This is a genomic window from Salipiger sp. D13 (assembly GCF_003703915.1).
GTDB lineage: Bacteria > Pseudomonadota > Alphaproteobacteria > Rhodobacterales > Rhodobacteraceae > Salipiger > Salipiger profundus.
This window is the reverse complement of record NZ_ML112591.1, coordinates 446,957-500,927: the sequence shown is the minus strand read 5'-3', so window position 1 is coordinate 500,927 and position 53,971 is coordinate 446,957. Positions and strand designations below refer to the sequence as shown.

Annotated in this window: 55 protein-coding genes and 1 tRNA gene (1 of these 56 only partly in view); 35 read left to right on the top strand and 21 right to left on the bottom strand. The window is 67.6% G+C overall.

The features are described 5' to 3' along the window. Positions 1–193 precede the first annotated feature (193 nt). The 3 genes from htpX to D6860_RS06690 form a co-directional block, all read right to left on the bottom strand. Complete coding sequence (gene htpX, locus D6860_RS06700; RefSeq protein WP_017467041.1) at positions 194–1,144, bottom strand: zinc metalloprotease HtpX; 951 nt, start codon at positions 1,142–1,144, stop codon at positions 194–196. A 123-nt stretch (positions 1,145–1,267) separates the two neighbouring features. Beyond that, on the bottom strand, positions 1,268–3,424 hold the full coding sequence (locus D6860_RS06695; protein WP_017467040.1) for an ATP-binding protein: 2,157 nt from the start codon (positions 3,422–3,424) through the stop codon (positions 1,268–1,270). 549 nt (positions 3,425–3,973) lie between these two features. Next, a tRNA-Lys gene (locus D6860_RS06690) sits at positions 3,974–4,049 on the bottom strand. Positions 4,050–4,168: 119 nt separating this feature from the next. Between D6860_RS06690 and dapF the strand changes: the two genes are divergently transcribed. The 4 genes from dapF to D6860_RS06670 are packed head-to-tail and all read left to right on the top strand — an operon-like array spanning position 4,169 to position 7,620. Continuing rightward, complete coding sequence (dapF, locus tag D6860_RS06685) at positions 4,169–5,008, top strand: diaminopimelate epimerase (RefSeq protein ID WP_076622669.1); 840 nt, start codon at positions 4,169–4,171, stop codon at positions 5,006–5,008. Continuing rightward, a complete protein-coding gene (gene mtaB, locus D6860_RS06680; protein WP_076622668.1) occupies positions 5,005–6,258 on the top strand; it encodes a tRNA (N(6)-L-threonylcarbamoyladenosine(37)-C(2))-methylthiotransferase MtaB in 1,254 nt (417 codons plus the stop codon). The genes dapF and mtaB overlap by 4 nt, the downstream gene beginning before the upstream one ends. Positions 6,259–6,261: 3 nt before the next feature. Next, positions 6,262–6,885, top strand: coding sequence for an FMN-binding negative transcriptional regulator (locus tag D6860_RS06675; RefSeq protein WP_017468556.1), 624 nt, complete (start codon positions 6,262–6,264; stop codon positions 6,883–6,885). A 39-nt stretch (positions 6,886–6,924) separates the two neighbouring features. Further along, positions 6,925–7,620, top strand: coding sequence for a CDP-alcohol phosphatidyltransferase family protein (locus D6860_RS06670; protein WP_017468555.1), 696 nt, complete (start codon positions 6,925–6,927; stop codon positions 7,618–7,620). Positions 7,621–7,627: 7 nt separating this feature from the next. On the opposite strand, the gene D6860_RS06665 is transcribed toward D6860_RS06670, so the two are convergent. Both D6860_RS06665 and rimO read right to left on the bottom strand, forming a co-directional pair. After that, positions 7,628–8,209 carry a thymidine kinase gene (locus D6860_RS06665; protein WP_076622667.1) on the bottom strand — a complete coding sequence of 194 codons (582 nt, stop codon included), beginning with the start codon at positions 8,207–8,209 and terminating at the stop codon, positions 7,628–7,630. 373 nt (positions 8,210–8,582) lie between these two features. After that, entirely contained in the window at positions 8,583–9,965 is a 1,383-nt protein-coding gene (gene rimO / locus D6860_RS06660) for a 30S ribosomal protein S12 methylthiotransferase RimO (RefSeq protein ID WP_076622666.1), read from the bottom strand. Positions 9,966–10,129: 164 nt separating this feature from the next. Here rimO and D6860_RS06655 point away from each other — a divergent pair, with 164 nt between their 5' ends. The 3 genes from D6860_RS06655 to D6860_RS06645 all read left to right on the top strand — a co-directional run bounded on the left by D6860_RS06655 (position 10,130) and on the right by D6860_RS06645 (position 12,935). Beyond that, the gene (locus D6860_RS06655) at positions 10,130–10,840 is read left to right on the top strand and encodes a L,D-transpeptidase (protein WP_017468897.1); all 711 of its coding nucleotides are present in this window, start codon (positions 10,130–10,132) and stop codon (positions 10,838–10,840) included. A 103-nt stretch (positions 10,841–10,943) separates the two neighbouring features. Further along, positions 10,944–11,501, top strand: coding sequence for a L,D-transpeptidase (locus D6860_RS06650; protein ID WP_076622665.1), 558 nt, complete (start codon positions 10,944–10,946; stop codon positions 11,499–11,501). A gap of 309 nt (positions 11,502–11,810) precedes the next feature. Then, the gene (locus D6860_RS06645) at positions 11,811–12,935 is read left to right on the top strand and encodes an aromatic ring-hydroxylating oxygenase subunit alpha (RefSeq protein ID WP_076622664.1); all 1,125 of its coding nucleotides are present in this window, start codon (positions 11,811–11,813) and stop codon (positions 12,933–12,935) included. Between the two features lie 7 nt (positions 12,936–12,942). On the opposite strand, the gene D6860_RS06640 is transcribed toward D6860_RS06645, so the two are convergent. From D6860_RS06640 to D6860_RS06605, 8 genes are all read right to left on the bottom strand, one after another. Then, complete coding sequence (locus D6860_RS06640; RefSeq protein WP_076622663.1) at positions 12,943–13,644, bottom strand: glycosyltransferase family 2 protein; 702 nt, start codon at positions 13,642–13,644, stop codon at positions 12,943–12,945. After that, positions 13,641–14,213: a DedA family protein gene (locus tag D6860_RS06635; RefSeq protein WP_076622662.1), complete on the bottom strand. Its 573-nt coding sequence runs from the start codon at positions 14,211–14,213 to the stop codon at positions 13,641–13,643. The genes D6860_RS06640 and D6860_RS06635 overlap by 4 nt, the downstream gene beginning before the upstream one ends. Positions 14,214–14,216: 3 nt before the next feature. Further along, complete coding sequence (locus D6860_RS06630; RefSeq protein WP_017467902.1) at positions 14,217–15,344, bottom strand: ceramide glucosyltransferase; 1,128 nt, start codon at positions 15,342–15,344, stop codon at positions 14,217–14,219. Beyond that, a complete protein-coding gene (locus tag D6860_RS06625) occupies positions 15,341–16,171 on the bottom strand; it encodes a UDP-2,3-diacylglucosamine diphosphatase (RefSeq protein WP_076622661.1) in 831 nt (276 codons plus the stop codon). The genes D6860_RS06630 and D6860_RS06625 overlap by 4 nt, the downstream gene beginning before the upstream one ends. Before the next feature lie 156 nt (positions 16,172–16,327). Beyond that, the gene (modC, locus tag D6860_RS06620; protein ID WP_076622660.1) at positions 16,328–17,431 is read right to left on the bottom strand and encodes a molybdenum ABC transporter ATP-binding protein; all 1,104 of its coding nucleotides are present in this window, start codon (positions 17,429–17,431) and stop codon (positions 16,328–16,330) included. After that, the gene (gene modB, locus D6860_RS06615) at positions 17,428–18,120 is read right to left on the bottom strand and encodes a molybdate ABC transporter permease subunit (protein ID WP_017468790.1); all 693 of its coding nucleotides are present in this window, start codon (positions 18,118–18,120) and stop codon (positions 17,428–17,430) included. Before modB ends, modC begins: the two co-directional genes overlap by 4 nt. Positions 18,121–18,129: 9 nt before the next feature. Next, positions 18,130–18,903, bottom strand: a complete 774-nt coding sequence (gene modA / locus D6860_RS06610; protein ID WP_076622659.1) for a molybdate ABC transporter substrate-binding protein — start codon at positions 18,901–18,903, stop codon at positions 18,130–18,132. Between the two features lie 64 nt (positions 18,904–18,967). Next, a complete protein-coding gene (locus tag D6860_RS06605) occupies positions 18,968–19,348 on the bottom strand; it encodes a winged helix-turn-helix domain-containing protein (RefSeq protein WP_076622658.1) in 381 nt (126 codons plus the stop codon). Between the two features lie 73 nt (positions 19,349–19,421). Here D6860_RS06605 and D6860_RS06600 point away from each other — a divergent pair, with 73 nt between their 5' ends. After that, positions 19,422–20,054 carry a CDP-alcohol phosphatidyltransferase family protein gene (locus D6860_RS06600; RefSeq protein ID WP_076622657.1) on the top strand — a complete coding sequence of 211 codons (633 nt, stop codon included), beginning with the start codon at positions 19,422–19,424 and terminating at the stop codon, positions 20,052–20,054. Positions 20,055–20,139: 85 nt separating this feature from the next. After that, a complete protein-coding gene (locus D6860_RS06595) occupies positions 20,140–20,343 on the top strand; it encodes a YgaP family membrane protein (protein WP_076622656.1) in 204 nt (67 codons plus the stop codon). Positions 20,344–20,448: 105 nt separating this feature from the next. Here the strand turns inward: D6860_RS06595 and D6860_RS06590 are convergent, their stop codons facing one another. Together D6860_RS06590 and ettA are read right to left on the bottom strand one after the other, a co-directional pair. Next, a complete protein-coding gene (locus D6860_RS06590; RefSeq protein ID WP_076622655.1) occupies positions 20,449–20,655 on the bottom strand; it encodes a cold-shock protein in 207 nt (68 codons plus the stop codon). A gap of 420 nt (positions 20,656–21,075) precedes the next feature. Continuing rightward, entirely contained in the window at positions 21,076–22,731 is a 1,656-nt protein-coding gene (gene ettA, locus D6860_RS06585) for an energy-dependent translational throttle protein EttA (protein WP_076622654.1), read from the bottom strand. A 159-nt stretch (positions 22,732–22,890) separates the two neighbouring features. Between ettA and D6860_RS06580 the strand changes: the two genes are divergently transcribed. Both D6860_RS06580 and dacB read left to right on the top strand, forming a co-directional pair. After that, the gene (locus D6860_RS06580; protein WP_076622653.1) at positions 22,891–23,505 is read left to right on the top strand and encodes a nicotinate-nucleotide adenylyltransferase; all 615 of its coding nucleotides are present in this window, start codon (positions 22,891–22,893) and stop codon (positions 23,503–23,505) included. 58 nt (positions 23,506–23,563) lie between these two features. After that, positions 23,564–25,063, top strand: coding sequence for a D-alanyl-D-alanine carboxypeptidase/D-alanyl-D-alanine endopeptidase (gene dacB / locus D6860_RS06575; RefSeq protein ID WP_076622652.1), 1,500 nt, complete (start codon positions 23,564–23,566; stop codon positions 25,061–25,063). Positions 25,064–25,087: 24 nt separating this feature from the next. Here the strand turns inward: dacB and D6860_RS06570 are convergent, their stop codons facing one another. Then, positions 25,088–25,513, bottom strand: a complete 426-nt coding sequence (locus D6860_RS06570) for a tellurite resistance TerB family protein (protein ID WP_083697752.1) — start codon at positions 25,511–25,513, stop codon at positions 25,088–25,090. Positions 25,514–25,646: 133 nt separating this feature from the next. Between D6860_RS06570 and D6860_RS06565 the strand changes: the two genes are divergently transcribed. After that, positions 25,647–27,227 carry a lysine--tRNA ligase gene (locus tag D6860_RS06565; protein ID WP_017467089.1) on the top strand — a complete coding sequence of 527 codons (1,581 nt, stop codon included), beginning with the start codon at positions 25,647–25,649 and terminating at the stop codon, positions 27,225–27,227. Between the two features lie 57 nt (positions 27,228–27,284). Beyond that, positions 27,285–27,689, top strand: coding sequence for a DUF4864 domain-containing protein (locus D6860_RS06560; protein WP_076622650.1), 405 nt, complete (start codon positions 27,285–27,287; stop codon positions 27,687–27,689). 2 nt (positions 27,690–27,691) lie between these two features. Here D6860_RS06560 and D6860_RS06555 read toward each other — a convergent pair whose 3' ends face one another. After that, complete coding sequence (locus D6860_RS06555) at positions 27,692–28,570, bottom strand: CHAD domain-containing protein (protein WP_017467091.1); 879 nt, start codon at positions 28,568–28,570, stop codon at positions 27,692–27,694. A 154-nt stretch (positions 28,571–28,724) separates the two neighbouring features. Here D6860_RS06555 and D6860_RS06550 point away from each other — a divergent pair, with 154 nt between their 5' ends. Then, the gene (locus tag D6860_RS06550; protein ID WP_076622649.1) at positions 28,725–31,013 is read left to right on the top strand and encodes a glycosyl hydrolase family 28-related protein; all 2,289 of its coding nucleotides are present in this window, start codon (positions 28,725–28,727) and stop codon (positions 31,011–31,013) included. A 59-nt stretch (positions 31,014–31,072) separates the two neighbouring features. Here the strand turns inward: D6860_RS06550 and D6860_RS06545 are convergent, their stop codons facing one another. Beyond that, complete coding sequence (locus D6860_RS06545; RefSeq protein WP_076622648.1) at positions 31,073–31,555, bottom strand: HugZ family pyridoxamine 5'-phosphate oxidase; 483 nt, start codon at positions 31,553–31,555, stop codon at positions 31,073–31,075. Between the two features lie 39 nt (positions 31,556–31,594). Further along, positions 31,595–32,266, bottom strand: a complete 672-nt coding sequence (locus D6860_RS06540) for a hypothetical protein (protein ID WP_076622647.1) — start codon at positions 32,264–32,266, stop codon at positions 31,595–31,597. Between the two features lie 135 nt (positions 32,267–32,401). On the opposite strand from D6860_RS06540, the gene parA reads away from it, so the two are divergent. Further along, entirely contained in the window at positions 32,402–33,043 is a 642-nt protein-coding gene (parA, locus tag D6860_RS06535; RefSeq protein WP_076622646.1) for a ParA family partition ATPase, read from the top strand. Positions 33,044–33,084: 41 nt separating this feature from the next. Beyond that, on the top strand, positions 33,085–33,927 hold the full coding sequence (locus D6860_RS06530) for a DUF6206 family protein (protein WP_076622645.1): 843 nt from the start codon (positions 33,085–33,087) through the stop codon (positions 33,925–33,927). An 85-nt stretch (positions 33,928–34,012) separates the two neighbouring features. Here D6860_RS06530 and D6860_RS06525 read toward each other — a convergent pair whose 3' ends face one another. Continuing rightward, positions 34,013–34,351 carry a hypothetical protein gene (locus tag D6860_RS06525; RefSeq protein ID WP_017468470.1) on the bottom strand — a complete coding sequence of 113 codons (339 nt, stop codon included), beginning with the start codon at positions 34,349–34,351 and terminating at the stop codon, positions 34,013–34,015. A gap of 2 nt (positions 34,352–34,353) precedes the next feature. Further along, positions 34,354–35,007 carry a fructose-6-phosphate aldolase gene (gene fsa, locus D6860_RS06520; RefSeq protein ID WP_017468469.1) on the bottom strand — a complete coding sequence of 218 codons (654 nt, stop codon included), beginning with the start codon at positions 35,005–35,007 and terminating at the stop codon, positions 34,354–34,356. A gap of 105 nt (positions 35,008–35,112) precedes the next feature. Between fsa and D6860_RS06515 the strand changes: the two genes are divergently transcribed. The 19 genes from D6860_RS06515 to D6860_RS06430 form a co-directional block, all read left to right on the top strand. Further along, positions 35,113–37,302 (top strand): primosomal protein N', encoded by a 2,190-nt coding sequence (locus D6860_RS06515; RefSeq protein ID WP_076622644.1) that lies wholly within the window; start codon positions 35,113–35,115, stop codon positions 37,300–37,302. A gap of 176 nt (positions 37,303–37,478) precedes the next feature. Continuing rightward, positions 37,479–38,276, top strand: a complete 798-nt coding sequence (locus D6860_RS06510) for a S49 family peptidase (protein ID WP_076622643.1) — start codon at positions 37,479–37,481, stop codon at positions 38,274–38,276. Position 38,277: 1 nt separating this feature from the next. After that, entirely contained in the window at positions 38,278–38,448 is a 171-nt protein-coding gene (locus tag D6860_RS25195) for a hypothetical protein (RefSeq protein WP_017469771.1), read from the top strand. A gap of 2 nt (positions 38,449–38,450) precedes the next feature. Beyond that, positions 38,451–39,404 carry a calcium/sodium antiporter gene (locus tag D6860_RS06505; protein ID WP_076622642.1) on the top strand — a complete coding sequence of 318 codons (954 nt, stop codon included), beginning with the start codon at positions 38,451–38,453 and terminating at the stop codon, positions 39,402–39,404. Positions 39,405–39,417: 13 nt separating this feature from the next. Beyond that, complete coding sequence (locus tag D6860_RS06500) at positions 39,418–40,209, top strand: SDR family oxidoreductase (RefSeq protein ID WP_076622641.1); 792 nt, start codon at positions 39,418–39,420, stop codon at positions 40,207–40,209. 327 nt (positions 40,210–40,536) lie between these two features. Beyond that, entirely contained in the window at positions 40,537–42,417 is a 1,881-nt protein-coding gene (gene uvrC, locus D6860_RS06495; RefSeq protein WP_076622640.1) for an excinuclease ABC subunit UvrC, read from the top strand. Positions 42,418–42,555: 138 nt separating this feature from the next. Beyond that, positions 42,556–43,419 (top strand): branched-chain amino acid aminotransferase, encoded by an 864-nt coding sequence (locus tag D6860_RS06490; protein ID WP_076622639.1) that lies wholly within the window; start codon positions 42,556–42,558, stop codon positions 43,417–43,419. A 5-nt stretch (positions 43,420–43,424) separates the two neighbouring features. Next, the gene (locus tag D6860_RS06485; protein ID WP_076622638.1) at positions 43,425–44,465 is read left to right on the top strand and encodes a hypothetical protein; all 1,041 of its coding nucleotides are present in this window, start codon (positions 43,425–43,427) and stop codon (positions 44,463–44,465) included. Between the two features lie 61 nt (positions 44,466–44,526). After that, entirely contained in the window at positions 44,527–44,982 is a 456-nt protein-coding gene (locus tag D6860_RS06480; protein WP_017468807.1) for a universal stress protein, read from the top strand. 110 nt (positions 44,983–45,092) lie between these two features. Then, complete coding sequence (locus D6860_RS06475; RefSeq protein WP_017468806.1) at positions 45,093–45,653, top strand: NifU family protein; 561 nt, start codon at positions 45,093–45,095, stop codon at positions 45,651–45,653. Positions 45,654–45,659: 6 nt separating this feature from the next. Next, positions 45,660–46,226 carry a tRNA (adenosine(37)-N6)-threonylcarbamoyltransferase complex dimerization subunit type 1 TsaB gene (tsaB, locus tag D6860_RS06470; RefSeq protein WP_093411798.1) on the top strand — a complete coding sequence of 189 codons (567 nt, stop codon included), beginning with the start codon at positions 45,660–45,662 and terminating at the stop codon, positions 46,224–46,226. Further along, on the top strand, positions 46,223–46,657 hold the full coding sequence (locus D6860_RS06465; protein WP_076622637.1) for a GNAT family N-acetyltransferase: 435 nt from the start codon (positions 46,223–46,225) through the stop codon (positions 46,655–46,657). The genes tsaB and D6860_RS06465 overlap by 4 nt, the downstream gene beginning before the upstream one ends. A gap of 132 nt (positions 46,658–46,789) precedes the next feature. Continuing rightward, positions 46,790–47,794, top strand: coding sequence for a BMP family lipoprotein (locus tag D6860_RS06460; RefSeq protein ID WP_076625267.1), 1,005 nt, complete (start codon positions 46,790–46,792; stop codon positions 47,792–47,794). 98 nt (positions 47,795–47,892) lie between these two features. Next, entirely contained in the window at positions 47,893–49,494 is a 1,602-nt protein-coding gene (locus D6860_RS06455; RefSeq protein WP_076622636.1) for an ABC transporter ATP-binding protein, read from the top strand. A 101-nt stretch (positions 49,495–49,595) separates the two neighbouring features. Beyond that, positions 49,596–50,690, top strand: coding sequence for an ABC transporter permease (locus D6860_RS06450; RefSeq protein WP_076622635.1), 1,095 nt, complete (start codon positions 49,596–49,598; stop codon positions 50,688–50,690). Next, on the top strand, positions 50,690–51,655 hold the full coding sequence (locus D6860_RS06445) for an ABC transporter permease (protein WP_076622634.1): 966 nt from the start codon (positions 50,690–50,692) through the stop codon (positions 51,653–51,655). The genes D6860_RS06450 and D6860_RS06445 overlap by 1 nt, the downstream gene beginning before the upstream one ends. An 85-nt stretch (positions 51,656–51,740) precedes the next feature. Continuing rightward, positions 51,741–52,655: a methionyl-tRNA formyltransferase gene (fmt, locus tag D6860_RS06440; RefSeq protein WP_076622633.1), complete on the top strand. Its 915-nt coding sequence runs from the start codon at positions 51,741–51,743 to the stop codon at positions 52,653–52,655. Between the two features lie 111 nt (positions 52,656–52,766). Further along, positions 52,767–53,003, top strand: coding sequence for a GlsB/YeaQ/YmgE family stress response membrane protein (locus tag D6860_RS06435; protein WP_076622632.1), 237 nt, complete (start codon positions 52,767–52,769; stop codon positions 53,001–53,003). Positions 53,004–53,388: 385 nt separating this feature from the next. After that, positions 53,389–53,971, top strand: partial view of a glutathione S-transferase family protein gene (locus D6860_RS06430; RefSeq protein ID WP_017467803.1) — the 5' portion only. The gene runs 404 nt beyond the window's last position; only the first 583 of its 987 coding nucleotides appear in the window; the start codon lies at positions 53,389–53,391; its stop codon lies off the right edge, out of view.

Here is a 53,971-nt window from a genome sequence, read left to right as displayed (position 1 = left end):
CCTCTCGTACGATGTAACACACACCAATCAGCACCTCATCAGGATGTCAGCCGGTCACAAACCCTGCCGGCTTCGCCGTTCTGAATAACGTCCGCGCCCCGAGCTGGGGCCGGGCATTGTTGCGATGGCGCTCCGCTGTCGTGAAACGTTGTCACTGCCCTGATCTCTCTCAAATGCGAACGCAGCGATTTTCTCAGCCCCAAGGGCCGGCCTTGCCGCCGGAGCCTCGGGTCTCGCTCTTGCGCCCCCATGGTTGTTTGGAAGGTTGTTTGGAAGAGGATGACGCGGCCCGGCGGGGTGACCCTGCTCCGGGGCCGGCCATCTGCTGCAGGGCGGCGACCCGGTTCTCGGTCGCCGGGTGCGTGGCGAAGAGACTGTCCCGCTTGTGGGCATGCAGCGGATTGATGATGAACATATGCGCCGTGGCGGGGTTACGCTCGGCGGCGACGTTGTCGATCGAGGCCGCGCCGGCCTGAATGCGCTGCAGGGCCGAGGCGAGCCACAGCGGGTGGCCGCAGATCTCGGCCCCGGCCTTGTCGGCGGCATACTCCCGGGTTCGGCTGATGGCCATCTGCACGAGGGCCGCCGCGATGGGGGCGAGAAACATCATGGCGATCGTCCCCACGATGCCGAGGCCATTCTCGCGACGTCCTCCGAAGAACAGCGCGAAATTGGCCAGCATCGAGATTGCACCCGCAAAGGTCGCCGTGACCGTCATGATCGCGGTATCGTGGTTGCGGATGTGGGCCAGCTCGTGGGCGACGACCCCGGCCAACTCTTCGCGCGAGAGCGACTGGAGGAGGCCACGGGTTACCGCCACGGCGGCGTTGTTCGGGCTTCGGCCGGTGGCGAAGGCGTTGGGCTGAGGGGTGTCGATCAGGTAGACAACCGGGGTCGGCAAACCGGCGTTGCGCGCCAGTTCGGTCACCATCTGCGTCAGCCCATGGCGGTCATTAGGCCCGAGCGGGTGCGCGTTGTGCATCCGCAGGAGCATCTTGTCGGAGTTCCACCAGGTAAATACGTTCATACCCGCGGCCACGACAAGCGCGATGATCATGCCGCCGCTACCGCCGAGCAGGTAGCCGATGCCCATGAAGAGCGCGGTCATTGCCGCCATCAGGATGCCGGTTTTCACGTAGCCCATGGATGATCCCCCTCAGGCAAGAAAAGACTGTCTCGGAGGATATAGGGGCGGCTTGCGTCGGCACAAATACGAGCGCGCGGATGCATGCGCATCCAGAATGCGTCAGATCGGGGCTGGTCGGCCTCAGGCTTGGCCGACCGAGACCCTCGGGCCGGTGTTGCTCTGCTCTTCGGCGAGCAGCGAGTCGATTTCAAGGCGCAGATCTTTGACGTCTTCGATCAACTCCGCCAGCTTCGCGGGGGCGTCCGCGACCGGGTCCGCCATGTGCTCGAGATCGCGCGCCCGCGCTGCAAGTTGGTCGCAGTTGAACGTCCCGCAAATTCCGACGATGGAGTGAAGCGCGCGACGGCGGGCCTCGATGGGGGATTCCGCGGAGGCATCGGATGGTCCGGCCTCGAGCGTGCCGAGATGCCGGTCGATATCCGAGCGGGCCGCTTCCAGCATCCGGGGCGCGATCGTATCGTCGAATTCCTCGGTCAGTTCCTTGAGGCGGTCGCGCAGACGGTCGGCCTCGTCGAACCGTCCGGCAGGGGGCGCAGATGAGGGCAGGGCGGCGGTTTGCACGGTGGCACTGCCGGTCCGGGCAATGAAACCCGGTGCCAGCGCCTGGGCCGCGTCGCGCCGCTCGGCGTAGCCGCGCCAGCGATGCAGCGTCTTGGCAAGTTCGGCCCGGATCACTGGCTTGGTGAGAACGTCGTCGAAACCGGCCTCCCGGTAGAAAGTCTGCTGCTCCTCGCTGACGTGCGCGGTCAGCGCGATGATCGGCATCTCTTGGCAGGAGCCGCCCAGCTGGCGGATGCGGCGCATCGCCTCGGGTCCGTCCATCACCGGCATCGAAACGTCCATCAGGATCATGTCGTAGTCGAAGGCCTCGACCGCTTCGATCGCCTCGCTGCCGTTCAGCACCATGTCGGGGGTCTGTCCGAGGCGCTCGAGCATGGATCGCGCGACGATCTGGTTGGTGCTGTTGTCCTCGGCCACGAGAATGCGCATGCGCGGCAGGTCGGGAAGGGCCTGTTCGGCTGTCTCCTTGGTGTAGGCGTCGGTGACCTTTACCGGGATGTCCATCCAGAAGGAGGACCCGGAGCCTTCGGTGCTGCGGAACGCCATCTCGCCGCCCATCATCTCGGCAAGGCTGAGACTGATCGAAAGGCCGAGACCGGTGCCGCCGAAGCGGTCGGAGTAGGAGGTACCGAGCTGTTCGAAACGCCCGAAAACGCGGGACTGGTGTTTCTCGGGGATGCCCGAACCGGTGTCGGTCACGCAAAAGCGCAGCCGCGCGTCCTCGGTCCCGACCGGGTCGAGCTGCGAGACCGTCAGCATCACGCTGCCGTTCGAGGTGAATTTCACAGCGTTGCTTACAAGGTTCGACAGCACCTGCCGCACGCGACCGGAGTCGGCCACCAGCCACGGCGGCACCCCGTCCTGAATCGCGCTGTCGAGGTGAATGCGCTTTTCCTGCGCGCGATGCGCGTAGAGATGCACCACGCTGCGGACCAGCGCGTTCAGTTCGAACGGCTCCTCTTCGAGCTCGAGCTTGCCGGCTTCGATCTTGGAGGCGTCGAGGATGTCGTTGAGAATCACCAGGAGCGAATTGGCACTGTTGCGTGCAACGGTCAGGCTCTGGCGCTGCTCAGGCGAAAGGTCGGTGTCTCCGAGCGCTCCGAGCATCCCCAGAACGCCGTTCATGGGTGTGCGCAGTTCGTGGCTGATCACGGCGAGAAATTCGCTCTTGGCGGCGTTCGCGCGCTCGGCGGCCTCGACCGCTGCCTCGAGGGCTTGCTCGCGCTTCACGTGTTCCGAGATGTCGCGGATCGTGGACACCATCTGCAGCGGCGTGCCGCGCGAATCTGCAAGCAGCTCCGAGAGCGCCTCGACCTCGAGCACCCGTCCGTCACGCGCGCGCAGGCGGAAAACGATCTCGCGCCGTTCGGGCTGGCCGGAGAGCGCAGAGGCCTCGAGGGCGACTCTCTCGCTTTCCACGACGCTGTCGACGTATTCGGGCAGCAACATGCTCTTGAACGTCTCGCCGCTCATGCGGCCGCCGGGGTCGAGCGCAAGCAGCCGGGCGTATTCGTCCGACCATTCCACCACGTCGCGGCGGAAGTCCCAGCGCACCGTTCCGACGCGTGCAATGCGCTGCGCCTCGCGCAGGTCATGAGTCAGCACTGCAAGCTTTCGGCTGCGCGCGCGGTGGCGCAGAGCCTGAACGATCAGGACGGACACGACGAAGGCGAGTGCTGCGAGCAGAAGCCAGGACTGGGGCGGTGTGAGAGTCATCGGGTCACCACCGGTCGTGCGCCACGCCCGCAGATGGTCGCCTGTGCATCACGCCGGCCTCTTGCCGGAATCGCGGGACGGCCGTCGGTTTGACGGGCCTTGCGCTTCACGATGGAGACCTCTGCCGGCGACACGTTGATTTCCGCCAGGGGGTCAAACTGGTAGACATACATCTGCAACACTGAATGGAGCCCTAATTTACCTGCTCTACACTAAGTTGCGATGAGCGAATTTGAAAGCACTGAGAGCGCGGGATTTCCTCGCTGAAAGTATGTTTCAATTCGGCAACAAGCGGCACGATAGCGGCGTGCCCTGCCGAGAGGCTCGGGAAGGTTGCGGGTGATGGAGAGCGTAAATTTCCGTAGCTGACGACCGGACCCCATACAGCGCAGGCGCTTCTGTTCCGGACGACCTTGGAAGCGCGCGCTCCGAGACCGCGGCGGGCGGATCGCGCAACTCGAAGGGCGGCGATCAATCGTTGGGGTGTTCGGACTTGTTTGGAGGAGCTCCCCGCGACAAAGGCGATATTGCCTTCGTCGGGGAGTGCAGTGGTGAGCCGTGCAGGATTCGAACCTGCGACCCACTGATTAAAAGTCAGTTGCTCTACCAACTGAGCTAACGGCCCACTGTGCGGGCGCTTCTAGAAAGACTGGCCGATAGGGTCAACCGGAAAAATGGCATTCGGGCAAAGAAAATTCGTGGGGCCCGGTGGCGGCTCTGGAAAGGGTGCTTCAACGCGCGTATATGCGCGCAATGGAACGCGCCCCCGATAGTCTGCCCTTCATGAAGATGCACGGTCTCGGCAACGACTTCGTCGTGCTGGATGCCCGTGCGCGCCCGCACGGGCTGACGCCTGCTCTGGTGCAGGCGATCGCCGACCGGCACCGCGGTGTCGGCTTCGACCAGCTCGCGGTGATCGGGGCGGGCGCCGGGGATGCGACGCTGACCTTCTACAATGCCGACGGCTCGACCGCCGGGGCTTGCGGCAACGCGACCCGCTGCATCGCGCGTCATCTCATGGACGAGAGCGGCAAGACGGCGCTTCGGCTGGTGACCGAGCGTGGCACGCTGCTTGCCGAGGACGCGGGCGCGGGGCTGACCTCGGTGAACATGGGCCAGCCGCAGCTGCGCTGGGACGAGATCCCGCTCGCCGAGGAGATGGATACGCTCGAACTGCCCATCGAGGGCGCGCCGACGGCGACCGGCATGGGCAACCCGCATTGCACCTTCTTCGTCGACGATGCCGAAGCGGTCGACCTGCCGACCTTCGGCGCCGCGCATGAGACGCACCCGCTCTACCCCGAGCGGACCAACGTGCAGGTGGCAAGCCTGCTCGGCCCCGATCACCTGCGCATGCGGGTCTGGGAGCGCGGAGTCGGCATCACGCTGGCGTCGGGATCGTCGTCCTGTGCGACCGCGGTCGCCGCCGCACGGCGCGGCCTGACCGGCCGCAAGGTGACGATCGAGCTCGACGGTGGCACGCTGCAGATCGATTGGCGCGACGACGGCGTCTGGATGACCGGCGGCACCGCGCATGTCTTCGATGGCGTCCTGACCCGCGACTGGCTGGAGGCGAACCGATGAGCGCTCCGAAATTCACCACGCTGGGCTGCCGGCTGAATGCCTACGAGACCGAGGCGATGAAGGCGCTTGCCGACGAGGCCGGCGTCGGCGACGCGGTGGTCGTGAACACCTGTGCCGTGACCGCCGAGGCGGTGCGCAAGGCGCGGCAGGAGATTCGCCGCCTGCGCCGCGAGAACCCCGACGCGCGGGTCATCGTCACCGGCTGCGCCGCGCAGATCGACCCCGACAGCTTCTCGGCCATGGCCGAGGTCGACGCGGTGATCGGCAACACCGAGAAGATGGCGCCCGAGACATGGGCCGGCCTGCGGGCCGATTTCATCGGCGAGACCGAGCGTGTGCAGGTCAACGACATCATGTCGGTGAACGAGACCGCGGGCCACCTGATCGACGGCTTCGGCACGCGTTCGCGGGCCTACGTGCAGGTTCAGAACGGCTGCGATCATCGCTGCACCTTCTGCATCATCCCCTATGGCCGGGGCAATTCGCGCTCGGTGCCGGCCGGGGTCGTGGTGGACCAGGTCAAGCGGCTGGTCCAGAAGGGCTACAACGAGGTGGTGCTGACCGGCGTCGACCTGACCTCCTGGGGCGCCGACCTGCCGGGCACGCCGCGTCTGGGCGATCTGGTGATGCGGCTGCTGAAGCTCACCGACGTGCCGCGCCTGCGGATCTCCTCGATCGACAGCATCGAGGCCGACGAGAATCTCATGCAGGCCATCGCCACCGAGCCCCGGCTGATGCCGCACCTGCACCTCAGTCTGCAGCATGGCGACGACCTGATCCTCAAGCGCATGAAGCGGCGCCACCTGCGCGACGACGCCATCGCCTTTACCGAGGAGGCGCGCCGCCTGCGTCCGGACATCACCTTCGGGGCCGACATCATCGCCGGTTTCCCGACCGAGACCGAGGCGCATTTCGAGAACTCGCTGAAGCTGGTCGAGGATTGCAACCTCACGTGGCTGCACGTCTTCCCCTATTCCTCGCGTCCGGGCACCCCGGCAGCGAAGATCCCCAGCAAGGTCGACGGCAACACGATCAAGGCGCGCGCCGCGCGGCTGCGCGCCGCGGGGGCGGCGGCGGTCGAGCGCCATCTTGCCGCGCAGCAGGGGGCGACGCACCGGATCCTGATGGAAGCGCCCGACATGGGGCGCACCGAGCAGTTCACCGAGGTGACCCTGACCACGCCGCGGACCGAGGGCGAGATCATCACCGCCACGATCACCGGCCGTGACGGCCAGCGGCTGGTGGCCTGAGCCATGCACCCCAACCCGGCATTTCGCGATACGGTGCAGGCGGAAAGCCTGCGCTTCGTGAGGGAACGGGCCTTCGGCATGCTCGCGGTCTCCGGGGAGGGTGCGCCTCTGCTGAGCCACGTGCCCTTCCTGCTGTCCGATGACGGGGCCCATGCCGACCTGCACCTCGTGCGGTCGAACCCGATCAGCCGTGCGGTAGGGGCGGGCCTTGCGGCGCGGCTCGCGGTGTCGGGGGCCGACGGCTATGTCTCGCCCGACTGGTATGGTCTCGGGCCCGACCAGGTGCCCACGTGGAACTATGTCGCGGTGCACCTCACCGGACGGCTCGTGCCGCTGCCGGATGACGCGCTCGAACCGCTGCTTGCCGCGCAGTCCGCCTCCTTCGAGGCGCGGCTGCCGAAGCGGCCGTGGACGATGGACAAGATGACGGCAGAGACAAAGGCCCGCCTCATCCGCATGATCCGGCCTTTCCGGCTCGAGATCGCGCAGGTCGACAGCACGTGGAAGCTGGGCCAGAACAAACCCGACGACGCACGTCAGGCCGCTGCCGGTGCGGTCGCGGGCGGCTTCGGGCAGGAGCTCGAGGCGCTCGCCGCCCTGATGCAATCGCCTCCTGCGATAGACTGATCGTTTGCGGTCGCGCGACGAATACTGCATGACGGTGCAATGACACGCGCATCCCAGGCTCTTCTCGTCCATCTGTTCACGGCAACCGGCGCGGTCTTCGCGATGCTTGCGCTGCTTGCTGCCGCACAGGAGGACTGGTCGCTGATGTTCCTCTGGCTGGTCGTGGCCTTCTTCGTCGACGGGCTCGACGGGCCGATGGCGCGGAAATACGAGGTCAAGACGAACTTCCCGCGCTTCGACGGCGTCATCCTCGACCTGATCATCGACTACCTCACCTATGTCTTCATCCCGGCCTTCGCGCTGTTCCAGTCGGGGCTGCTGCCGGGCTGGACCGGCTGGGTGGCGATCATCCTCATCACCTTTGCCAGCGCGCTCTATTTCGCCGACAGCCGGATGAAGACCGAGGACAACTCGTTCCACGGCTTTCCGGGCTGCTGGAACATGCTCGTGCTGGTGCTCTTCGCGGTGCAGCCGAACTTCTGGGTGATCCTGACGCTGGTGGGCGTGCTCGCCGTTGCCATGTTCCTGCCGCTGAAATTCATCCACCCGGTGCGGACAGAGCGCTGGCGCCCGCTGTCGCTTCCGATCGCGCTGGCTTGGACGTTCTTCGCGGGCTGGGCGGCGGTCGTAGACTTCCACCCCGAGAGCTGGGCGATCTGGGGGCTTGTCGTGACCTCGATCTACCTGATCTTCGTCGGCATCGTGCAGCAGCTCGTCCCGCAGCGGAAAGGCTGAGCGGCGCTCAGCCCTTGCCGAACGCCTCGCGCCAGTGCCGGCGGCAGAGCGAGATGTAGGTCTCGTTGCCGCCGATCTGCACCTGGTCGCCGTCGATCACCACACGGCCCTCGCCGTCTTTCCGGATGACCATCGTCGCCTTGCGGCCGCAATGGCAGATCGTGCGCACCTCGCGCAGCGTATCGGCCAGCGCGAGCAGCACGGCGGAGCCCGGAAACAGCTGGCCCCGGAAGTCGACACGCAGCCCGTAGGCCATCACCGGGATCTTCAGATCGTCCGCCACGCGCGCAAGCTGCCACACCTGCGTTTCTGTCAGGAACTGCGCCTCGTCGACGAAGATGCAGGCCAGCTGGCGCGCGTCGTGCTTTGCCGCGATACGGGCGAAGAGATCATCCTCGGGGGTGAAGGTATCGGCCTCGCGCCCGAGCCCGATGCGCGAGCCGATGCGGCCCTCGCCGGCGCGGGTGTCGAGCCGCGCGGTGAGCAGGTAGACCTCCATCCCGCGTTCGCCGTAGTTGTGCGCCGCCTGCAGCAGCAGCGTCGACTTGCCGGCGTTCATGGTGGAGTAGTTGAAATAGAGCTTCGCCATGCGGCAGGCTCTTGCCGCAGCGCGCGGCCGGGTTCAAGACGGCGTGCCCAGCCATCGGAACGCGACGGCCTCGGCGTGACGTTCCGGTGCCGGAAAAAAGAATGCTCCCGCCGGGCGGGAGCATTCGTCGCATCTGAAATGCACTCTGGAAAAGATCGCGCAACGAGGGGCTTCGGGGTGACCGGAGACCTGGCACGGTGCCTCGAACAGCTTGTTAAAACGCGCTCTTTCTAGCTGCGGTGGCAGGTGCTGTCCCCGGTCCGACCCGGCGCTTCGAAGGAGAACCGCGCAGATTGATGACAATGCGGGCGGATGTTCACGAAAATGCGAGCTTTCGAGGCGGGCCGGGTGTGGGCCGGGTGGCCGGCGGACGCTAGACCGGCCGTCCCCAGAGGTCGTATTCACCGGCCTCGTCGACCTCGACCGTGACGATATCACCCGGCGAAAGCCGCTCGTGGCCCTCGTCGATGAAGAGGTTGCCGTCGATCTCGGGCGCGTCTGCCTTGGTGCGGCAGGTGGCGGCGTCGTCCTCGACCAGATCGACGATCACGTCCATTTTCCGGCCGACCTTGGCGGCAAGCTTCGCCTCGGAGATGGCCTGCGCCTTTTCCATGAAGCGGTCCCAGCGGTCCTGCTTGACCTCTGCGGGCACGTGGTCGGGCAGCGCGTTCGAGCGCGCGCCGGCGACGTTCTCGTACTGGAAGCAGCCGACACGGTCGAGCTGCGCCTCGTCCATCCAGTCGAGGAGGGTCTGGAACTCTTCCTCGGTCTCGCCGGGGTAGCCGACGATGAAGGTCGACCGCAGCACCACATCGGGGCAGGCGGCGCGCCAGGCGGCGATCTCGTCGAGCGTGCGGGCGGCGGCGGCAGGCCGCGCCATGCGCTTGAGGGTGTCCGGGTGGGCGTGCTGGAAGGGAATGTCGAGGTAGGGCAGGATGCCGCCCTCGGCCGCCTCGGCGGTGCCTTCCATCAGCGGGATCAGGTCGCGGACGTGCGGGTAGGGGTAGACGTAGTGCATCCGCACCCAGGCGCCTAGGCTGCCCAGATCGCGCGCCAGCGGCAGGATCGGCGCCTTCACCTCGCGGTCCTTCCAGTCGGTGCCATAGGCCGAGGTATCCTGGCTGATGACCAGCAGCTCCTTCACGCCCGCCTCGACCAGCTTCTCGGCCTCGCGCATCACCGCGCGATGCGGGCGAGAAGCGAGCTTGCCGCGCATGTCGGGGATGATGCAGAACTTGCAGGCGTGATTGCAGCCCTCGGAGATCTTGAGGTAGCTGTAATGACGGGGCGTGAGCTTCACGCCCGACGACGGCAGCAGGTCCACGAAGGGATCGGGCGCGGGCGGCACCGCGCCGTGCACGGCGTCGAGCACCTGCTCGTACTGGTGCGGCCCGGTCACGGCCAGCACCTTGGGGTGCGCGCCGGTGATGTAGTCGGGTTCCGCCCCGAGACAGCCCGTGACGATCACCCGGCCGTTTTCGGCCAGCGCCTCGCCGATGGCCTCAAGGCTTTCCGCCTTGGCGCTGTCGAGGAAGCCGCAGGTGTTCACGATCACCGCGTCGGCGCCGCTGTAGTCGGGCGAGATGCCGTAGCCCTCGGCGCGCAGCCGGGTGAGGATGCGTTCGCTGTCCACCAGCGCCTTGGGGCAGCCGAGCGAGACCATGCCGATGGTCGGCTGGCCGTCGCGTTTGGTTTCCGAGATGCGGGCGCGCGCCAGGTCGGGGCGCAGGTCGGGAGGATTCTGCATGGCGCGCATATAAGCGAGCCCGCGCCTTTGGGGAAGGCCTCACGGTCCACGGGGTTGACCTCACGCGCCCGCGACCTCCTTTAAGACAGTCTTAAGTTTAGTTTGTTTCGCAATTCGCAGACCGAAGGCCCGAGGCGCCGCGCCGCCGGGCCCCAGATGATGAAAGAGATGACATGATCGCACTCCTCAAGACCCGCCTGACGCTGGTACTGGCCATGGCGTTGCCGGTGGTGCTGTCCGCCTGCGGCGTCGTTCCGGCGGCCATGCAGCCCGGCGGCATCAGCGCCGAGACCCGCGCGATGTACGCCGCGACGGAGTACGAGGGGATCGAGGTTCCGGCGATTCCGGCCGAGTACCTCTCGGAGGAAAAGAAGCGGCAGCTGGTGGAATATCACGCGCCCTATCCGGCGGGCAGCATCGTGGTCGATCCCGGCGGCAAGTATCTTTACCACCTGCAAGGCGACGACACCGCGATGCGCTACCTCGTGGCGGTGGGCGCGGCAGGGCACAGCTTCTCGGGCAGGGCGACGATCCCGGTCAAGCGCGACTGGCCATCGTGGACCCCCACCAAGAACATGCTGAAGCGCGACCCCGAGACCTACGGCCCCGTGGCCTCGGGTCTGCCGGGCGGGCTCGACAACCCGCTGGGCGCACGGGCGCTCTACCTCTATCGCAACGGTCGGGACACGCTCTACCGCATTCATGGCACGCCGAGCCCCTGGACCGTCGGGCATGCCACATCGTCGGGCTGCATTCGCCTGTTCAACCAGGACATCATCCATCTTGGAGACGAGGTCGACCGGGGTGCGCAGGTCATCGTGCTGGACAAGAGCGAGGCCGGCAAATGGACGGCCGATGATGGCGCCGAAGAGCCCGCCGCCTGATCTTCTGCCGCGGGCCGACCGAGCCTTAAGTTTCGCTTAAGGCTCGGCTGGTCTTGCGAGGCTGCGGCCGCAGGTGGCCGCGGCTGAGCAAGGAGCGGAAAACATGTCTGATCGCCTGACGAGGCGCCATGCCCTCGCCACCGGGCTGGCTGTCGCCGGAACGGCCCTGCTGCCCGCCACCGTCCGGGCCGAGGGTATTCAACGGCGCAACACGTCCAGCTTTTCGATGCAGGACTGGCGCGATCACTTCGAGGATCTCGGCAAGGCGAGCGTCGTCTGCGACACCACCTCGCGGGCGCTGCACTTCTGGTCCGGGGATGGCAAAGACTACCGGATCTATCCAACGTCGGTGCCCCTCACCGAAGAGCTGACGAAACGTGGCTACACCGAGATCGTGCGCAAGAAGGTGGGGCCCTCGTGGACGCCGACGCCTTCGCAGCTCGAACGCTACCCCGACTGGAAGCCGATCCCGCCGGGGCCCGAGAACCCGCTGGGCACCCATGCCATGTACCTGAGCTGGCCCGCCTATATCATCCACGGCACGCACGATACGCGGAAGATCGGCCGCCGCAGTTCGGACGGCTGCATCGGTCTCTACAACGAGAAGATCGCCGAGCTTTACCAGCTATGTCCCATCGGCACGCAGGTGCGGGTGATCTGACGACCGGACAGGGGCGCCCGGCCGATTGGGGCCGGGCGACTCTCGGGGCGGGCGGCAGTCCCTTGGGCCGCCCGCTCTGAATTCCGGCACCGCTTGGAATGCGGGCATGGTGTCCGGCGCCTCCATCCTCGGAAATGCCGAAGCCAGGCTTCGAAATGCCTTTCTTTTCCCGAATGCGCAGGTCGGGCAATCCTGTCTCGTCCTCGCGATGCGGCCCGTCACTTGACGCGGGCCCGCGGTCGGAGGACGACTTGATCCTGCCCGGCGGTTCCATGTGCTGCCGTGGCGCGCGTTGCGGGAGCCCAGAGCATGACCATCCACGACCCGGCTGCCGAACTTCGGGCCAATGTCGCCACGCCCTTCGAGGCGGCGCGGGCGATGCCGATTTCCGTCTACACCTCCGAGACCTTCCTCGCGCTCGAGCAGGAGCACGTCTTCGCGAAAAGCTGGCTCTGCGCGGGCCGTGCCGACGCGCTGAAGGCGCCGGGCGACTACCTGACGATGGAGATCGCCGGTGAGCCGATCATCGTGCTGCGCGACCGGCAGGGGACGCTGCGGGCGATGTCGAACGTCTGCCGGCACCGCATGTCGATCCTGCTGGAGGGGCGCGGCACCGTGCGGACGATCATCTGCCCCTACCACGCATGGACCTACAACCTCGATGGCTCGCTGCGCGGTGCGCCGGCGATGGAGCTCAACGAGAGCTTCTGCAAGGAAGCCTCCGGCCTGCCGGCAATCCGCTGCGTAGACTGGAAGGGATGGATCATGGTCACGCTCGACCCCGACCTGCCCGAGCCCGGGGAGACGCTGCGCGAGATGGACGATCTCGTCGGCTACCTGCCGATGCAGGATTACGTCGAGGTCTTCCGCGAAGAGCATCGCTGGAACACCAACTGGAAGATCCTCGCCGAGAACTTCATGGAGAGCTACCACCTGCCGATGTGCCACGGGGGCACCATCGGCGGCGCCGTGGACCTGAAGAAGATGACCTGTCCCGAGGGCTTCCCGGGCTTCAACTTCCACCACATCCTCAAGGACGACTCGGTGGCGCTGAGCATCGCGCACCGGGACAACACCACGCTCGAGGGAGACGACCGTTACCGGACGTGGCTCATCTCGGTCTACCCGTCGCTGATGATTACCCTCACGCCGGGGTATTTCTGGTATCTCTGCCTCACGCCCGACGGGCCGGGGCACGTGAAGATCCTCTACGGCGGCGGGTTGCACCCGGATTTCGCCAGCGATCCCGAAGCACCGGCGCATTTCGAGGCGCTGAAGACGCTGCTCGATGCGGTCAACGACGAGGACCGGGGCTGCACCGAGCGGGTCTGGAAGGGCATGCAGGCGCGCCACGCGAAACCCGGTGCCCTGTCGCACCTGGAGCGGCCAAACTACGAGTTCGCGCGCTGGATCGCCGGGCGTATGCCTGGCTGAGCGTGGCTCAGACGCGCCGGGCGCGCAGGCCGCGGATCTGGCGCAGGGTCTCGGTCGGCGGCACGGTGCGGAAGATGTCGCCCAGCATGGCGACGTCGGCGCGCAGCCCGTCGATCCAGCCGCCGCGCTTCTCGTGCTTGAAGGGGCTCTCGACGCCGGGCCAGCGGACCACGGCGACCCGCAGGTCGGCCTCGAGCCACAGCCGGTTGATGAAGACCTCGAGCCCGAAGCGCGGCAGTTCTTGCAGCGTGTCGGTCCGGTCGGCCAGCAGGTGGCGCGGCATCACGCGCTCGCCCGAGATGTAGTCGATCCCGATCAGTCGCCAGGGCAGGGGCGCGTTGCGGCGCAGGCTGAGCGTGGCCTCGGCCCGCCCCTCGGTCACCGGGGAGATCAGCGCGCCGATCTGGTCCGCGTCGAGCCCGAGCAGGTCGCTGTCGAGAAGCAGGATGTGGCTGCACCGCGCCTCCGCGATTCCGCGCGCCACGGCGCGGGTCTTGCCGCCGTTCCGGGGCTGGCGGAAGACGCGCAGTGCGGGGGCGTCCGCCGCGTGCCGGTCGGCCTCGTCGGCGGTGCCGTCGGCCGAGCCGTCATCGACCACGATGACCTCGTCGATCATCGGGTGCCCCTTCACCGCCGCCAGCACCGCGCCGATGCGCGGAGCCTCGTTGTAGGCGGGGATGATGCAGGAGATGGTCGGCGCCCGTGTCATTTCCGGGCCGCGCGCTTGAGAAACCAGATGATGCCACCCATGACGAGCAGGCCGAGCAGAAGCAGCGAGGCGCGGGCGATCCAGTCGTCGATCTGGCTGTAGGCGGCGCCGAAGGCATAGCCGATCACCACGAAGAACAGGCTCTTGGGGATCGTTGCCAGAAGGTTGACCCAGAAGAACTTCAGCATCGGCATCCGCGCCAGCCCGGCGGCGACCAGCACCGCGGCCCCGGCGGAATGGGTGAGCTTGCCGAAGACGAGCGTGCGTCCGCCCCGGTCCTTGAAATGCCCGGCCACCTGCGCGAGCCGCCCCCGGCTCAGGCCCATCCGGTAGCGCCAGCGCAGCGGCAGGCGATGCAGGCCCCAGCGCCCGAGGGCGTAGAACAGCACGTCGCCGAAGAGATCCGCGAGGATGACCACGACGCTGACGCTCCATACGTCGAGCAGGCCGCGGCTGGCGAGCCATGCGGCGATGACCGTGACGATGGGCCCCTCAAGCACCGCGATGGGCGCCACGATGGCCAGACCGTTCTTGGCGATCAGGGCCGTCACTGTTTCCAATCCGAACAAGGCCTACTCCGCAGGGCCCGCCGTGCCTGCGGGCGCCATATCCGTTCCGCGCCACGTGATGCCGCGCCCCGTCCATGTGGCAAGCCAGAGCGCCGGAAGCAAGGCGTCCCGGACGATCATCGCGGCCAGGTCTCGGGGCGTTGCCGGCCAGCCGGCAACGCGCGCCAGCGCGATCTCTGCCCCATACCAGGCCAGCAGCAGCACCGGGAGCAGAATCCACGGCACCGTTCCCAGCGCCGCGAGGGTGACGAGGGCCGCGACCGGCACCAGCGGCCCCTGCGCGATCTCGGCCATGAAGATCAGCGGAAAGCCGTCACGCCGGACGCGGCTCCAGCGCAGCTGGCGGTCCCATACGAAACGCGCGCTGCGGTCGCCCACGGGTTGCGGAAAGAGCTTAGGGGTCAGCCGGACCCGCAGGCCCTGCGCCCGCACCAGCTTGGTCGAGGCGACATCCTCGGCAAGGTTTCGGCCAAGGGCAGGCAGGCCGCCGCCGGCTTCCAGCACCTTGCGGTTCCAGAACAGCGTCTTGCCTTGCGCGAAGCCCATGCCCAGCGAGTCGGCCGCGAGCTGCCAGCGCCCCTGCGATGTATTGAGAAAGGCGCATTCCACGGCGCCCCAGAAGTTGCCCGGGCGGATGCCCGACGGCGGCGAGGAGACAAGCCCCGTGTCGCTTTGCCATGTGGCGGCGAGCGTGCGCAGGTAGTCCGGCGGCAGCAGCAGGTTGCTGTCGGTCATCACCACCCATTCGCTGCGGGCCGCGCGGTAGCCCTTGGCGACGTTGTTGAGCTTGGGGTTGCCACTCATCCGGGTTTCGCCGCAGAGGAGCGTCGCCTCGATCTGCGGGTTCTCGGCGATCAGGCGGCGCACCAGCGCGACCGCCGGATCGCTTTCCGAGGGGGCGCAGAAGATGATCTCGTAGCGCGGGTAATCCTGCCGGAAGGACGAGGCCAGCGTCTCGGCGTCGAAGGCATCGACGCCGCAGACGGGCCGCACGAGCGAAACGTAGGGCAGCCGGTGGTCCTCGGTGTCGGGAGCGGCTGCCGACCGGTGACGCCACGCGGCCAGCGCGGCGGTGAGCAGGTGGGTACCGAGTGTCGCGGCGACGATGGCAAACAGAATGGCTTCGATCATGCGACACCTCCGGCGAGCGCGCCCTTTTCGGCTGCGGCCTGCGCGGGCAGGGCACGGGACGCGCTGGGCTGCGGCGCGGGCACATGTTCGATGAGCCGGAGCTGGCCGCGCTGGTCCTCGGCGAGCGCGGTGAGGCTGTCGATCCAGTCGCCGCAGTTGGCGTAGAGGATACCCTCGTGCTGGCGCAGGGCAGGCTTGTGAGAGTGGCCGCAGATCACCCCGGTCGTGCCGGAGGCGCGCGCCAGCCGGATCAGCCGCTGCTCGAACCGGTCGCCCATCGCCATCAGTTGGTTGGCGCGGTCGATGATACGCTGGGCCGGGCTGCGATCCTCGGGCGATAGCTCGCCCCGCTTGCGTTGCCAGTCGTCCACCTGTCGCAGCACCGCGTCGAGCCGGCTGCCGAGACGGGTCATGAAATGCCAGCGCAGGAAGCGGGGGTCACACTGGTCGCCGTGCAGCACGAGAAGCCGGCGCCCTTCGGCGGTCTTGTGGATGACCGCCTCGCGCAGTTCCCAGTCTTCGATATTGGCATCCGGGGCCCGCATGACGGCGTCGTGGTTGCCCGGCAGGTAGACGATGCGTGCGCCGTCCCTTGCCCGGTCTCTCAGGTCGGAAAGCACGGCCTCATGTGTGTCGCTCCAGTAGATCCGTCCGCCGTGCCAGAGATCGAAGATGTCACCCACGAGGTAGATCTTGGCCGCGTCGACCTCGCGCAGGAAGTTCAGGACTTGGGACGGTCGGCAGGCGCGGGCCCCGAGGTGCAGATCGGAGAGAAATACGCTCCGAAGGCTGCTCTGGGCGTCTTTGCCGGCGGGAGAGGACGGCATGCGGGGCAACTTCCTTGTTCGCTCGTCCGCCTTATGTAGGCAGGATGTATCGGGAATATGACGTGCAACTAACGGCTTACTAACGAAGTTGGGCGGCTCGGCGTTCCCGTCAAGTCGCGGATGCTTTCTGCCCTGCGACGGAATGTCTTGGTCGCGTCAGCCGTCCGCGCGTCGGGCACGGGCGATGGCATCCTTGGCGACCGAGACCGCCTTGATGATGGCGAAGACCTCCTGGCCTTCCCTCAGCCCGAGCGTGGTCACCGAGCGACGCGTGATCCGCGACAGCATCAGGTCGCCGCCCGCGTCGAGCTGGACGAGCGCACCGGGGCCGTCGCCCATGCGCAACGTCCGCACGCGGGCCCTGAAGATGTTGAGCGCCGAGATGTCGCGTGGTTCCCGCGTGGCGAGCATGACGTCCTGCGCCGCGATCTGCACCCGCAGGCGCGTGCCTGCCGGGGCTTCGACCTCGGGCACGAGAAGACGCAGGCCGCCGGGCGCCTCAAGCTCGGTCAGCCCGTCGGCGTGCTGATCCACCACCCGAACCTCGAGCACCGCGCCTGCGGCACCGGCCCCCAGGGGTGTCACGCCGGGATCTCCCAGCAGCTCGGTCGCCGAGCCCTGGCCGACGACGCGCCCGTCCTGAAGGGCGATGACCTCGGTCGCGAGCCGGGCAACCTCGTTCGGGGCGTGGCTGACGTAGAGGATGGGCGTCGCCACCTCGTCGCGCAGCCGCTCGAAGTAGGGCAGGATCTCGGCCTTGCGCGCCTCGTCGAGGGCGGCCAGAGGTTCGTCGGCAAGGATCAGGCGCGGGCTCGCGAGCAACGCCCGGCCGATGGCGACCCGCTGGCGTTCGCCGCCCGAAAGTCGTCCGGGCCGCCGGGCGAGCAGTGGGCCGATGCCGAGCATCTCGACGACGTGGTCGATGCGGGCCTCGGGCGCGGGCTCGGGGGCGAAGTGCCGCCCGTAGAGCAGGTTCTGCCGCACCGTGAGATGTGGAAACAGCCGCGCATCCTGGAAGATGTAGCCGAGCCGGCGCTTGTGCGGCGGGAGGCAGACCCGCGCCTCGCTGTCGAAGAGCACCCGGCCGTCGACCGCGATGCGACCGGCATCCGGGCGCAGCAGGCCGGCGACGGCGTTGATGATCGTGGTCTTGCCCGAGCCGGACCGCCCGTAGAGCACGGTCAGGCCGGGCGGGGCATCGAACGCCACATCCATGTCGAAATGGCCGAGACGATGGCGAAGCGCGACGGTCAGGCTCATGCGCCCGAGATCCTGCGCGCGATGCGGCGCGACATGACCTCGGAGAGGATCAGCGCGGTCATGGCGATGACGACTGACACCACCACGAGCCGCAGCGCCGAGGCCTCGCCGCCGGGGATTTGCAGGAAGGCATAGATCGCCGAGGGCAAGGTCTGGGTCTGGCCGGGGATGTTCGACACGAAGGTGATCGTCGCGCCGAATTCTCCCATGGCCTTGGCGAAGGCGAGGATCGCCCCCGCAAGCACCCCCGGCAGGATGAGCGGCAGGGTGACGGTGGCAAAGACCCAGAGCCGCGAGGCGCCGAGCGTGGCGCCCGCCTCTTCAAGGCGGGGGTCGACGGCCTCGATCGAGAGCCGGATGGCCCGCACCATGAGCGGAAACGCCATGATCCCCGCCGCGAGTGCCGCACCGGTCCAGCGGAAGGCGAAGACGATACCGATCTCCTTCAGGGGCGCACCGATGGGGCCCCGCGTCCCGAAGGTCAGCAGCAGCAGGTAGCCGGTCACCACCGGCGGCAGGATCAGCGGCAGGTGCACGAGCCCGTTCACGACCTGCTTGCCGGGAAACTCCCAGCGCGCCAGCGCGTAGGCGGTGAGCACCCCGAATGGCAGACCGGCGAGCGTCGCCCAGAGCGCGACGCGCAACGACAGCGCGACGGCCTGCCATTCCTCGGGGCTGAGAAGGGTCATTCGCGGGCGTTACCTCTCCAGAACGGTGAAACCCTGCCGCTCGAAGGCCGCCTTCGCAACCGCTCCCTGCAGGTAGGCGAGGAAGTCGTCGGCCGCGTCGGCGTTGCCGTCCGCGATTCGGGCGGCGGGGTAGGTGATCGCCGGGTGGCTGTCTTCGGGGAATGTGCCAAGAACCGTCACGTCCGGTTCTGCGGTGGCATCGGTGGCGTAGACGATACCGAGCGGCGCTTCGCCGGTCGCGACAAGCGCCAGCGCGGCCCGCACGTTGTCGGCCTGCGCCACCTGCGGCGCGACCTTGTCCCACAGGCCGAGGCTTTCCAGCGCCGTCTTGCCGTAGATGCCGGCGGGCACCGCCTCGACCAGCGCCATGGCAAGGCGGTCGTCGCCGAGCATCTCCGCGAGCGGCAGCTCGGGCGTGATCTCGACCGGGGTGGCGTCCGGGTCATGGGCGATCAGCACGATGGTGTTGCCCAGCAGGTCGGTTCGGCTGTCCGTGGCGATGAGGCCGTCGCCCTCAAGCGCATCCATCCATCCCGGGTTCGCCGAGATGAAGACATCCGCCGGCGCACCGGCCTGGATTTGCCGTGCCAGCGCCGAAGACCCGGCGAGCGAGACCACGGCAGAGTTCCCCGTGTCTGCCTCGTAGCGGTCGCCGATCTCGTCCATCGCGTTCTTCAGGCTCGCCGCGGCGAAGACCGTGACGGTCTCGGCCTGCGCGGCCCCGGCGGCGAGACAGGCAAGGGCAATGGCGACGCTGCGGCGCAGAAGGGCGGGGGCATGCATGGGCTGGCTCCGATCTGATATGTTTCGCCATACATATCGCGTTGGTGTCGCGATACGGCAAGCGTTATTTTTCTCGGGACATATCGGAAAGGAGCGCTTCAAGCTGCGAAAGCTCGTCGGTGGCAGCGCGAGCCGCGGCCAGCTCGACCGCGCGATAGCGCCGCAACACTTCCTCGCCGGTCTCTGAAAGCCGCGCGCCGCCGCCCTTCGCACCGCCGCGTGTGCGCTCGACCAGCGGGGCCCGGAAGGCGGCGTTCATCTCCTCAACGAGGCACCAGGCGCGCTTGTAGCTCATCGACATGGCACGCCCCGCCGCCGCGATCGAGCCGGTCTCGCCGATCTGTTCGAGAAGATCGGCCTTGCCGGGCCCCAGCATGGCGGTGTCTCCGAAGAGGATTCGCAGGCGCAGGCGCGTGGTGGTGTCGGCAGGCGGTGTGTCGGTCATGGCCGGACTTTCCGGGATCGTGCTTGCGCTTGCAAGCGTGGCGCGCTTGACTCGGACCCGAGGGGAGACCGCCATGTTCGACGCGAAACTTCTGCCGCTGCAGCGGCGCCTTCTGCACGGGCCGGCAAGATGGCTGGCCGTGCGCGGGGTTCCGGCGGACGCGATCACGCTCGCTGGCTTCGCGCTGGGCCTCTGCGGTGTCGCGGCGGCTGCGGCGGGATGGTTCTGGCTGGCGCTGGCGGGGCTGATCGCCAACCGCGTGGCCGACGGGCTGGACGGCGAGGTGGCGCGAAGAGCCGGACCGACGGACCGGGGGGCCTTTCTCGACATCGCGCTGGATTTCGTCTTCTACGCGCTGTTTCCCTTGGGGTTCGCGCTGGCCGAACCGGGCACCAACGCACTTCCGGCGCTGGTGCTGGTGACGAGCTTCGTGGGCACCGGCTCATCATTTCTTGCCTTCTCGGTCATCGCCGAGCGTCGGGGGCTGTCGGCCGAGGATTACCCGACCAAGGGCATCTACTATCTCGGAGGCATCGCCGAGGGGAGCGAGACCATCGGGATATTCGTCGCCATGTGCCTGTTTCCCGGCGCGTTCCCGGTGCTGGCGCTGGCTTTCGCGACGTTCTGCTTCATCACCACGCTGACGCGCTGGCTGGCCGGGTGGCAGCTGTTCGGAGCCGACCGCACGCCGGATGCCCGAGATTAGATATTCCGTATATTGAATTTGTGTGGGCGCAGGCGTATCCTTCTGCCGGCGGACGATGTCCGGTCGGTCTTGAAGGAGATGCAAAATGACACTCGATCGTGCGGTAATGGCCTTTGCGGGCGCGATGATCCTGCTCAGCGTGGTGCTGACGGTCTGGGTCTCGCCCTACTGGATCTGGTTCACGGTATTCATCGGGCTGAACCTGTTGCAGGCGTCTTTTACCGGGTTCTGCCCGGCGGCGACGATCTTCCGCAAGCTCGGCGTGAAATCCGGTTGCGCCTTCCAGTGAGTCGCTTGGTCCTGCTTTTGCGGGGGCACGATGTCATAAGCCAGGCCAGACATGAAAAAAGGCGCGCCGGGTGGCGCGCCTTTTGTCTGCCGATCCGAAAATGGATCAGAGCAGTTCGAGGTTGATCGCGCTCTCGCGGCCGTCACGGCCGGACTGGAGCTCGTAGGACACCTTCTGGTTGTCCTGCAGGCCGGTGAGGCCCGAACGCTCGACGGCGGAGATGTGCACGAACACGTCCTTGGAGCCGCCCTCGGGTGCGATGAATCCGTAGCCTTTGGTGGTGTTGAACCACTTCACGGTACCAGTTGCCATGGGATGAACCCTTCTCTCTTGTCATGCTGCCCGCGGAGGTGCGGCAGCCCGGCGTATCGTCAGTGCAGTATCGGGTGCGCTGGCGCCGGTGAAGGAGACAGGTAGGTCGATAGTGGTAACGTAGCAGGGACTCGTATGGCAGAAGGGCGCGATTCCGGCAAGAGAAATCGCGTCGGGCTTCTGTGCACGGGGTGACCGGCCTGCATCTCGACCCGAGATGAACCGGTTCCTGACCGCTTTAGAGTGATCGGCGGGCAATGCCAAGCGATCTCCGCCCGACGTGCCCGCTGCAATCAGGGCGCGATTCTTCAAGACTGCGCGCCGCAACGCGGAGGCGACTGCAGCAAGGGTGGGTTTGCAACCCACCCTCTCGAGGCACGGGGCCATCATGGGGCAGGGCGCGTATCGCGCCCCGCACCGTCACCGGGTGAACTTCTTGAACTTCACCCGCTTTGGTTCGACCGCGTCCGGGCCGAGGCGACGCTTCTTGTCTTCCTCGTAGTCCTCGAAATTGCCCTCGAACCACTCGACGTGCGCATCGCCCTCGAAGGCGAGGATGTGCGTGCAGATCCGGTCGAGGAAGAAGCGGTCGTGCGAGATGACCACCGCGCAGCCGGCGAAGTCGACCAGAGCGTCCTCGAGCGCGCGGAGCGTTTCCACGTCGAGGTCGTTGGTCGGTTCGTCGAGCAGGATCACGTTGCCGCCGGACTTCAGCAGGCGGGCCATGTGCACGCGGTTGCGCTCACCGCCCGACAGCAGCCCGACCTTCTTCTGCTGGTCGCCGCCCTTGAAGTTGAAGGCGCCGCAGTAGGCGCGCGAGTTCATCTGGGCGTCGCCCAGCTGGATCACCTCGGCGCCGCCCGAGATCGCTTCCCAGACGGTGGCGTCCGAGTCGAGATCGTCGCGCGACTGGTCGACGTAGGAGAGATGCACCGTGTCGCCGAACTCGATGCTGCCGGCATCGGGTTCTTCCTGCCCGGTGAGCATCTTGAACAGCGTCGACTTGCCGGCGCCGTTGGGGCCGATCACGCCGACGATGCCGCCCGGGGGCAGCGAGAAGCTCAGGTCCTCGATCAGCTGCTTGTCGCCCATGTGCTTCGACAGGTGCTCGACCTCGATCACCTTGGAGCCGAGGCGTTCGCCGTTCGGAATGACGATCTGTGCCTTGCCGACGCGCTCGCGCTCGGACTGGCCGGCCATCTTCTCGTAGGCCGAGATCCGTGCCTTCGACTTGGCCTGCCGTGCCTTGGCGCCCTGACGCATCCAGTCGAGTTCGCGCTCGAGGGTCTTCTGGCGGGCCTTGTCCTCGCGGGCTTCCTGCGCGAGGCGCTTGGCCTTCTGCTCGAGCCAGCTCGAGTAGTTGCCCTCGTAGGGGATGCCGCGGCCGCGATCGAGCTCGAGGATCCAGCCGGTGATGCTGTCGAGGAAGTAGCGGTCGTGGGTGACGATCAGGATCGTGCCCTTGTACTCGATCAGGTGGTTCTGAAGCCACGCGATCGTTTCGGCGTCGAGGTGGTTCGTCGGTTCGTCGAGCAGCAGCATGTCGGGCGCTTCGAGCAGCAGCTTGCAGAGCGCGACGCGGCGCTTCTCACCGCCCGAAAGGGTCGTGATGTCGGCGTCGTCCGGCGGGCAGCGCAGCGCTTCCATGGCGACATCGATCTGGCTGTCGAGATCCCACAGGTCCTGGCTGTCGATCTCGTCCTGCAGCTGCGCCATCTCCTCGGCGGTCTCGTCCGAGTAGTTCATCGCGAGCTCGTTGAAGCGCTCGAGCTTGCCCTTCTTCTCGGCCACGCCGAGCATGACGTTCTCGCGCACGGAGAGCGCCGGGTCGAGCTCGGGCTCCTGCGGCAGGTAGCCGACGCGGGCGCCCTCGGCGGCCCAGGCCTCGCCCGAGAAATCCTTGTCGATGCCGGCCATGATTCGCATCAGGGTCGACTTACCGGCGCCGTTGACGCCGACGACACCGATCTTCACCCCCGGCAGAAAGCTCAGGCGGATGTTCTCGAAGCACTTCTTGCCGCCCGGATAGGTCTTTGAGACCCCATCCATGTGGTAGACGTACTGATAGCTGGCCATGCGGTCCTCCGGTGACTGGTTGGGCGCCTATATGGCACCGCGAGGCCGGAAAGCAAAGGTCCGAAGCGGGGCGCGCGCCGCTTCGCCGGGGCAGTTTGCGGTTGAACCCGCCGCCTCTTCCGGTGTCTTGTGGCCAACGGTCCAGCGGGAAGAGGCACGATGCTCTGGGATGCGCATGAGGCCGGGTTCCGGCTGGAGACCGGACAGAAGGTCGGTCTGCTCGGCGGCTCGTTCGATCCGCCGCACGAAGGTCATGTGCACATCACGATCGAGGCGCTCAGGCGCTTCCGGCTCGACCGGGTGATCTGGCTGGTGAGTCCCGGCAACCCGTTGAAGGCGCACGGGCCCGCGCCCCTCGCGGAGCGCATGGCCGCCGCACGTGACCTGATGCGCCATCCAAGGGTCATCATCAGCGATTTCGAGCGCCTTGCCGGCACCCGCTACACCGCCCGGACGCTCGAGGCGTTGCAGCGCGGCTTTCCGGGGGTGCGCTTCACGTGGCTGATGGGGGCGGACAACCTCGCGCAGCTTCATCGCTGGGACAACTGGCGCGAGATCATGGAGCGGGTGCCGGTGGGTGTCCTGGCCCGGCCCGGTCGGCGCATGGCGGCGCGGGGCTCGGTCGCGGCGGATGTCTATGCCCGGGCCCAGCTGCCGGCGCGCGCTGCCGGCCGGCTGGCCGTCACGCGGCCACCGGCGTGGTGCTTCGTGAATGTTCCCATGATCGACCTCAGCTCGACCGAGCTGCGCCGTGCCTCTCTTGCCAAAAAGTGATTGTCGGCCCGGATCGGTCCGCTTGTCGCGGCCATGCCGCTGCGGTTAGATCTGCGCCATGAGTAAAGTTCTTTCACGTCGTGCGTTCCTTGGCTCCGCTGGCGCGGCGGGCCTGCTCGCGGCCTCGCCAGCCCTCGCCGAGGCCCCGACACGCTCCCTGCGTCCCGTCGGCCGCGACGAGGATCTGAGCCTTCGCAACCTGCTCACCCCCGAGGAGATCATCGAAGCCGCCCGTCTCGACGGGACCGTGGGCTTCGCGGTGATGAACCTCGCGACCGGCGAGGTGCTCGAGCAGCACGAGGCCGAGACCGGGATGCCTCCGGCCAGCGTCGCGAAGGCCCTGACAGCGTCCTATGCGCTCGACACGCTCGGGCCGGGGTTTCATTTCGCCACCGAGGTGATCGGCACGGGCCCCCTGACCGACGGCGTGCTCGACGGCGATGTCGTGCTGCTTGGCGGCGGCGATCCGACGCTCGACACCGACGGACTGGGTGAGCTTGCCGGTCTGCTCAAGGCAAGCGGGGTGAGATCGATCACCGGCCGTTTCCTCGTCTGCGGCAGCGCGCTGCCCTACACGCAGACCATCGACCCGGGCCAGCCGGACCATCTTGGCTACAGCCCGGCGGTGTCCGGCCTGAACCTCAACTTCAACCGCGTCCACTTCGAATGGCAGCGCGGCGGGGGCGACTACGACGTCGTGATGGATGCGCGTTCGGCAAAGTGGCGGCCCGAGGTGACCATGGCGCACATGGGGGTCGTGGACCGTGCGGGCCCGACCTACACCTACCAGGACGGCGGTGCGCGCGACGAGTGGACCGTGGCGCGAGGCGCACTGGGCAACGGCGGCTCGCGCTGGCTTCCGGTCAGGAAGCCCGAGCTCTACGCCGGTGAGGTATTCCAGGCGATCGCCGGGTCTCAGGACGTAACGCTTCCCGATCCCGAGGTAGTCGAAGTGTCGCCGCCGGGCGAGGTGCTCGCGCGGCTCGAGAGCGCGCCGTTGCGGGTCATCCTGCGCGACATGCTGAAGTGGTCGACCAACCTGACCGCCGAGATCGTCGGGCAGACGGCCACCCGCGTGCGGGCCGGCAAGGTGGGCTCGCTGCGCGAGTCGGCCGAGGTGATGAATGCCTGGGGACGGGACGAGCTGGGCCTGACGCACATGGCGCTCGTCGATCATTCCGGGCTTGGCGGCGAAAGCCGCATCGCCGCGGGCGACATGGCCAAGGCACTCTATGAGCTGCGCCAGCGGCTGGGGATCAAGCCGATCCTGAAAACGGTTGCCATGCGGGACGATCAGCGCCGGGTCGTGCCGAACCACCCGGTGACCGTTCACGCCAAGACCGGAACGCTTAACTTCGTCAGCGGTCTCGCGGGATATGCCGACCTCTCCGACGGAACCGAGCTGGTCTTCGCAATCTTCTGCGGAGATATCGAGCGTCGGGCGGGCTTGACCAAGGCGCAGCGCGAACGCCCCGATGGCGGGCGGGCATGGAACTGGCGGGCGAAGATCCTGCAACAGCGCCTGATCGACCGCTGGGCGGTGCTGGCGCGCGCCTGAGCGCGCGCCAGCACCGCCAAGGGCTCAGCCCGGCAGGTGGCGGGCGCGGGCGCCGCGCTCGATCGCCGCGGCGTGCAGCCGGTCGATGTCGAGCTCGTAGCGGATTTCCTCGAGCAGGCGCAGCTCGGTCTCGCGCAGGGTGCCATCAGCCGCGGCCACGTCGCAGGCCAGCGCGTAGGCGGTCTCGTGCAGCCGCTCGGGAAGGTTGTCGCGGATGAGGCCGAAGAGCGCGTCGAGCCCGTCTTCCTGGCTGAACAGCTCGAACACCAGTTCCGACATGACGCGGATCCGGTCGATGTCGTAGTCGGCGAAGAGCGGCAGCAGGTTCACCGAGCTCTCGATCTTCACCAGTTCGGCGGTGCGGATGTTCTGGTCAGAGGCCGAGACGGCGATCATCAGGGCCACGAGACAATCCTGCGCGGTCAGCGGGTGCGGGGCGGCTTGGGTCACGGCTGCTCTTTCTTCATGGGTTTGTTGTCTTGCCGGCAATTTATTGACCAGACCCTGCGTCTGCAATAGGAGGCGGGCGCATGTGCCCCCGACGTGAGGGGCGTCATTCCCGTTGATTGATGGAGTGTTTCGGATGTCCGATCTGCGCGAAGCCGCGATGAGCTCGAAGGCCTGGCCCTTTGAAGAGGCGCGCCGCGTCCTGAAACGCTACGAGAAGAAGCCGCCCGAGAAGGGGCACGTGATCTTCGAGACCGGCTACGGTCCCTCGGGGCTGCCGCACATCGGCACCTTCGGCGAGGTGGCGCGCACGACGATGATCCGCCGGGCGTTCGAGCTGATCTCGGACATCCCGACGCGGCTGATCTGCTTTTCGGACGACATGGACGGCATGCGCAAGGTGCCCGAGAACGTGCCGAACCAGGAGCTTCTGCAGGCCAACCTGCAGCGCCCGCTGACCAGCGTGCCCGACCCGTTCGAGGAATACGAGAGCTTCGGCCACCACAACAATGCTATGCTGCGGCGGTTCCTCGACACCTTCGGGTTCGATTACGAGTTCTACTCGGCCACCGATTTCTACAAGTCCGGCCAGTTCGACGAGATCCTGCTGCGCTGCTGCGAGAAATACGACGACCTGATGAAGATCATGCTGAAGTCGCTCCGCGAGGAGCGCCAGCAGACCTATTCGATCTTCCTGCCGATCCATCCGGAATCGGGTCGCGTGCTCTACGTTCCGGTCAAGCACGTCGACGCGGCCAACGGCACCATCACCTTCGACGACGATGACGGGCAGGAGTTCACCCTTCCGGTCACCGGCGGCAACGTGAAGCTGCAGTGGAAGCCCGACTTCGGCGCACGCTGGGCGGCGCTGGGCGTCGACTTCGAAATGTATGGCAAGGATCACTCGACCAACACGCCGATCTACGACGGCATCTGCCGGACGCTGGGTGTGCGGCCGCCCGAGCACTTCACCTACGAGCTGTTCCTCGATGCCGAGGGGCAGAAGATCTCGAAGTCGAAGGGCAACGGCCTGTCGATCGACGAGTGGCTGACCTATGCCAGCACCGAGTCGCTGTCCTACTACATGTTCCAGAAGCCGAAGACCGCGAAGCGGCTGTCGTGGGACGTGATCCCCAAGGCGGTGGACGAGTATCACCAGCAGCTCCGGGCCTTCCCGACGCAGGACGCCAAGGCGCAGCTCGCCAACCCGGTCTGGCACATCCACAGCGACAGCGTGGTGCCGCAGTCGCACATGGTGGTGTCGTTCTCGATGCTGCTGAACCTTGCCTCGGCCGCCGGGGCCGAGGACAAGGAGACCATGTGGGGCTTCATCCGCCGCTACGCGCCGGACGCGACGCCGAAGACCCATCCCGACATGGACGACGCGGCGGGTTTTGCTGTGCGCTACTACAACGACTTCGTGAAGCCCACGAAGCAGTTCCGCGCTCCCGACGAGAAGGAGCGCGCGGCGATGGAGGATCTTGCCGGGCGGCTTCGCGACTACGATGGCGAGGTGTCGGACGAGGCGCTGCAGACGCTGGTGTTCTCGGTCGGCAAGGACCACGCCTTCGAGAACCTGCGCGACTGGTTCAAGGCGCTCTACGAAGTGCTGCTCGGCCAGAGCCAGGGCCCGCGCTTCGGGGGCTTCGTGGCGCTCTACGGCGTCGATGAAACCGTCGCCCTCATCGAGAAGGGGCTGGCCGGCGAGCTCGGCTGACCCCGGTTTTGACGCTCTCTGCGCATGCGCTACCTTTTCTTGCGAGGAGGTAGCGCCATGCGCAGACAGCTATTGGGACTACTGGCGGGGCTCGTTCTGGCGATGCCCGCCGCCGCTCAGGATCAGGCGGCCATCGAGCGCGTGATCCGGCAGCAGATGGACGCCTTCACCGCAGGCGACGTCACCACCGCCTTCGATTTCGCCAGTCCCGGCATCCAGGGGTTGTTCGGCACGCCCGAGAATTTCGGGCGGATGGTCGAAGAGGGCTACCCCGAGGTCTGGCGCCCCGGCGACGTGCGGTTCGGCAGGCTGGACCAGAGCGACATGGGACTGTGGCAGCATGTCTTCGTCACCGACGGCGACGGGCAGATTCATGCGCTCGAATACCTGATGGAAGAGATCGAGGGCCGCTGGCGGATTGCCGGGGTGCGGCGCTCGACGATGCCGGAGCTCGCGGCCTGACGTCAGGCCGACTTGGCCCAAGGCTTCCAGCGCCGTTGCCAGCTTCGGGGCAGGTCGTCGATGTCGCCCACGAAGACCTTGGAAGCGAGCGCAAGCGCGTCGTCACCGATCTGGCGCCGCCGCCGGAGCGCGATGAGCCGCATCTGCTCCGACGATACGGGCAGGTCGGGGCCGTCGAGGCGCTCGAGGAAGACACTGAGGTCCTGGTATTCGCCGAGACGTTCCGAAAGCGTCCTGACCTGGTCTCGGTGGGACCTGATCGGCCCCGGCCAGAAGCCCTGCAGCAGCCGGCTGTGATACCAGTGATCCTTGGTGCGCTTGCGGAACTCGTGAAAGCTCTCGGGGTCCTTGGATTGGGCGGCCTGATCGAACCCTCGGGCGGCCCGGCGCCATGTCTTCGACAGCCCCTTCAGCAGCACCTTGTCCGAATTTCCCTGTGTCTTCCAGTGATGCGCGCGCTTGCGGATCGCCTTGAGGGCCTTGCGCTGCTGCTCGAAGGCGGCGGAAAGCTCGGCCTCCGAAAGGCTCCGGCCGGTTTCCGCGGCGAGCGTGGCGCGCAAGCCGTCGAACGGGGCGGGGTCGGTGTCGATGAGCAGTGCGTCGAAGGTCTTCAGAAGCACGCCTGCATCGCGCAGGGATGACGTCATGCGGGCGGCGTCGCGCACCGCCGCGTTCTCCTCGGCGTAGTCCGGGAAACCCGGCCGCACGAGCCGGAACAGTCCGCGCAGTTTCTTGCAGTGCTTGCGGATGTCGTGCACCGCCGCGTCGGCGTCATCGAGCGGGCGGCGCGTGTCGTCGATCGCCGCCTCAAGCTGGTCTACGCCGATGCGGCGCAGGGCATGCCCGAGGCTCTTGTCCGTTTCGAGAATCCGGTAGGTCATCGCGTTCTCCGGGTGTTGCGAAGCCGGGGCGGGAGCGTCACGGTGCCCGCAGAGCCTCTTAACAGACGATTGATAGCTGCTGATTGCGCGGGATCAAACCGGTGCGTGGCGCATCCGGTTCCCGCGACCGGCGCAGCAATTGAGGATCGATCGGATGAACAAGGCGGTTACGGATGGCGTGGTTTTCATGCCGACACCCTTCTCGGCGGGGCTCGACGTGTGGTCGCGCGGCGACGGCACGCCCGGCTCGGACACCTACGCGGGCTTTGCCACGGCGGCCTTCGTCCCGGCCGACGAGGACTTCGGCGGGTGCCTCGAGATCCAGAAGACCGAGGGCACCCAGCGACTGCGCTACATGGTCGACACGCCGATCCTTCCGGGGTGCTACCTGCGGGTCACCGCCCGGCTCAAGGCGATGGCCGGGGTGATGCCGGCGGTGCGCATCGCCGCATGGGCCGGGCGCGACGACGGCACCGAGGTCTCGGGGCTCGCCACGACGGGCGCATCGGTGCAGCTCGACAGCTACGGCACGGTGGTCGAGGTCTCGGCCATCGTCGGCACCGGCACGCGCGGCGGAGTCGACATGCCCTGGGGCCTGGAGCCGACGCATGGGCATTTCGGCCTCGACCTGACCGGGTCCAACGGTGGGGTCGTGCGGATCGACGATATCGTCATCGAGGATGTCACCGAGGTCTTCCTGCGCGACATGCTGAGCCAGGTCGACGTGCGCGACTACGGCGCGTTGGGCGATGGCAGCACCGACGACAGCGCCGCCTTCGAAGCCGCCGACGCGGCGGCGAACGGGCGGCGCATCCTCGTGCCGGCGGGCAGCTACCGGCTTGGCAGCTCGGTCACGCTCGAGCATCACGTGATCTTCGAGGGCCGCGTGACCATGCCGGCGAGCGCAATCCTGTCGCTCACCAAGGATTTCCACCTTGCGGCCTATGTCGACGCCTTTGGCGGTGACGAGGAACTGGCGCTTAAGAAGGGCCTGCAGTCGCTGCTGAACAACGCCGACCATGAAAGCTTCGACCTGAGTGGGCGGCGCGTCTCGCTGACCGCGCCGATCGACGTGCAGGCGGCGGTGGACAATCGCGAGACCTATGCCCAGCGCCGCGTGCTGCGCAACGGCCAGCTTCGCGCCGAAAGCTCGAGCGCATGGGACAGCACGAGCGTGACCAGCCAGGCCAGCTATTCGGCCTCGAACAAGTGGCAGCTGACCGGGGTCGCGAATATCGCCAACATTGCCGTCGGCAGCCTTGTCGAAGCTGCAGGGGTGGGGCGCGAGATCTACGTGAAGGAGATCAACGTCGGCGCCCAGACCCTCACCCTGTCGCAGCCGCTCTCGGATGCCGAGGGCACGCAGACCTATACCTTCACCCGCTTCCGCTACCTGCTCGATTTCAGCGGGTTCACCCGGCTCGACAAGTTCGAGGTCGAGGACGTGGAGTTCCAGTGCTCGGAATATGCCAGCGGCCTGATGCTGCCTCGGTCGGGCACCGTGAACGTGGTGCGCAACTGCGTCTTCAATCGCCCGAAGGACAGGGGCCTGACCTCTATCGGCGAGGGCTGCCAAGGGCTTTTGGTGGACTACAACCAGTTCATCACCGCGGAAGCCGGCACCGACACGCAGAGCCGCCGCTCGATCGCGCTGAACACCAACGCGAACGACGTGAAGATCCGCAACAACCGGGCCTCGCAGTTCCGCCATTTCGCGGTGGTCTCGGGCGCGAACGGCGTCATCTCGGGCAACCACTTCTTCCAAGGCGATGGCAGCGACAGCGGTGTGCGCAGCGCCGGCATCGTGCTCTGCCTGAAGGCCACCAACACCACGATCTCGGGCAATTACGTCGACAACTGCTTCATCGAGTGGACCAACGAGCGCGAGCCGGAGCCGGATTTCACGTCGGGCTTCGGCTTCTCGGGGCTGTCGCTGACCGGCAACGTTTTCCTGTGCTCGAACGTGGCGGATCACTTCGCCTTCATCGTGGTGAAACCCTACGGTCAGAACCACCGGGTGAACGGGCTGAACGTCTCGGGGAACCTGTTCCGCTCGGTGGGGCAGGTGATCGACCGGGTCGAGCGGGTCGACGATTCCTTCGCGCCGCTCGACCTGTCGTCTATGCGCAACGTGCATTTCGATGACAACACCTATCTGAACGTCGGCAAAGGCGCGTCGAACCCGCTTCTGGTGCAGCATGCGCAGAATACCCACGCGCAGACCTGGGTGATCGACACCGGCGACCGGCTGCCCTTCGGCGGCTACGCGATGGAGGTGGCGAGCCTCGTGCTCCGGTCGCGGCCGCGCGACGAGGCCAACGTCAGCGTCTTCGTCACGCCCTACACCTCGACACGCGAGGGCGCCGGCCAGGACCAGGTGCACGCGCTCTGGCCCGAGCCGATCCGGGGGGATGTCACGCTGCAGGTGCGCATGGATTACTGAGCTGCAGCGCATCATGGGAGGGCCGGTGCCTTGCGCGGCACCGGCCCTTTTGTCGTGCCTCAGGGCCGCAGATCGTCTGGCGTCAGGACGAAGGCCTTGCCGAAACCGCCGTTCAGGTGGGCCCCGGTGACGGTGAAGGCCAGCAGCGAAAAGTCGGCGAAACCGATGTAGAGCTGCGCCTTGGGCTGAAGCGCCAGGAAATGCGACGCAAGGGCCGCGTGATCCGCATCGTCGTGGCGGATGAACCGGGCGCGGGCCTGCAGGCTCAGCCGCGGATGGGTGAGCGGGTCGCCCTTCGGTCCCGGCTCGCCGAGCAGCAGGGCGCAGGCCGGGTCCGCCTTGAGGGCCCGTGCGTGCTGCGCAAGGTCCGAGACGAGGCTCAGCGGCAGGCCGTCCGGGCCGGGCACCGCCGCGACACGGCTGACCATGGGGGTGCCGCTGTCGGGGTCGGTGAAGGCGAGCGCTCCGAACCGGGCGCCCGCGATGAGTTCGCGGGCAAGCTGGCGGGCCTCGTCGTCGGTGGGGCGGATCGGGGATGTCATGCCCGCGAGCCTAGCGGTAACGGGCCGCGGCGCAAGACCTCAGAACTCGGCCCAGAGACCGACGAGAACGCCCATGGAGGCGTCGCCGGTCACGCCCCACGTGGCGCCGACCTCGGCGGACAGCCGTTCGGTCACCGGGACCACGACCGAGGGGGCCAGTCTCGCGAAGGGTGCGTCGCCATGCGGTGCGCCGGTCTGCACCTGCAGGATCAGGTGGCGATCCCCCGGCAGGTTCCACCCCCAAGTCAGATCCAGCTTCAGATCAACCTGTCCCGAAAGCGGCGCATACTCTGCCAGCCCGTCGGCCGAGAGCCAGCCGTGGCGCAGCCCCAGCCCCAGCGACAGCCCGGGCCGCAGCACCGGGGTGCCGTCGATCTGGCCAAGGCCGAGCTCGGTGGCGATCTTGAGCCCGCTGTCGCGGTCGCGGAGCGGCAGGCGCAGGAAGGCCACGCCCTTGCCGTCGCCCGAGACCGACCGGCCGAGGTCCATGCCAACGGTCAGCCGTTCGGTCAGCCCGTATTCGGCGTAGAACGTGTAATACTGGCCCGTGGGTTCGAGCGAGGTCCAGGTCGTGATGTCCTGCGGCCACGACAGCCGCGCGCTGGCGCTGGCAAAGAGGCTGCCCCGCTCGCGCAGCCATGCGCCAGCCGCGGCGTCTTTCGCGCCACAGCCCGAGGCTGCCAGGGCTATGAGAAGCGGCACGGTCCGCATCGGGCCCTCCCTTCCTTCCGCCCCAGCGTCGGAGAGAGTGGTTAACGCGCGGTTAAGCGCACTGGACGGGGCGCGGGAAGCGATTATGCTGCAGGTGCCAAATGTCATGTAAACGTGACCTGGAAGGGGGGCAGCATGGGCGGATCGGTCATTACCGTTGCGCAGCAGAAGGGCGGATCGGGCAAGACCACGCTTTCGGCCAATCTCGCGGTGGGACTACGCAGGCTCGGCCAGACGGTCGCGCTGATCGACACGGACCCGCAGGGCAGTCTCGGGCGATGGTTCATGACCCGCATCGATCAGCAGCCCGAGGCGATCGAGGGGTTCGAGTTCGCGACCTCGTCGGCCTGGGGCATCACCTACGAGTGCCGCAAGCTCGCCGACCGGTTCGACGTGGTGATCGTCGACACGCCGCCCAAGGCCGACAGCGACCTGCGTCCGGCGCTCCGGGCGGCGGACCTGGTGCTGGTGCCGGTGTCGATGAGCCATCTCGACCTCTGGGCCACCGAAAGCGTGCTGGATCTCGCGCGGCGCGAGAACCGCGAGGTGCTCATGGTTATGAACCGCACCCGGCCGGGCACACGGCTCTCGGGCGAGATCTCGGGCGCCGCGCAGAAGATGCAGGCGCGCATCGCCGCAGCGCAGCTTGCCAACCGGGTGGGCTACGCCGAAGCGTTCGGGCATGGGCTGAGCGCGGCGGAGGGCCGCAAGACCCCGGCCCGCGAGGAGGTCGACGCGCTGTCCTCGGAGGTGGCGCAACTGCTGGCATCGGGGTAAACGGGGGCACGATCTCCGCGTTGCGCGGAAAAGGAGTGCCCATGACCGATCTTGCCGCCCTTGCCGAGACGATCCGCCGCCACGAGGCCGCACAGGGCCAGCCGATCTCGCGACTCGGCTATTTCTGCGCGCCGTTCCGCCCCGCCGAGGGGCCCTTCGCGGACCGCGTCATCAAGGTCTATCGCGGCATGGACGACGCGGCGATGCTCGAGCGGCTGGCCGCGGCGCATGACGATTACGTCGCGGCGCTGCTCGAGACCGGCGTGCCGATGCCCGAAACCGCGTTCCACCTGCTCGAGATGGAGGGCGCGCGGGTGCCGGTGATCGTGCAGGAGGCGCTGCCCGAGGCATCGCTGATGCGGCCGCTCATGCAGGTCGCGCCGCGCGACGAGACGCTGGCCATGATGGAGGCCGCGGGACAGGTGATCGCGCGTTTCTGGAACGCCGCCGACCGCTTCGACACGCGCATCGGCTTCCACCCGTCGATCCGCAACTTCGCCATCGTCGACGGCGTGGCGATGTTCTACGATACCTTCCCGCCGCTTATCCACTACTCGCGCGACGAGATGGGGCGGATGCTGCTGCTGTTCTCGGAGAAGCGGCTGATGCGCCTGATCGGACCGTTCATGAAGGCGCGGGTCACCGGCATCCAGGACGAATGGTATTCACCGCCGGAAACGCTCGTCGGGCTGGTGGGCTCGGCCTGCCGGCTGCGCCCGGAGCACGCCGAGGCCTACCTGTCATGGGGGCGGGACTTCGCCGCGCGCGAGATGCCGCGCTGGGCCGACGAGGCGATTGCCGGGATGCAGGAGGCGCCGCGCCTTCCCGGCTACTGGACCGGTTTCCGCAAGCTGCTCGGCCTGCAAGGCGAGCCCAACGTCTGACCCCGCGGAGGAAATTTCGTCCGAAATTTCCTTTCGCAAAGATTTTTCGGACGAAAAATCTTCGGGTCGCGCCGGGCGGGCGTCGTCAGCCCTGCCGGATCGAGCGCATGACGATCCCGAACACATCCTCGGGCAGCGCGGCGGCAAGGCTGTCGCGCAGCACCGGCCACTCGTCGGCCTGCTGGCCCGAGATCTCCTGCAGGGCTTCCAGCACATCGTGCAGGCATTTCGACAGGATCAACATCTGGTCGCCGTCGCGCACCGCCCAGTCGAGATAGAAATCCATCTCTTCGCCGAAGACCTCCTGCGGGATGTTGCACATCTCGAGCTGGTAGGACTGGTAGGCAAGGATGACGGCCCGCTTGTCCAGCAGGCTCATCTCGGCTTCTGCCAGCCGGAAGGAATGTGGGGTATCCTGTCCCATGGTCACACGATCCTGATGCCTGCCTTCTCCGCATCCGCGAGGAAGGCGCTCAGGCCCTTGTCGGTGAGCTCGTGGTCGGCCATCGCCTTGATCACCGCGGGCGGCGCGGTGGCCACGTCGGCGCCGATCTTGGCGCAGGCGGTCATCTGGGCCGTCGAGCGGATCGAGGCGGCGAGGATCTGGGTCTCGTAGCCGTAGTTGTCGTAGACTTGGCGGACGTCGGAGACGAGTTTCAGGCCGTCCTCTCCGATGTCGTCGAGACGCCCGACGAAGGGCGAGATGAAGGTCGCACCGGCTTTGGCTGCGAGCAGCGCCTGATTGGTCGTGAAGCAGAGCGTCACGTTGACCATCTTGCCCTCGTGCGTCAGCGACCGACAGGCGCGCAAGCCGTCGAATGTCATCGGCACCTTCACGGCGATGTTCGGGGCGATGCCGGCCAACTTTCGCCCTTCCTCGAGCATGGTCTCGCAGTCGGTGGCCACGACCTCGGCCGAGACCGGGCCGTCGATCATGTCGCAGATTTCCTCGAGGACCTCTTGGATGTCGCGACCGGATTTCGCGATCAGCGAGGGGTTGGTCGTCACCCCGTCGAGCAGACCGAGATCGTTGAGTTCACGGATTGCCTCGATATCAGCGGTGTCCACGAAGAATTTCATCGGCGTCAGCCCTCCCGGCTTTGCTTGGCAATCGCGTGCCCGTGTCTTACCCCATGCGGATGTGGGTCGAAAGTCCCGGAACTCAAGCACTGACGGACTGCTCGAATGGACGGTTTCTACGACGAAGGCACGCTGGTCGCTGTTCTGACCACGCAGCCGCTCGACCGGCTTCTCGACTATCGCGCCCCCGAGGGTGGTTGCTTCGAAGGTGCCTTCGTCGAGGTGCCGCTGGGGCCGCGCAAGGTTCTGGGCGTGGTCTGGGGGCCGGGGCGGGGCGATTTCGACTACGCCAAGGTGCGCTCGGTCATCCGGGTGCTCGATGCGGTGCCGATGCGCGACGAGCTGCGCATGTTCCTCGAGCGGGCCGGGGACTACACGCTGACCCCGCTTTCGGCGATGCTGCGGCTCGCCACCCGGGCGCCGGGGCTCGGCGACGCGCCGTCGATGCGCAAGATCTACCGGCTGGGAGACACCGGGCCCGAACGCATGACCGATGCCCGGCGCCGGGTGCTCGAGGTCCTGAGCGACATGGGCGGACTCGCGCTGACGCAGGCGGAGCTCGCCGAGACCGCCGGCGTGACCCCCTCGGTGATCAAGGGGCTGGCGAAGCAGGGCGCGGTGCGCGAGGAAGAGGCCCCGCGCGACACCGCTTTTCCCCGGCTCGACCCGGGCTACGGCGGCAAGGCGCTGGCCGAGGACCAGGCCCGAGCGGCGGGCGTTCTGCGCGAGGGCGTCGCCTCGGGGCGCTACGGGACGACACTGCTCAAGGGGGTCACCGGCTCGGGCAAGACCGAGGTCTACCTCGAGGCGGTGGCCGAGGCGCTGCAGCAGGGGCGGCAGGCGCTGGTGCTGCTCCCCGAGATCGCGCTCACGGCCGAGTTCCTGACCCGCGTCGAGGCCCGCTTCGGCGCGAAGCCCGCCGAGTGGCATTCCGGCGTCACGGTGACCGAGCGCCGGCGGGTCTGGAAACAGGTCGCGCAGGGCGGGGCGCAGCTCGTGGTGGGGGCGCGGTCGTCGCTGTTCCTGCCGTTCCGCGACCTCGGACTGATCGTCGTCGACGAGGAGCACGACACCTCCTACAAGCAGGAGGAGGGGGTGCTCTACAACGCCCGCGACATGGCGGTGCTGCGGGCCTCGATCTGCTCGGGCAGGGTGGTGCTGGCCTCGGCCACGCCGTCGCTGGAAAGCTGGGCCAACGCCGATGCCGGGAAATACACGCGGCTCGACCTGACCTCGCGCTTCGGTGCCTCGGCGCTGCCCGAGATGCGGACCATCGACATGCGCGGCCAAGACCTGCCGTCGAACCGCTGGGTCTCGCCGGCGCTGCAGGCGGCGGTGACCGCGCGGATGGCGCGGGGCGAGCAGGCGATGCTGTTCATCAACCGGCGCGGCTATGCGCCCGTGACGATCTGCCGGGCCTGCGGTCACCAGATCGGCTGCCCGCATTGCGATGCCCGCATGGTCGAGCACCGCTTCCTGCAGCGGCTCGTCTGCCACCAGTGCGGCGAGACCGTCCCGAAGCCCGCCGCCTGTCCGTCCTGCGAGGCCGAGGACAAGCTCGCCGCGGTCGGCCCCGGGGTCGAGCGGCTGGCGGAAGAGGCGGCGGAGCTGTTTCCCGATGCGCGGCTGGCGGTGCTGTCGTCGGATCTTTTCGGCTCGGCGCGGGCGCTCAAGGCCGAGATCGAGACCATCGCCGGCGGCGGCGCCGACATCATCATCGGTACGCAGCTGGTGGCCAAGGGGCACAACTTTCCGCTGCTGACGCTGGTCGGCGTGATCGACGCGGATCTCGGGCTTCAGGGCTCCGACCTGCGTGCCGCCGAGCGGACCTTTCAGCTGATGCGGCAGGTGGCGGGCCGGGCCGGGCGGGCCGAGAAGCCGGGCGTGGCGCTTCTGCAGACCTACCAGCCCGAGCACCCGGTGATCCGCGCGATCCTGTCCGGGGACGAGGAGGGGTTCTGGAAGGCGGAAGCCGAGGAACGCCGTGCCGCCGGGATGCCCCCCTACGGACGGCTCGCGGCGGTGATCCTGTCGTCGACCGAGGTGCAGGAGGTGTTCGACCTCGGCAACGCGATGGCGCGGCAGGACGCGCCGCTGCGTCGCCTCGGGGCGCAGGTCTACGGGCCGGCACCGGCACCGATCGCCCGGGTCCGGGGGCGGCACCGGGTGCGGCTGCTGGTGAAGGCGCCGAAGGGCGTGGCGCTGCAGCCCGCGCTGGTCGAGTGGGCGGCGCAGTTCCGGCTGAAGGGCGAGCTGCGCATGGCCATCGACATCGATCCGCAGAGCTTCTTCTGACCCTGGACCGGGTGGGGCCGGGTGTGCCCTGACGGGCCGGGGGCTCTGCCCCCGCCGCTGGCGCTCCCCCCGGGATATTTCCGGCCAGAAGAAGACCGGGCGCAGCATGGTCACGGGCGCGGCTTCTTTTGCGTCCTGTCTTGTTTGTCCATCGGGCCGTCTCTACATGACCCCGCATGAAGCTACGGATCCCCTTCGTGAAATCGCGCCCGACGGTGGCGGTCGTCCGCATGCAGGGCGCCATCGGTGTCGCCGGCCGCTCTGGCATGAACGACGCCAGCCTGCGGCCGCTGCTGGAAAAGGCGTTCCGGCGCGGCAAGCCCGACGCGGTGGCGCTCGAGATCAACTCGCCCGGCGGCTCGCCGGTGCAGAGCTCGCTGATCGCCGCCCGCATCCGGCGGCTGTCGGAGGAGACCGGGGTGCCGGTCTTTGCCTTCACCGAGGACGTGGCGGCGTCCGGGGGCTACTGGCTGGCCACCGCGGCGGACGAGATCCATGCCGACGCGAGTTCGATCCTGGGGTCGATCGGGGTGATCTCGGCGGGCTTCGGGGCGCATGTGTTCCTGCAGCGGCAGGGAATCGAGCGCCGTGTCCACACCGCCGGCAAGTCGAAGAGCATGATGGACCCCTTCCGCCCCGAGAGCGAAGAGGACGTGGCGCGGCTCGACCGCCTGCTTGGCCAGCTGCACGAGACCTTCATCGCGCAGGTGAAGGCGCGGCGCGGCGAGAAGCTTGCCGACGACCCGGAGCTGTTCACCGGTGAGGTCTGGATCGGCCAGAAGGCCTGCGAGGTCGGTCTCGCGGATGGGGTGGGGCACCTCGTGCCGGTGATGAAGGCGCGCTTCGGCGACAAGGTGCGCTTCCGCCGCTACGAGCAGAAGAAGCGCCTTTTCCCGCGCATCGGCATGTCGCTCGCGCAGGACGCGATGGAGACCATCGAGGAACGCGCGGCCTACGCGCGGTTCGGCCTCTGACGTGCTGGCCAAGATCGTCGCGATATTCCTGGTGGTGATTGCCGTGCTCGGCATGTTCGGCAAGCTTCGCATGCCGGGCGCCAAGCGGCTCGCCCAGAAGAAATGCCCGCGCTGCGGTCGTTACCGGATCGGTAAGGGGCCCTGCAGCTGCGAAAAGATCGACAAGGGGTGACCATGGTCTTCGTCTACGCGGCCCTCGGCCTCGTGATCCTTCTCCTGGCAGGGGACGCGCTCGTGAAAGGCGCGGTGAACCTGTCCCTGCGCGTGGGAATTCCCGCGCTGATCGTCAGCCTGACCATCGTTGCCTTCGGCACCTCGGCGCCGGAACTGCTGATCTCGATCCAGGCTGCCATGGCCGGGGTGCCGGGCATCGCGCTGGGCAACGTCGTCGGCTCGAACACGGCGAACGTGCTGCTGGTGCTGGGCATCCCGGCGCTGATCACGGTCATGCACACCTCGACCCATGACACGCGCAAGAGCTACGCCATCATGCTGGCGGGCTCGGTACTGTTCATCGCTCTGGCGTTCCGGGGAACCTTCGATTGGATCGCCGGGGTGGTGCTGCTGGGGTCGCTTGCGCTGATCCTCTTCGACTCGGTACGTGACGCGCTGCGGCACCGGCGCGAAGGCAGGGCCGAGGTGCTCGAAGAACTCGAGGAGCCCGAGGGCGCGGACCCGGACATGCCGTGGTGGAAGATCGCCTTCTTCCTCGTGCTGGGGCTCGCGGGGTTGCCGCTTGGCGCGGACCTGCTTGTCGACAGTTCGACCGAGATCGCCAAGATGTTCGGCGTGCCCGACACGGTGATCGGGCTCACGCTCGTGGCGCTCGGCACCTCGCTGCCAGAGCTCGCGACCACCGTCATGGCGGCCCTGCGCAAGCAGGCGGACGTGGCGCTGGGCAACGTCATCGGTTCGAACATGTTCAACCTTCTGGCGATCATCGGGATCGCCGCCTTCATCAAGCCGATGCCGGTCGATCCCGAGTTCCTGCGGTTCGACCTGTGGGTGATGCTCGGGGCGTCGTTGCTGCTGATGCCCTTCGTGTTCTGGGGCCGCGACCTCGGCCGGGTCTGGGGCGTGATCTTGTCGCTGCTGTATGTGGCCTATGTTGGTGCGGTGCTGATCTGAAGGGGAGAAGGCGATGGCAATCGCGGTGAAACGCGCGCTGGTGACCGGCGCGGGCAAGCGGCTTGGCCGCGAGATGGCGCTGGACCTGGCGCGGCGCGGCTACGATGTCGCGGTGCACTACGCAGGCTCCGAGGAGGCGGCGCGCGAGGTCGCGGAAGAGATCCGCGCCATGGACCGCACGGCGGACGTGGTGCAGGCCGACCTGCTCGACGAGCGCGCGGCAGAGGCGCTGGTGCCGCAAGCCGCCGAAGCCCTTGGCGGACCGCTGAGCGTGCTCGTGAACAACGCCTCGATCTTCGACTACGACAACATCGAGACCACGACCCGCGAAAGCTGGGACCGGCACATGATGTCGAACCTGCGTGCGCCCTTCGTGCTGACACAGGCGCTGGCCGCACAGGTGCCCGAGCCGCTGCGCGACGACATGGGCGAGCCGCTGGCGCAGGGGTTTGTGGTCAACATGATCGACCAGCGCGTGCGCAAGCTGACCCCCGAGTTCATGAGCTACACGCTCGCCAAGTCGGCGCTCTGGACGCTGACCCAGACCGCCGCGATGGCGCTTGCGCCGCGGGTGCGGGTGAATGCCATCGGTCCCGGTCCGACTCTCAAGGGCGCGCGGCAGAGCGACGAGCACTTCGGCAACCAGCGTGCGGCAACGATTCTCGAGCGCGGATCGAACCCGGGCGACATCACTGCCGCGCTCGGATTCCTGCTCGAATCGCCCGGCTTCACCGGGCAGCTCCTGTGCATCGACGGCGGCCAGCACCTTGCATGGCGCACGCCGGATGTCCTTGGGGTTGAGTGACGGCACGGAGGCGGGGCGACATGCCCCTGCGGCAAGTTTTGCACCGGCGCCGTTGCTGTTAAGAAAGCTTTACAAAAGGGCCATGTCTTCAAGGGCTTGTCGCGCGATTTGAGAAAATACAAAGCAAAATCAATTGCTTGTATTTTTGCCTAAATTTCGTGCAACGGCTCGAAGCTATAAGAAAACAAGGAAAATTCGGGTTTGTCTGCAAACGGCCCTCAGAGTTATCCACATGATCCGTGGATGGAAAACAACTTGAATTCACCCCATCGGCATTGCAGCCGATTCACTGGAATCACGCGCCCGTGACCGTTTGAGTGCAAAGGAATGACCGAGCAAACCGACTCACGTGAAACCGCCGCGCCGAAGCGTGGGCACGAGGTGATCCAGGCCTACCTCAGGACGCTGGACTCGAGCCCCGGCGTCTACCGGATGCTCGATGAGCAGAGCCGGGTTCTATACGTGGGCAAGGCGCGCAATCTCAAGGCGCGGGTGTCGAACTACGCGCGGCCCTCGGGGCATTCGCGGCGCATCGCGCGGATGATCTCCGAGACCGCGTCGATGATGTTCCTCACGACGCGGACCGAGACCGAGGCGCTGCTGCTCGAGCAGAACCTCATCAAGCAGCTCAAGCCCAAGTTCAACGTGCTGCTGCGCGACGACAAGTCGTTCCCGAACATCCAGGTCACGACCGAGCACGCCTTTCCACAGATCCGCAAGCACCGCGGTGCCAAGACCGAGAAGGCGGCCTATTACGGGCCCTTTGCCAGCGCCGGCGCGGTGAACCGGACGCTCAACCAGCTTCAGAAGGTCTTCCTGCTGCGCAACTGCTCGGACTCGCAGTTCGAGGGGCGCTCGCGGCCGTGCCTGCTCTACCAGATCAAGCGCTGCTCGGCACCCTGCGTGGGCTACATCTCGGAAGCGGATTACGCGGCGACGGTGAAGGATGCGCAGCGGTTCCTGTCGGGCAAGTCGACCCGCATCCAGGAGACGCTGGCGGCGCAGATGATGGAAGCCTCCGAGGCGATGGAGTTCGAGCGCGCCGCCGCGATCCGCGACCGGATCCGGGCGCTGACTCAGGTGCAGACCGTGCAGGGTATCAACCCGCGCGGCGTGGCCGAGGCCGACGTGATTGCGCTGCACATGGAGGGCGGGCAGGCCTGTGTGCAGGTGTTCTTCATCCGGGCGCACCAGAACTGGGGCAACCGCGACTTCTATCCGCGGGTCGGCGATGACGTCGACGCCGCCGAGGTGCTCGAGGCGTTCATCGGCCAGTTCTATGACGGCAAGGAGCCGCCGCGCCTGCTGCTGCTGAGCCACGGCCTCGACAACCCGGACCTGATGGGCGAGGCGCTGTCGGAAAAGGCCGGTCGCAAGGTCGAGATCGCCGTGCCGCAGCGGGGCGAGAAGGCCGAGCTGATCGAGGGGGCCGCGCGCAATGCCCGCGAGAGCCTCGCACGGCGCATGTCCGAGACCGCGACGCAGGCCAAGCTCCTGCGCGGCGTGGCCGAGGCCTTCGGGCTCGACGCGGCGCCGGAGCGGATCGAGGTCTACGACAACAGCCACATCATGGGCACGAACGCCGTGGGCGGGATGATCGTCGCGGGGCCGGAAGGCTTCATGAAGAACCAGTACCGCAAGTATAACATCAAGGGTGAGGATCTCGTGCCGGGCGACGACTTCGGCATGATGAAAGAGGTGCTCACCCGGCGCTTCACCCGTCTGCTCAAGGAAGACCCCGACCGCGAGAAGGGGCTCTGGCCCGACCTTCTGCTGATCGACGGCGGCGCCGGGCAGGTCTCGGCGGTGGCCGAGATCATGCGTGAATTCGGGGTCGAGGACGTGCCCATGGTCGGCGTGGCCAAGGGCATCGACCGCGATGCCGGCAAGGAGGAATTCCACCGGGTCGGTCAGCGCCCCTTCGCGCTGCGCCACAACGACCCGGTGCTCTATTTCATCCAGCGCCTGCGCGACGAGGCGCACCGTTTTGCCATCGGCACCCACCGCGCGAAGCGGGCCAAGAGCCAGATGGCCAACCCGCTCGACGAGGTGCCGGGCGTCGGCGCCTCGCGCAAGCGGGCGCTGCTGGCGCACTTCGGATCGGCCAAGGCGGTGAGCCGCGCCAACCTCGCCGATCTCAAGGCCGTCGACGGCGTGAGCGCGGCGCTTGCAGAGCGGATCTACGCCTTCTTCCACGAAAACGGCTGACCTGCTGTTCAATTCGGGGGCAGAACACCGGTTGAATTCGGCCAGCGGAATTTGATCACGCAACCCGGGGCGGGCGGACTGGACCTTGTTCGGCTCGGGTCCTAACTTGGCGCCGCGCAACTTCCCAAGAGGATCCCCATGGCAGTCGGCACCAACATCCGCACCTATTTCCAAGGCACCTGGCATGACGGCGACGTGCCGGTCATGCGTGGCGCAGATCACGGCGCGTGGCTCGGCTCCACGGTGTTCGACGGGGCCCGTTACGTCAACGGGATGGTGCCCGATCTCTATGCCCACTGCGCGCGGGTGAACCGCTCGGCCGAGGCACTGATGCTGGTGCCCACCGTCACGACCGAGGACATGGTGCAGATCGTGTGGGAAGGGCTGTCGACCTATCCCAGGGACACTGCCGTCTACATCCGCCCGATGTACTGGGGCATCAACGGCGACCCGACAGCGATCGTGCCGTCGACCGACGCGACCGGCTTCGCGATCTCGCTGGAGGCCATTCCCATGGCGCCGGAAAACGCCACCACCACGCTTGGCCGCACGCGGTTCCGTCGCCCGGTGATGGAAGACGCGGTGGTCAACGCCAAGGCGGGCTGTCTCTACCCGAACAACGCCCGGATGCTGGCCGAGGTGCGCGGGCGCGGGTTCGGCAACGCCCTCGTGGCCGATGCCATGGGCAACGTGGCCGAGAGCGCCACCGCGAATGTCTTCATGGTCAGGGACGGGGTCGCGTTCACGCCCATCGCCAACGGGACGTTCCTTTCCGGAATCACCCGCAAGCGCCACATCGAGAACATGCGCGCCGACGGTATCGAGGTGCACGAGGCGGTGCTGAGCTTCACGGATTTTGAAACCGCGGACGAGGTCTTCCTGTCCGGGAACATGAACAAGGTGACCCCGGTCGTGGGGTTCGAGGACATCAGCTACCAGTATGGCCCCGTCACGCGCCGCGTGCGTGATCTCTACTGGGACTGGGCCGTCAGCGAGGCCTGACGCCGATGCGCCGGGCGGTTCGGCTTGCCTCGTGGCTGCTGCCACCGCTGGTGGCCGTCTGGGTGTTCCTGGCGAATCCGTTCGGCGCGGCGATGCTCGAACGCGGCATCGACGAGATCGCCCGTGCGCTCGACCGTGCCGTCGCGGGCGCCGTGTCCTCCGGAGAACTCGAGCGCACGCTCGCCGAGGCGGTCGCGGTCGGCGATGCGCGCCGGGCCGATGCGCTGCTGACGCTCGCCGAGCGGCGCGACGTCTCTCTTCCGACCGAGCTGGAGGCAGAGGCGGCCACGCTCGCCGGGCGAAACGACGACTGGCTTGCGACGGGCAAGTCCTGCGCGCTCTGCGCCTACGAGGTGGCGGAGTGCCGGTCGCTTTCTCAACTCGCCGTTTGCGCCCTGCCGCTCGAGATGACCCCCGCCGGGGATGCCAACGCGCTGCGGCGGCAGGTCGGCGTCTATGCCTCGGGAGGCGAGGTCGACCGGCTGGAGGTCGGCCTTGCCCTGACCGGGCTCGCGGCGACGGCGGCGGTGCTGATGACGGCGGGCAGTTCCGCCACGGTCAAGGCCGGCGCGACCGCCGCGCGACTGGCGAACCGGCTCGGCACGCTCACGCCGGGATTGCGCACTGCCCTGCGGTCGGCCGGTGACGTGCCGGTGCGCTGGGACCGGCTGAACGATTTCGCCCTGCGGCGGGTGCCGCTCGAGGCGGTGACCGACGTCGGGGCGCTGCAGCGGCTTGGCGGCATGGCGGCAGACGCGGGGCGTGTGGCCGAGCACAGTTCGGTGGCCGATGCGCTTGTCCTCGTACGCTACGCCGACACGCCGTCCGAGCTTGCCCGGCTCGCCCGGGTGACGGAGGCGACGGGGGAAGAGGCGCGTGGACTCTTCGCGCTGCTCGGGAAGTCCCGGGTGATGCGGGCGACCCTGAGACTGCCTCGCCGCGTGCTCGCGCTTCACGCCATGCTCGCCGGGGCGGTCGCCTGGCTGCTCTCGACCCTGGCCGGCATGGCGCTTGGCCGGGTGGCGCGGCTTGGTCGCAGGCTCTGAGCCCTTCGGTCATTGCGCCTGCCGGTGCGGTGCTCCATGATCCCGGCGGAAGGAGAAGGCGATGCGCAAGTTTCTCGTCATTCTGGATGACAGCCGCGAATGCCTCAACGCGATGCGCTTCGCGGCGATGCGGGCGGAACACACCGGGGCAGGGGTGACCATCCTGTCGGTGATCCCGCCGGACGAGTTCAACCACTGGCTTGGCGTCGGCGACCTGATGCGCGAAGAGGCGCGCGAGCGCATCCACGCGCATTTCGAGGTCTTCGCCAAGTGGATGCGGGACCGTCACAATCTCGATCCCGAGCTGGTGATCCGCGAGGGCGACGTGGTCAACGAGATCCTCGCCCAGGTCCGCGAGGACGAGAATATCGGGGTTCTGGTGCTGGGCGCCGCGCCGGGCAAGAAAGGGCCGGGGCCGCTGGTCAATCATCTCAGCCGCGGCTCGGGCAGCCTGCCGATCCCCGTGACCATCGTGCCGGGCGACCTGTCCAAGGAGCGGCTGGAAGAAATCACCTGAGCGGGTGGCCAGGCATTGCCCCCGGCAAATGAATTAGAACGGTTCTAAACCTTGACGCTTCGCTGGCAGAGGCGCATATAGGGAGAGCCCGGCAGAAAGGTATCCCCCAGATGTTCATTCAGACCGAATCCACTCCGAACCCCGCAACGCTGAAATTCCTGCCCGGCCAGAGCGTTCTGGGCGCAGGCACGGCCGACTTCCCCAGCGCGGAAGGCGCAGAGGTGTCGCCGCTCGCGAAGCGCCTGTTCGGCGTCACCGGCGTGACCGGGGTCTTCCTCGGCAACGATTTCGTCACCGTCACCAAGGACGAGGGTGCGGACTGGGATCACGTGAAGCCCGCCGTCCTCGGCGCGATCATGGAGCACTTCCAGTCGGGCGAGCCCGTCATGGCAGGCGAAGGCGGCGCCTCGGGCCACGCGGCCTTCGAAGGCGAGGACGAGGAAATCGTCGGCCAGATCAAGGAACTGCTCGACAGCCGCGTGCGGCCGGCCGTGGCCCAGGACGGTGGCGACATCACCTTCCACGGCTTCGAGCGCGGCGTCGTCTACCTGCACATGCAGGGCGCCTGCGCGGGCTGCCCGTCCTCGACGCTTACCCTGAAGATGGGCATCGAGAACCTGCTGCGCCACTACATCCCCGAGGTCACCGAGGTGCGGCCCGTCGCCGTCTGATCGTCCATGACCCGGCACACGACCGTTCTGGCCTTTGACACGTCGGCCGCGCATTGCGCGGCCGCTTTGCTGCGGGACGGGCGGGTGCTTGCCGCGCGGGCCGAGGAGATGGGGCGCGGACAGGCCGAGCGCCTGATGCCGCTGCTCGAAGAACTGCTTGCCGATGCGGCACTTGGCTGGGCCGACATCGGCCGCATCGGGGTTGGCATCGGCCCCGGCAACTTCACCGGCATCCGCATCTCGGTCTCTGCCGCGCGCGGGCTGGCACTGGCGCTCGACGTGCCGGCCATCGGGGTCGACACCTTCGACGTCATCCATCTCGAAGCCCCCGATGGCATGGCGGCGGTGCCCGCGCCGCGCGGGCAGGCCTACATGAAGGCCCGGGGCGCCGAGCCCGCGCTGGCGCCGGCGCCGGAAAGCGGGCTCTGCCTGCCGCCCCCGCCCGAAGAGATCGCCCGCCGCATCGCGCGGATCGCGGCAGGCCGCGACGCCGGGGCCCGCCCCGCGCCGCTCTACATCCGTCCCGCCGATGCCGCCCCCGCGCGCGATGCGCCGCCGGCGCTATTGCCGTGACCCCCTCGGAACTCGCCGCGCTCTCGGCGCGGGCCTACCGCCACATGCAGCCGTGGTCCGAGGCGGACTTCGCGGCGACCCTGTCGCATCCCACCGCGCTGCTGACGCCGGGGGACGGGGCCTTCGTGCTGGGCCGGGTGATCGTCGACGAGGCCGAGATCCTCGCGCTTGCCACCGATCCCGACCGTCAGCGGCGGGGGCAGGGCAGGGCGGTGCTCGCCGCCTTCGAGCGGCAGGCGGCGGCGCGCGGCGCCGTGACGGTGTTCCTCGAGGTGGCGGCGGCGAACCTGCCCGCGCGGGGCTTTTATTCCGCCTGCGGCTACACCGAGACCGGACGGCGCAGGGGTTACTACCGGACCCCGGAGGGCGGGCGCGACGATGCGCTGCTCATGGCAAAGGCGCTGACCTTTGGTCATGCCCGGACGGGCTGAAACGGTGCGTCAGCCTTTGCAAAAACCGGTTGACCCTTTCCCCCCGCATGGCTTTGATCGACGCGATCTGCATTGATCAGGCACAAGAGCGGCGCGCATGATCCCGCCGCCATCACCACCCGGGAGCAATACATGACCCTCATGACCAAATTTCTCGGCGCTGCAGCCTCGCTCGCGCTGACCGCTGGCGCCGCGCTGGCCGATCCGGCGCTGATCTACGACCTTGGCGGGAAGTTCGACAAGTCGTTCAACGAGGCCGCGTTCAACGGCGCCGAGGCCTGGGCCGAGGAAACCGGCGGGTCCTACCGCGACATCGAGCTTCAGTCCGAAGCCCAGCGTGAGCAGGCCCTGCGCCGCTTCGCCGAGGCCGGCTTCAACCCGGTCGTGACCACCGGCTTCTCGATGTCCGCTCCCATCGCGTCGGTTGCGGCGGACTACCCGGACACCAAGTTCGTCACCATCGACGGCTTCGTGAACCCCGAAGAGCACCCGAACGTGCTGTCGATCCTGTTCTCCGAGCACGAGGGCTCGTATCTCGTGGGCATGATGGCCGCGATGGCGTCGGAGTCGAACACCGTGGGCTTCGTCGGCGGCATGGACATCCCGCTGATCCGCAAGTTCGCCTGCGGCTACGCGCAGGGCGCCAAGTCGGTGTCGGACGACATCGAGGTGATCTCGAACATGACCGGCACCACCCCGGCCGCGTGGAACGACCCGGTGAAGGGCTCCGAGCTTGCCAAGGCACAGATCAGCCAGGGTGCCGACGTGATCTTCGCCGCTGCCGGCGGCACCGGGCTTGGCGTGCTGCAGACCGCCGCCGACGAGGGCATCCTGTCGATCGGCGTGGACAGCAACCAGAACTACGTCCACCCGGGCCAGGTGCTGACCTCGATGCTCAAGCGCGTCGACGTGGCGGTGCAGGACGCGATGACCCAGGGCGCGGACCTGGAGACCGGCGTGATGGTGCTGGGCCTTGCCGAGAACGGCGTCGGCTACGCGCTCGACGAGAACAACCAGGATCTCGTGTCCGAAGAGATGAAGGTCGCCGTCGAAGAGGCGAAGGCCCAGATCGTCTCGGGCGAGATCGAAGTCCACGACTACTCGTCGGACGACAGCTGCCCGGCGCTGAACTTCTGAATCATGACCGACGGGGTGGCCATGCGCCGCCCCGCAAGACACACGAGAGGCCGCGTGGCGCGCGGCCTCTGCCCTGTTTCTCAGGAGCCCATCACGCCATGACCGACACTCCCGCCATCGAGCTGAAGGGCATCTCCAAGGCCTTCGGCCCCGTGCAGGCGAACAAGGACATCTCGATCCGCGTGATGCCGGGCACGATCCACGGCATCATCGGCGAGAACGGCGCCGGCAAGTCGACGCTGATGTCGATCCTTTACGGTTTCTACAAGGCAGACGCCGGCGAGGTCTGGATCAACGGCAAGAAGACCGAGATCCCGGACAGCCAGGCCGCGATCTCCGCCGGCATCGGCATGGTCTTCCAGCACTTCAAGCTGGTGCAGAATTTCACCGTGCTCGAGAACGTCATCCTCGGCGCCGAGGACGGCCCGATGCTGCGCCCGTCGCTCGCCCGCGCCCGCGGCGTGCTGAAGCAGCTGTCCGAGGAATACGAGCTCTCGGTCGATCCCGAGCAGCTGATCGAGAACCTTTCCGTCGGCCACCAGCAGCGCGTCGAGATCCTCAAGGCGCTCTACCGCGAGGCCGACATCCTCATTCTGGACGAGCCCACCGGCGTGCTGACGCCGGCCGAGGCCGACCACCTCTTCCGCATTCTCGACAACCTGCGGTCGGAGGGGAAGACCATCATCCTCATCACCCACAAGCTGCGCGAGATCATGGAGATCACCGACACCGTCTCGGTCATGCGCCGGGGCGAGATGACGGCGACCGTGAAAACCGCCGAGACCAGCCCCGAGCAGCTGGCCGAGCTGATGGTGGGCCGCAAGGTGCTGCTGCGGGTCGACAAGGTGCCCGCGCAGCCCGGCGCGCCGGTGCTGCAGGTCGAGAACCTGCGCCACACCGACAGCCACGGGGTCGAGCGGCTCAAGGGCATCTCGCTCGAGGTGCGCGCCGGCGAGATCCTCGGCGTCGCCGGCGTGGCCGGTAATGGCCAGTCGGAACTGCTCGAGGTGCTGGGCGGCTATGCCGACGCCACCGGGACGGTGCGGGTGAACGGCTCGGAACTGCCGCTCGCGGGCGGGCAGGCCGACGGGCAGTCGCGCCGCGCCCGTGGCATCGCCCATGTGCCCGAGGACCGGCAGACCGAGGGGCTCATCATGCCCTACACCGCGTGGGAAAACACCGTCTTCGGATACCACCGCGACCCGCGCTACCAGTCGGGACCGCTGATGAACAACGCGATGATCCGAGCCGAGGCGCAGGACAAGATGACCCGCTACGACGTGCGGCCGCCGAACCCGGATCTTGCCGCAAAGAACTTCTCGGGCGGCAACCAGCAGAAGATCGTGCTGGCCCGCGAGATCGAACGCGACCCCGACATCCTGCTTGTCGGCCAGCCGACACGCGGCGTCGACATCGGCGCCATCGAGTTCATCCACCAGGAGATCGTGCGCCTGCGCGACCAGGGCAAGGCGATCCTGCTGGTGTCGGTCGAACTTGACGAGATCTTCTCGCTGTCCGACCGCATTGCGGTGATGTTCGACGGCCAGATCATGGGCGAACGCCTGCCCGACGAGACCGACCAGACCGAGCTGGGCCTGCTGATGGCGGGCGTCACCGAGATGCCGGGCGGCGACCCGATCCAGGCGATCGACGCCTCGCTCGAGGACAAAGAGGCGCGGGAGGCCGAGCAGCATGACTGACCGCAGCAAGCGGCGTGGCACCCGCGCGGCACGCTGCGCGATGCCCGCCCGCTCCACGCACCCGCGCCGCCCGGGCGCGAAAGACAAACAAGAGGCCGGACATGGATAAGATGCCCGCATGGGCCGACGCGGTCCTGGTTCCCCTGATCTCGATCCTGCTGGCGGCAGTGCTGTCGGCGCTGGTGATCCTCGCGATCGGCGAGAACCCGATCGACGCGCTGGAGCTGATGGTTCAGGGCGCGCTGATGCGCAGCGCCGGGTGGGGCTACACGCTCTACTACACCACGAACTTCATCTTCACCGGGCTCTGCGTCGCCATCGCCTTCCATGCCAAGATGTTCAACATCGGTGGCGAGGGGCAGGCGATGATCGGCGGGCTCGGCGTGGCGCTGGTCTGCCTGTTCATCCCGTTCCCGCACTGGACCGTCGCGCTGCTGGTGGCGACCGTGGCGGCGGCGGCCTTCGGTGCGCTCTGGGCGCTGATCCCGGCTTACCTGCAGGCCAAGCGCGGCAGCCACATCGTGATCACCACGATCATGTTCAACTTCATCGCCGCCGCGGTGCTGAACTACGTGCTGGTCAACCTGCTGCGCCCGGCGGGCGCCATGGACCCGGCCACCGCGCCGTTCCCCGAGGCGACGCATCTGCCGACCTTCCAGGACCTGTTCGCCACCGCCGACAACCCGCTGTTCCGGGGCTCGCCGGCGAACGTGACCTTCTTTCTCGCGATCCTTGCCTGCATCGCCTTCTGGTTCTTGATGTGGCGCACCAAGCTCGGCTACGAGATCCGCGCCTTCGGCCATTCCGAGAGCGCCGCGAAATACGCCGGCATCTCGCCGGTGCGCATCACGGTCGTCGCGATGCTCATATCCGGCGGGCTGGCCGGCATGATGGCCCTCAACACCACCATGGGCGAGGCCGAACGGCTGGTGATGAACGCCACCGAGGGCGCGGGCTTCATCGGCATCGCCGTGGCGCTCATGGGGCGGTCGCACCCGGTGGGGATATTCCTCGCCGCGCTGCTCTTCGGCTTCCTCTACCAGGGCGGGGCCGAACTGGCGCTCTGGACCAACATCCCGCGTGAGCTCATCACCGTGATCCAGGCGCTGGTGATCCTGTTCACCGGGGCGCTCGACAACATGGTGCGGATGCCGCTCGAGCGGATCTTCATGGCGACCCGGCGGAGGAACGGCTGATGGATTTCGCAACGCTTCTGCAGGTGCTCGACTCCACCGTGCGCCTTGCCACGCCGCTGCTGCTGGCCTGTCTCGCGGGCCTGTTCTCGGAACGCTCCGGGGTCATCGACATCGGGCTCGAGGGCAAGATGCTCGCCGCAGCCTTCGCCTCCGCCGCCATTGCGGCGGTGACCGGGTCTGTCTGGCTGGGCCTGCTGGCCGGGATCGTCGCCGCGACCTTCATGAGCGGCATCCACGGGCTGGCCTCGATCACCTTCCGGGGCAACCAGCTGATCTCGGGGGTGGCGATCAACTTCCTTGCCTCCGGCCTCACGGTGCTCATCGCGCAGGACTGGTTCGGGCAGGGCGGGCGTACGCCCTCGCTGATCGGCGGCGGACGCTTCGAGCCGATCACGCTTCCCTTCGCCGAGGCGCTCTCGGGCGTGCCGGTGCTCGGGCCGATCTATGCCGAGCTGATCTCGGGTCATTCGGCGCTGGTCTACGTCGCCTTCCTGATGGTGCCGCTGACGTGGTTCGTGCTGTTCCGCACCCGTTTCGGCCTGCGCCTGCGCGCGGTCGGCGAGGCGCCCGAGGCGGTCGACACCGCCGGCGTCTCGGTCGTCGGGCTGCGCTACGCGGCCATCGTGATCTGCGGCGTGCTCTGCGGGCTCGCGGGGGCCTATCTCGCCACCGGCCTGCAGGCAGGCTTCGTGCGCGAGATGACGGCGGGGCGCGGCTACATCGCGCTGGCGGCGCTGATCTTCGCCAAGTGGCGGCCGTGGTATGCGCTCTTCGCCTGCCTGCTCTTCGGCCTGCTGCAGGCGGTGGCGCTGCGTTTCCAGAACATCGACCTCGGCGGGATCACCATCCCGGTGCAGGTGATGGACGCGCTGCCCTACATCCTGACCGTGGTCATCCTCGCGGGCTTCGTCGGCAAGGCGATCCCGCCGCGCGCCGGCGGCGAGCCCTACGTGAAGGAGCGCTGAGGCCACCCGCGCTCTGGCGATTTGCGCCCCGACGCCCTATCTCGGGGGCAGCAATCGCCAAGATCGACAACGAGGGAGCCGGCCGATGCGTGTGATCTTCATGGGAACGCCCGATTTCTCGGTGCCGGTGCTCGACGCGCTGGTCGAGGCCGGGCACGAGATCGCCGCCGTCTACTGCCAGCCGCCGCGCCCCGCCGGGCGCGGCAAGAAGGACCGTCCGACGCCGGTGCACGCCCGCGCCGAGGCGCTGGGGCTCGAGGTGCGGCCCCCGAAGAGCCTGAAGTCGGACGACGAGCAGGCGCGCTTCGCCGCGCTGAACGCCGACGTGGCCGTCGTGGTCGCCTACGGGCTGATCCTGCCGCAGCCGGTGCTGGACGCGCCGTCCCACGGCTGCCTGAACATCCACGCCTCGCTGCTGCCGCGCTGGCGGGGGGCAGCCCCCATCCACCGGGCGATCATGGCCGGCGATGCCGAGACCGGCATCTGCATCATGCAGATGGAGGCGGGGCTCGACACCGGCCCGGTGCTGCTTCGCGAGGCCACCGAGATCGGTCGGGACGAGACCACCGGCGCGCTGCACGACCGGCTGAGCGCCATGGGCGCGCGGCTGATCGTCGAGGCGCTGGCGCGGCTCGACACGCTCTCGCCGGAGCCGCAGCCCGAGGAGGGCGTGACCTACGCCAGCAAGATCGACAAGGCCGAAGCAGCGGTGGACTGGTCGCGGCCCGCGGAGGAGGTCTCGCGCCAGATCCGTGGGCTGGCGCCTTTCCCGGGCGCCTGGACGATGCGCGAAGAGGACCGGATCAAGCTGCTCGGGGCGCGGGTGGTCGAGGGCACCGGCACGCCGGGCGAGGCGCTGGACGATGCCTTTGTCATCGCCTGCGGCAGCGGCGCAGTGCAGGTCACGCGGGCGCAGCGCGCCGGGCGGGGCGCGCAGGACGCCGACAGCTTCCTGCGCGGCATGGCGATCCCGCGCGGCACCGTACTGGGGGCGGGCTGATGGGCCCGGCGTGCGGCATCGGCTTCGGGGCGCTTCGGGGAGGGGTCATCGTCTCTTCGGCCGGGGCGACGGTTGGCGCGGCAAACCAGTGGCGCGGGAAGCGCTGAGATCATGTCGGTTGTCTGGCTCATCATCATCGGCGCGGCGGCGGGGTTTCTCGCGACGCGGTTCATGCAGGTGCGAACCGGCGTGGTCGAGACCGTCGCAATCGGCATGGCCGGCGCGGTCATCGGCGGGCTCGTGCTGCGGTTCGTCGTGGCGATCACCGGTGCCCTCGCGGGGCTCGTCGGCGCGGTGCTGGGCGCGATGCTGCTGATCTGGCTCTGGCGCCTCTACATGCGGCGGTAGTCTTCGGGGGTGGTGGGTTGATAACCCACCCTACAAGCGGCGCACCCGCGCGGATTCTAGGCGCGCAGCGCCGCCGCGCCATCGGCAGCCCGCCCCACCGGGCTGGCCATCTGGTGAGGCGGGCGCGACCTGTCGAGGTCATGCGGACATGGCGGCGATAAACCGAAAGGTTCGCTGTGAAGCTCGCGACCCCGCGGGCTGCCGACGGCGCTCTTTCGCACCGGGGCGTGCAGAGCAGCGAGGTGATGCACCTTGAGCTCGCTGCATCACGTTTTCCACGCACGACCCCCTATGTGCGCCCGCGCGAAGACCCTGCGCGCGGCCCCGGAATTGTCCGAAGGCTCCTGGCAGCTAGATTCCCTCCCAAAGCAAGGGAGATTTACCGATGGGCCTTCTCGTCGACGGCCAGTGGCATGACCGCTGGGACTACACCAACGAACACGGCAAGTTCGAACGCTGGGTCACCGGCTTTCGCAACTGGATCACTCCGGACGGAAGCCCCGGACCGAGCGGCGAGGGCGGCTTTCCGGCCGAGGCCAACCGCTACCATCTCTACGTCAGCTATGCCTGCCCCTGGGCGCACCGAACGCTGATCTTCCGCGCCCTCAAGGGGCTCGAGGACATCATCGGCGTCAGCGTTGTCCACCCGGAGATGCTTTCGGACGGCTGGACCTTCGACAGGGATTTTGCCGGAGCGACGGGCGACGATCTCTACGACCTGCCGTTCCTGCGCGACATCTACCTCAAGGTGGATCCGGGCATGTCGGGTCGCGTGACCGTGCCCGTGCTCTGGGACAAGCAGCGCGAGACCATCGTGTCGAACGAGAGCGCCGAGATCATCCGGATGCTGAACTCGGCCTTTGACGGCGTGACCGGCAACCATGACGACTACTGGCCCGAAGAACTGCGCGAGGCCATCGAGCCGGTGAACGAGCGGATCTACGACACGGTCAACAACGGCGTCTACA

Coding starts and splice junctions, on each gene's coding strand:
- htpX (WP_017467041.1), bottom strand. CDS start 1,144: ATGGGCTACGTGAAAACCGGCATCCTGATGGCGGCAATGACCGCGCTC.
- D6860_RS06695 (WP_017467040.1), bottom strand. CDS start 3,424: ATGACTCTCACACCGCCCCAGTCCTGGCTTCTGCTCGCAGCACTCGCC.
- dapF (WP_076622669.1), top strand. CDS start 4,169: ATGCGCGCAATGGAACGCGCCCCCGATAGTCTGCCCTTCATGAAGATG.
- mtaB (WP_076622668.1), top strand. CDS start 5,005: ATGAGCGCTCCGAAATTCACCACGCTGGGCTGCCGGCTGAATGCCTAC.
- D6860_RS06675 (WP_017468556.1), top strand. CDS start 6,262: ATGCACCCCAACCCGGCATTTCGCGATACGGTGCAGGCGGAAAGCCTG.
- D6860_RS06670 (WP_017468555.1), top strand. CDS start 6,925: ATGACACGCGCATCCCAGGCTCTTCTCGTCCATCTGTTCACGGCAACC.
- D6860_RS06665 (WP_076622667.1), bottom strand. CDS start 8,209: ATGGCGAAGCTCTATTTCAACTACTCCACCATGAACGCCGGCAAGTCG.
- rimO (WP_076622666.1), bottom strand. CDS start 9,965: ATGCGCGCCATGCAGAATCCTCCCGACCTGCGCCCCGACCTGGCGCGC.
- D6860_RS06655 (WP_017468897.1), top strand. CDS start 10,130: ATGATCGCACTCCTCAAGACCCGCCTGACGCTGGTACTGGCCATGGCG.
- D6860_RS06650 (WP_076622665.1), top strand. CDS start 10,944: ATGTCTGATCGCCTGACGAGGCGCCATGCCCTCGCCACCGGGCTGGCT.
- D6860_RS06645 (WP_076622664.1), top strand. CDS start 11,811: ATGACCATCCACGACCCGGCTGCCGAACTTCGGGCCAATGTCGCCACG.
- D6860_RS06640 (WP_076622663.1), bottom strand. CDS start 13,644: ATGACACGGGCGCCGACCATCTCCTGCATCATCCCCGCCTACAACGAG.
- D6860_RS06630 (WP_017467902.1), bottom strand. CDS start 15,344: ATGATCGAAGCCATTCTGTTTGCCATCGTCGCCGCGACACTCGGTACC.
- D6860_RS06625 (WP_076622661.1), bottom strand. CDS start 16,171: ATGCCGTCCTCTCCCGCCGGCAAAGACGCCCAGAGCAGCCTTCGGAGC.
- modC (WP_076622660.1), bottom strand. CDS start 17,431: ATGAGCCTGACCGTCGCGCTTCGCCATCGTCTCGGCCATTTCGACATG.
- modB (WP_017468790.1), bottom strand. CDS start 18,120: ATGACCCTTCTCAGCCCCGAGGAATGGCAGGCCGTCGCGCTGTCGTTG.
- modA (WP_076622659.1), bottom strand. CDS start 18,903: ATGCATGCCCCCGCCCTTCTGCGCCGCAGCGTCGCCATTGCCCTTGCC.
- D6860_RS06605 (WP_076622658.1), bottom strand. CDS start 19,348: ATGACCGACACACCGCCTGCCGACACCACCACGCGCCTGCGCCTGCGA.
- D6860_RS06600 (WP_076622657.1), top strand. CDS start 19,422: ATGTTCGACGCGAAACTTCTGCCGCTGCAGCGGCGCCTTCTGCACGGG.
- D6860_RS06595 (WP_076622656.1), top strand. CDS start 20,140: ATGACACTCGATCGTGCGGTAATGGCCTTTGCGGGCGCGATGATCCTG.
- D6860_RS06590 (WP_076622655.1), bottom strand. CDS start 20,655: ATGGCAACTGGTACCGTGAAGTGGTTCAACACCACCAAAGGCTACGGA.
- ettA (WP_076622654.1), bottom strand. CDS start 22,731: ATGGCCAGCTATCAGTACGTCTACCACATGGATGGGGTCTCAAAGACC.
- D6860_RS06580 (WP_076622653.1), top strand. CDS start 22,891: ATGCTCTGGGATGCGCATGAGGCCGGGTTCCGGCTGGAGACCGGACAG.
- dacB (WP_076622652.1), top strand. CDS start 23,564: ATGAGTAAAGTTCTTTCACGTCGTGCGTTCCTTGGCTCCGCTGGCGCG.
- D6860_RS06565 (WP_017467089.1), top strand. CDS start 25,647: ATGTCCGATCTGCGCGAAGCCGCGATGAGCTCGAAGGCCTGGCCCTTT.
- D6860_RS06560 (WP_076622650.1), top strand. CDS start 27,285: ATGCGCAGACAGCTATTGGGACTACTGGCGGGGCTCGTTCTGGCGATG.
- D6860_RS06555 (WP_017467091.1), bottom strand. CDS start 28,570: ATGACCTACCGGATTCTCGAAACGGACAAGAGCCTCGGGCATGCCCTG.
- D6860_RS06550 (WP_076622649.1), top strand. CDS start 28,725: ATGAACAAGGCGGTTACGGATGGCGTGGTTTTCATGCCGACACCCTTC.
- D6860_RS06545 (WP_076622648.1), bottom strand. CDS start 31,555: ATGACATCCCCGATCCGCCCCACCGACGACGAGGCCCGCCAGCTTGCC.
- D6860_RS06540 (WP_076622647.1), bottom strand. CDS start 32,266: ATGCGGACCGTGCCGCTTCTCATAGCCCTGGCAGCCTCGGGCTGTGGC.
- parA (WP_076622646.1), top strand. CDS start 32,402: ATGGGCGGATCGGTCATTACCGTTGCGCAGCAGAAGGGCGGATCGGGC.
- D6860_RS06530 (WP_076622645.1), top strand. CDS start 33,085: ATGACCGATCTTGCCGCCCTTGCCGAGACGATCCGCCGCCACGAGGCC.
- D6860_RS06525 (WP_017468470.1), bottom strand. CDS start 34,351: ATGGGACAGGATACCCCACATTCCTTCCGGCTGGCAGAAGCCGAGATG.
- fsa (WP_017468469.1), bottom strand. CDS start 35,007: ATGAAATTCTTCGTGGACACCGCTGATATCGAGGCAATCCGTGAACTC.
- D6860_RS06515 (WP_076622644.1), top strand. CDS start 35,113: ATGGACGGTTTCTACGACGAAGGCACGCTGGTCGCTGTTCTGACCACG.
- D6860_RS06510 (WP_076622643.1), top strand. CDS start 37,479: ATGAAGCTACGGATCCCCTTCGTGAAATCGCGCCCGACGGTGGCGGTC.
- D6860_RS06505 (WP_076622642.1), top strand. CDS start 38,451: ATGGTCTTCGTCTACGCGGCCCTCGGCCTCGTGATCCTTCTCCTGGCA.
- D6860_RS06500 (WP_076622641.1), top strand. CDS start 39,418: ATGGCAATCGCGGTGAAACGCGCGCTGGTGACCGGCGCGGGCAAGCGG.
- uvrC (WP_076622640.1), top strand. CDS start 40,537: ATGACCGAGCAAACCGACTCACGTGAAACCGCCGCGCCGAAGCGTGGG.
- D6860_RS06490 (WP_076622639.1), top strand. CDS start 42,556: ATGGCAGTCGGCACCAACATCCGCACCTATTTCCAAGGCACCTGGCAT.
- D6860_RS06485 (WP_076622638.1), top strand. CDS start 43,425: ATGCGCCGGGCGGTTCGGCTTGCCTCGTGGCTGCTGCCACCGCTGGTG.
- D6860_RS06480 (WP_017468807.1), top strand. CDS start 44,527: ATGCGCAAGTTTCTCGTCATTCTGGATGACAGCCGCGAATGCCTCAAC.
- D6860_RS06475 (WP_017468806.1), top strand. CDS start 45,093: ATGTTCATTCAGACCGAATCCACTCCGAACCCCGCAACGCTGAAATTC.
- tsaB (WP_093411798.1), top strand. CDS start 45,660: ATGACCCGGCACACGACCGTTCTGGCCTTTGACACGTCGGCCGCGCAT.
- D6860_RS06460 (WP_076625267.1), top strand. CDS start 46,790: ATGACCCTCATGACCAAATTTCTCGGCGCTGCAGCCTCGCTCGCGCTG.
- D6860_RS06455 (WP_076622636.1), top strand. CDS start 47,893: ATGACCGACACTCCCGCCATCGAGCTGAAGGGCATCTCCAAGGCCTTC.
- D6860_RS06450 (WP_076622635.1), top strand. CDS start 49,596: ATGGATAAGATGCCCGCATGGGCCGACGCGGTCCTGGTTCCCCTGATC.
- D6860_RS06445 (WP_076622634.1), top strand. CDS start 50,690: ATGGATTTCGCAACGCTTCTGCAGGTGCTCGACTCCACCGTGCGCCTT.
- fmt (WP_076622633.1), top strand. CDS start 51,741: ATGCGTGTGATCTTCATGGGAACGCCCGATTTCTCGGTGCCGGTGCTC.
- D6860_RS06435 (WP_076622632.1), top strand. CDS start 52,767: ATGTCGGTTGTCTGGCTCATCATCATCGGCGCGGCGGCGGGGTTTCTC.